Annotated in this window: 54 protein-coding genes and 1 other RNA gene (1 of these 55 cut by a window edge); 26 read left to right on the top strand and 29 right to left on the bottom strand. The window is 64.8% G+C overall.

The features are described from left to right. From L5876_RS08920 to L5876_RS08905, 4 genes are all read left to right on the top strand, one after another. Positions 1–62 carry the end of an SIS domain-containing protein gene (locus tag L5876_RS08920; protein ID WP_236955909.1) on the top strand. The gene continues 910 nt to the left of window position 1, outside the view, so the window shows 62 of its 972 coding nt (coding positions 911–972); its start codon lies beyond the left edge, outside the window; it ends in the stop codon at positions 60–62. A gap of 93 nt (positions 63–155) precedes the next feature. Next, on the top strand, positions 156–1,457 hold the full coding sequence (locus L5876_RS08915) for a UDP-glucose/GDP-mannose dehydrogenase family protein (protein ID WP_236955908.1): 1,302 nt from the start codon (positions 156–158) through the stop codon (positions 1,455–1,457). 5 nt (positions 1,458–1,462) lie between these two features. Then, a complete protein-coding gene (locus L5876_RS08910) occupies positions 1,463–2,080 on the top strand; it encodes a hypothetical protein (protein ID WP_236955907.1) in 618 nt (205 codons plus the stop codon). Positions 2,081–2,103: 23 nt separating this feature from the next. Next, positions 2,104–3,618: a phosphomannomutase/phosphoglucomutase gene (locus L5876_RS08905; RefSeq protein ID WP_236955906.1), complete on the top strand. Its 1,515-nt coding sequence runs from the start codon at positions 2,104–2,106 to the stop codon at positions 3,616–3,618. 9 nt (positions 3,619–3,627) lie between these two features. Here the strand turns inward: L5876_RS08905 and glmM are convergent, their stop codons facing one another. From glmM to L5876_RS08845, 12 genes are all read right to left on the bottom strand, one after another. Further along, positions 3,628–4,992: a phosphoglucosamine mutase gene (glmM, locus tag L5876_RS08900; protein ID WP_369281025.1), complete on the bottom strand. Its 1,365-nt coding sequence runs from the start codon at positions 4,990–4,992 to the stop codon at positions 3,628–3,630. Positions 4,993–5,116: 124 nt separating this feature from the next. Continuing rightward, positions 5,117–5,878 carry an ABC transporter ATP-binding protein gene (locus L5876_RS08895; RefSeq protein WP_236955904.1) on the bottom strand — a complete coding sequence of 254 codons (762 nt, stop codon included), beginning with the start codon at positions 5,876–5,878 and terminating at the stop codon, positions 5,117–5,119. A 2-nt stretch (positions 5,879–5,880) separates the two neighbouring features. Continuing rightward, entirely contained in the window at positions 5,881–6,726 is an 846-nt protein-coding gene (locus tag L5876_RS08890) for an ABC transporter permease (protein WP_236955903.1), read from the bottom strand. 74 nt (positions 6,727–6,800) lie between these two features. Then, a complete protein-coding gene (locus tag L5876_RS08885; protein ID WP_236955902.1) occupies positions 6,801–8,567 on the bottom strand; it encodes a hypothetical protein in 1,767 nt (588 codons plus the stop codon). Continuing rightward, positions 8,564–9,298, bottom strand: a complete 735-nt coding sequence (locus tag L5876_RS08880; protein ID WP_236955901.1) for a cytidylyltransferase domain-containing protein — start codon at positions 9,296–9,298, stop codon at positions 8,564–8,566. Before L5876_RS08880 ends, L5876_RS08885 begins: the two co-directional genes overlap by 4 nt. Positions 9,299–9,303: 5 nt before the next feature. Further along, on the bottom strand, positions 9,304–10,362 hold the full coding sequence (gene pseI, locus L5876_RS08875) for a pseudaminic acid synthase (protein ID WP_236955900.1): 1,059 nt from the start codon (positions 10,360–10,362) through the stop codon (positions 9,304–9,306). 68 nt (positions 10,363–10,430) lie between these two features. Continuing rightward, on the bottom strand, positions 10,431–11,351 hold the full coding sequence (locus tag L5876_RS08870; RefSeq protein WP_236955899.1) for a hypothetical protein: 921 nt from the start codon (positions 11,349–11,351) through the stop codon (positions 10,431–10,433). Further along, positions 11,348–12,025 (bottom strand): HAD family hydrolase, encoded by a 678-nt coding sequence (locus tag L5876_RS08865; protein WP_236955898.1) that lies wholly within the window; start codon positions 12,023–12,025, stop codon positions 11,348–11,350. Before L5876_RS08865 ends, L5876_RS08870 begins: the two co-directional genes overlap by 4 nt. Beyond that, positions 12,025–12,990 (bottom strand): ATP-grasp domain-containing protein, encoded by a 966-nt coding sequence (locus L5876_RS08860; RefSeq protein ID WP_236955897.1) that lies wholly within the window; start codon positions 12,988–12,990, stop codon positions 12,025–12,027. Before L5876_RS08860 ends, L5876_RS08865 begins: the two co-directional genes overlap by 1 nt. An 18-nt stretch (positions 12,991–13,008) precedes the next feature. Continuing rightward, a complete protein-coding gene (locus L5876_RS08855; protein ID WP_236955896.1) occupies positions 13,009–14,319 on the bottom strand; it encodes an aminotransferase class III-fold pyridoxal phosphate-dependent enzyme in 1,311 nt (436 codons plus the stop codon). 36 nt (positions 14,320–14,355) lie between these two features. Then, complete coding sequence (locus tag L5876_RS08850; RefSeq protein ID WP_236955895.1) at positions 14,356–15,030, bottom strand: class I SAM-dependent methyltransferase; 675 nt, start codon at positions 15,028–15,030, stop codon at positions 14,356–14,358. A gap of 82 nt (positions 15,031–15,112) precedes the next feature. Then, entirely contained in the window at positions 15,113–15,778 is a 666-nt protein-coding gene (locus L5876_RS08845) for a hypothetical protein (RefSeq protein WP_236955893.1), read from the bottom strand. A gap of 251 nt (positions 15,779–16,029) precedes the next feature. Between L5876_RS08845 and L5876_RS08840 the strand changes: the two genes are divergently transcribed. The 5 genes from L5876_RS08840 to L5876_RS08820 all read left to right on the top strand — a co-directional run bounded on the left by L5876_RS08840 (position 16,030) and on the right by L5876_RS08820 (position 22,202). Next, positions 16,030–16,794 carry a TylF/MycF/NovP-related O-methyltransferase gene (locus tag L5876_RS08840; protein WP_236955891.1) on the top strand — a complete coding sequence of 255 codons (765 nt, stop codon included), beginning with the start codon at positions 16,030–16,032 and terminating at the stop codon, positions 16,792–16,794. A 94-nt stretch (positions 16,795–16,888) separates the two neighbouring features. Next, positions 16,889–17,899 (top strand): UDP-N-acetylglucosamine 4,6-dehydratase (inverting), encoded by a 1,011-nt coding sequence (gene pseB / locus L5876_RS08835; protein ID WP_236955889.1) that lies wholly within the window; start codon positions 16,889–16,891, stop codon positions 17,897–17,899. A gap of 30 nt (positions 17,900–17,929) precedes the next feature. Further along, the gene (locus tag L5876_RS08830; protein ID WP_236955887.1) at positions 17,930–20,077 is read left to right on the top strand and encodes a tetratricopeptide repeat protein; all 2,148 of its coding nucleotides are present in this window, start codon (positions 17,930–17,932) and stop codon (positions 20,075–20,077) included. Then, complete coding sequence (gene pseC / locus L5876_RS08825; RefSeq protein WP_236955886.1) at positions 20,074–21,237, top strand: UDP-4-amino-4,6-dideoxy-N-acetyl-beta-L-altrosamine transaminase; 1,164 nt, start codon at positions 20,074–20,076, stop codon at positions 21,235–21,237. Before L5876_RS08830 ends, pseC begins: the two co-directional genes overlap by 4 nt. 5 nt (positions 21,238–21,242) lie before the next feature. Then, complete coding sequence (locus tag L5876_RS08820) at positions 21,243–22,202, top strand: Gfo/Idh/MocA family protein (protein ID WP_236956016.1); 960 nt, start codon at positions 21,243–21,245, stop codon at positions 22,200–22,202. Positions 22,203–22,389: 187 nt separating this feature from the next. On the opposite strand, the gene L5876_RS08815 is transcribed toward L5876_RS08820, so the two are convergent. Beyond that, a complete protein-coding gene (locus tag L5876_RS08815; RefSeq protein ID WP_236955885.1) occupies positions 22,390–23,547 on the bottom strand; it encodes a glycosyltransferase family 2 protein in 1,158 nt (385 codons plus the stop codon). A 55-nt stretch (positions 23,548–23,602) separates the two neighbouring features. Here L5876_RS08815 and galU point away from each other — a divergent pair, with 55 nt between their 5' ends. Beyond that, a complete protein-coding gene (gene galU, locus L5876_RS08810) occupies positions 23,603–24,478 on the top strand; it encodes a UTP--glucose-1-phosphate uridylyltransferase GalU (RefSeq protein WP_236955883.1) in 876 nt (291 codons plus the stop codon). Here galU and L5876_RS08805 read toward each other — a convergent pair. Together L5876_RS08805 and L5876_RS08800 are read right to left on the bottom strand one after the other, a co-directional pair. Beyond that, entirely contained in the window at positions 24,475–24,822 is a 348-nt protein-coding gene (locus tag L5876_RS08805; protein WP_236955882.1) for a hypothetical protein, read from the bottom strand. The genes galU and L5876_RS08805 overlap by 4 nt on opposite strands. Then, the gene (locus L5876_RS08800; RefSeq protein WP_236955881.1) at positions 24,812–25,801 is read right to left on the bottom strand and encodes an NAD-dependent epimerase/dehydratase family protein; all 990 of its coding nucleotides are present in this window, start codon (positions 25,799–25,801) and stop codon (positions 24,812–24,814) included. The genes L5876_RS08805 and L5876_RS08800 overlap by 11 nt, the downstream gene beginning before the upstream one ends. Positions 25,802–25,917: 116 nt before the next feature. Between L5876_RS08800 and L5876_RS08795 the strand changes: the two genes are divergently transcribed. From L5876_RS08795 to L5876_RS08770, 6 genes are all read left to right on the top strand, one after another. After that, complete coding sequence (locus L5876_RS08795; protein ID WP_236955880.1) at positions 25,918–27,123, top strand: glycosyltransferase family 4 protein; 1,206 nt, start codon at positions 25,918–25,920, stop codon at positions 27,121–27,123. A gap of 47 nt (positions 27,124–27,170) precedes the next feature. Next, positions 27,171–28,307, top strand: coding sequence for an AGE family epimerase/isomerase (locus L5876_RS08790; RefSeq protein ID WP_236955879.1), 1,137 nt, complete (start codon positions 27,171–27,173; stop codon positions 28,305–28,307). Further along, positions 28,304–29,383 carry a mannose-1-phosphate guanylyltransferase/mannose-6-phosphate isomerase gene (locus L5876_RS08785; RefSeq protein ID WP_236955878.1) on the top strand — a complete coding sequence of 360 codons (1,080 nt, stop codon included), beginning with the start codon at positions 28,304–28,306 and terminating at the stop codon, positions 29,381–29,383. Before L5876_RS08790 ends, L5876_RS08785 begins: the two co-directional genes overlap by 4 nt. Then, positions 29,380–30,441, top strand: coding sequence for a glycosyltransferase family 2 protein (locus L5876_RS08780; protein WP_236955877.1), 1,062 nt, complete (start codon positions 29,380–29,382; stop codon positions 30,439–30,441). Before L5876_RS08785 ends, L5876_RS08780 begins: the two co-directional genes overlap by 4 nt. 28 nt (positions 30,442–30,469) lie before the next feature. Then, positions 30,470–32,293 (top strand): glutamine--fructose-6-phosphate transaminase (isomerizing), encoded by a 1,824-nt coding sequence (gene glmS, locus L5876_RS08775; RefSeq protein WP_236955876.1) that lies wholly within the window; start codon positions 30,470–30,472, stop codon positions 32,291–32,293. Positions 32,294–32,383: 90 nt separating this feature from the next. Continuing rightward, positions 32,384–33,526 (top strand): DegT/DnrJ/EryC1/StrS aminotransferase family protein, encoded by a 1,143-nt coding sequence (locus L5876_RS08770; RefSeq protein WP_236955875.1) that lies wholly within the window; start codon positions 32,384–32,386, stop codon positions 33,524–33,526. A 3-nt stretch (positions 33,527–33,529) separates the two neighbouring features. On the opposite strand, the gene L5876_RS08765 is transcribed toward L5876_RS08770, so the two are convergent. Then, on the bottom strand, positions 33,530–33,811 hold the full coding sequence (locus L5876_RS08765; protein ID WP_236955874.1) for a hypothetical protein: 282 nt from the start codon (positions 33,809–33,811) through the stop codon (positions 33,530–33,532). 254 nt (positions 33,812–34,065) lie between these two features. Here L5876_RS08765 and cysD point away from each other — a divergent pair, with 254 nt between their 5' ends. Together cysD and cysN are read left to right on the top strand one after the other, a co-directional pair. Further along, positions 34,066–34,917 carry a sulfate adenylyltransferase subunit CysD gene (gene cysD, locus L5876_RS08760; protein WP_272906936.1) on the top strand — a complete coding sequence of 284 codons (852 nt, stop codon included), beginning with the start codon at positions 34,066–34,068 and terminating at the stop codon, positions 34,915–34,917. Beyond that, on the top strand, positions 34,917–36,809 hold the full coding sequence (cysN, locus tag L5876_RS08755; protein ID WP_236955872.1) for a sulfate adenylyltransferase subunit CysN: 1,893 nt from the start codon (positions 34,917–34,919) through the stop codon (positions 36,807–36,809). The genes cysD and cysN overlap by 1 nt, the downstream gene beginning before the upstream one ends. A gap of 183 nt (positions 36,810–36,992) precedes the next feature. Here the strand turns inward: cysN and cysQ are convergent, their stop codons facing one another. Next, positions 36,993–37,793, bottom strand: coding sequence for a 3'(2'),5'-bisphosphate nucleotidase CysQ (gene cysQ, locus L5876_RS08750; protein WP_236955871.1), 801 nt, complete (start codon positions 37,791–37,793; stop codon positions 36,993–36,995). Positions 37,794–37,930: 137 nt separating this feature from the next. On the opposite strand from cysQ, the gene L5876_RS08745 reads away from it, so the two are divergent. The 4 genes from L5876_RS08745 to L5876_RS08730 all read left to right on the top strand — a co-directional run bounded on the left by L5876_RS08745 (position 37,931) and on the right by L5876_RS08730 (position 39,385). Further along, entirely contained in the window at positions 37,931–38,257 is a 327-nt protein-coding gene (locus L5876_RS08745) for a DUF4164 family protein (RefSeq protein ID WP_236955870.1), read from the top strand. Then, positions 38,257–38,613, top strand: coding sequence for a cell division protein ZapA (locus L5876_RS08740; RefSeq protein WP_039712164.1), 357 nt, complete (start codon positions 38,257–38,259; stop codon positions 38,611–38,613). The genes L5876_RS08745 and L5876_RS08740 overlap by 1 nt, the downstream gene beginning before the upstream one ends. 34 nt (positions 38,614–38,647) lie before the next feature. Next, positions 38,648–38,807, top strand: a non-coding RNA gene (ssrS, locus tag L5876_RS08735) — 6S RNA. 2 nt (positions 38,808–38,809) lie between these two features. Then, positions 38,810–39,385: a 5-formyltetrahydrofolate cyclo-ligase gene (locus L5876_RS08730; RefSeq protein WP_236955869.1), complete on the top strand. Its 576-nt coding sequence runs from the start codon at positions 38,810–38,812 to the stop codon at positions 39,383–39,385. A 54-nt stretch (positions 39,386–39,439) separates the two neighbouring features. Here L5876_RS08730 and ahcY read toward each other — a convergent pair whose 3' ends face one another. After that, complete coding sequence (ahcY, locus tag L5876_RS08725; RefSeq protein WP_236955868.1) at positions 39,440–40,840, bottom strand: adenosylhomocysteinase; 1,401 nt, start codon at positions 40,838–40,840, stop codon at positions 39,440–39,442. 178 nt (positions 40,841–41,018) lie between these two features. Here ahcY and L5876_RS08720 point away from each other — a divergent pair, with 178 nt between their 5' ends. Further along, the gene (locus tag L5876_RS08720; RefSeq protein ID WP_236955867.1) at positions 41,019–41,840 is read left to right on the top strand and encodes a TIGR00282 family metallophosphoesterase; all 822 of its coding nucleotides are present in this window, start codon (positions 41,019–41,021) and stop codon (positions 41,838–41,840) included. A 216-nt stretch (positions 41,841–42,056) separates the two neighbouring features. Here L5876_RS08720 and fsa read toward each other — a convergent pair whose 3' ends face one another. Further along, on the bottom strand, positions 42,057–42,710 hold the full coding sequence (gene fsa / locus L5876_RS08715) for a fructose-6-phosphate aldolase (protein ID WP_236955866.1): 654 nt from the start codon (positions 42,708–42,710) through the stop codon (positions 42,057–42,059). A gap of 164 nt (positions 42,711–42,874) precedes the next feature. Between fsa and L5876_RS08710 the strand changes: the two genes are divergently transcribed. Beyond that, entirely contained in the window at positions 42,875–43,636 is a 762-nt protein-coding gene (locus L5876_RS08710; RefSeq protein WP_236955865.1) for a YebC/PmpR family DNA-binding transcriptional regulator, read from the top strand. Positions 43,637–43,640: 4 nt separating this feature from the next. Continuing rightward, positions 43,641–44,516: a protein phosphatase 2C domain-containing protein gene (locus tag L5876_RS08705; protein ID WP_236955864.1), complete on the top strand. Its 876-nt coding sequence runs from the start codon at positions 43,641–43,643 to the stop codon at positions 44,514–44,516. 129 nt (positions 44,517–44,645) lie between these two features. Here L5876_RS08705 and L5876_RS08700 read toward each other — a convergent pair whose 3' ends face one another. Both L5876_RS08700 and L5876_RS08695 read right to left on the bottom strand, forming a co-directional pair. Continuing rightward, positions 44,646–44,945: a hypothetical protein gene (locus L5876_RS08700; protein ID WP_236955862.1), complete on the bottom strand. Its 300-nt coding sequence runs from the start codon at positions 44,943–44,945 to the stop codon at positions 44,646–44,648. Between the two features lie 120 nt (positions 44,946–45,065). Further along, positions 45,066–46,145, bottom strand: coding sequence for an SMP-30/gluconolactonase/LRE family protein (locus L5876_RS08695; protein WP_236955860.1), 1,080 nt, complete (start codon positions 46,143–46,145; stop codon positions 45,066–45,068). Between the two features lie 191 nt (positions 46,146–46,336). Between L5876_RS08695 and tkt the strand changes: the two genes are divergently transcribed. Further along, the gene (tkt, locus tag L5876_RS08690; protein ID WP_236955859.1) at positions 46,337–48,322 is read left to right on the top strand and encodes a transketolase; all 1,986 of its coding nucleotides are present in this window, start codon (positions 46,337–46,339) and stop codon (positions 48,320–48,322) included. A 2-nt stretch (positions 48,323–48,324) separates the two neighbouring features. Here tkt and L5876_RS08685 read toward each other — a convergent pair whose 3' ends face one another. The 8 genes from L5876_RS08685 to L5876_RS08650 form a co-directional block, all read right to left on the bottom strand. Then, positions 48,325–48,957, bottom strand: coding sequence for a glutathione S-transferase family protein (locus tag L5876_RS08685; RefSeq protein WP_236955858.1), 633 nt, complete (start codon positions 48,955–48,957; stop codon positions 48,325–48,327). Next, entirely contained in the window at positions 48,954–49,739 is a 786-nt protein-coding gene (gene folP / locus L5876_RS08680) for a dihydropteroate synthase (RefSeq protein ID WP_272906935.1), read from the bottom strand. The genes L5876_RS08685 and folP overlap by 4 nt, the downstream gene beginning before the upstream one ends. Positions 49,740–49,799: 60 nt before the next feature. Continuing rightward, positions 49,800–51,725 (bottom strand): ATP-dependent zinc metalloprotease FtsH, encoded by a 1,926-nt coding sequence (gene ftsH / locus L5876_RS08675; RefSeq protein WP_236955856.1) that lies wholly within the window; start codon positions 51,723–51,725, stop codon positions 49,800–49,802. Further along, a complete protein-coding gene (gene tilS / locus L5876_RS08670) occupies positions 51,722–53,107 on the bottom strand; it encodes a tRNA lysidine(34) synthetase TilS (RefSeq protein ID WP_236955855.1) in 1,386 nt (461 codons plus the stop codon). The genes ftsH and tilS overlap by 4 nt, the downstream gene beginning before the upstream one ends. Further along, positions 53,098–54,000: a tol-pal system protein YbgF gene (gene ybgF / locus L5876_RS08665; protein ID WP_236955853.1), complete on the bottom strand. Its 903-nt coding sequence runs from the start codon at positions 53,998–54,000 to the stop codon at positions 53,098–53,100. Before ybgF ends, tilS begins: the two co-directional genes overlap by 10 nt. A gap of 122 nt (positions 54,001–54,122) precedes the next feature. Continuing rightward, positions 54,123–54,647 carry a peptidoglycan-associated lipoprotein Pal gene (gene pal, locus L5876_RS08660; protein ID WP_039712272.1) on the bottom strand — a complete coding sequence of 175 codons (525 nt, stop codon included), beginning with the start codon at positions 54,645–54,647 and terminating at the stop codon, positions 54,123–54,125. Between the two features lie 144 nt (positions 54,648–54,791). Continuing rightward, the gene (tolB, locus tag L5876_RS08655) at positions 54,792–56,147 is read right to left on the bottom strand and encodes a Tol-Pal system beta propeller repeat protein TolB (RefSeq protein WP_236955851.1); all 1,356 of its coding nucleotides are present in this window, start codon (positions 56,145–56,147) and stop codon (positions 54,792–54,794) included. 50 nt (positions 56,148–56,197) lie between these two features. Further along, positions 56,198–56,764 (bottom strand): cell envelope integrity protein TolA (locus tag L5876_RS08650; RefSeq protein WP_236955849.1); only part of this gene is annotated, 567 nt, incomplete at its 5' end.

The raw sequence follows: 56,764 nt of genomic DNA, 5'->3' as shown, positions 1-56,764 counted from the left end.
CGGACGGCCGTCCCGCCGGTCTGCTACACATCCACGACCTGCTTCGCGCGGGTGTCAAATAGGCAGGCTATTGCCTTGCGCTGCGGCCTTGCCCGTGGCATCGCCCGACCGATAGCTTGCACCAGGGGCAGGCCCGAAACAGAGAGGACCAGGCCATGCGCGTGGCGATGATCGGAACCGGATATGTCGGCCTTGTTTCCGGGGCGTGTTTTGCCGATTTCGGCCACCATGTGACCTGCGTCGACAAGAATGAGGAAAAGGTCGCGATGCTCCGCGCCGGCGGCATCCCGATCTACGAACCGGGCCTCGACCTTCTGGTCCAGCGCAATGTGCGCGAGGAACGCCTCGATTTCGCGACCGATCTGTCCGAAGCGGTGAAGAATGCCGACGTTGTCTTCATCGCCGTGGGCACGCCGTCGCGCCGCGGCGACGGCCATGCAGACCTCAGCTATGTCTATGCCGCTGCTGAGGAAATCGCCTCGGTGATGGAGGGCTATACCGTCATCGTGAACAAGTCGACCGTGCCGGTCGGCACCGGCGACGAGGTCGAGCGCATCATTCGCGAACGCCGCCCGGACGGGGATTTCTCGGTCGTGTCCAACCCGGAATTCCTGCGCGAAGGCGCGGCGATAGATGACTTCAAACGCCCTGATCGGGTGGTCGTCGGCACCGAGGACGATCGTGCCCAGACGGTGATGAAGGAACTCTACCGTCCGCTCTATCTCAACGAGACGCCGCTCCTGTTCACCGGCCGCCGGACGTCCGAGTTGATCAAGTATGCCGCCAACGCCTTCCTCGCGATGAAGATCACCTTCATCAACGAAATGGCCGATCTCTGCGAGGAAGTCGGCGCCAACGTTCAGGAGGTTGCGCGCGGCGTTGGCCTCGACAAGCGGATCGGCTCGAAATTCCTCAATGCCGGCCCGGGTTATGGCGGATCCTGCTTCCCCAAGGACACGCTCGCCCTGACCAAGACCGCCAAGGAGGCGGGCACGCCGCTGAAACTGGTCGAAACCACCGTTGCGGTGAACGATTCCCGCAAGCGCGCGATGGCCGACAAGGTCGTGAAGGCAATGGGCGGCGACGCCAAGGGCAAGACGATCGCGGTGCTTGGCCTGACCTTCAAGCCGAATACGGACGACATGCGCGATGCGCCCTCGCTCGACATAATCCCGGCCCTGCAGGAAGCCGGCGCGAAGATCCGCGCCTACGATCCGGCCGGCATCGTCGAGGCGGAGCGTCTGATGAAGGACGTCGAATTCGTCTCCGGACCCTATCTGTGCGCCGACGGTGCCGACGCCCTCGTCATCATCACGGAATGGAACGAGTTTCGCGCGCTCGACCTCGACCGGTTGAGCCAGTCGATGAAGGGCAAGGTCGTCGTCGACCTCCGCAATATCTACCGGCCCGATGACATGGCCGAGCGCGGCTTCGACTACACCAGCGTCGGCCGCTGACCGCTATGTCCGAAACGGGAACCAGCCGGAAGCAGGCAGGCTTCGACCTTTGGGTCCTGGCATCGGACCCGGTTTTCTATCTCGTGGCCAGTCTCGTCGTTGCGGGCATGATCTGGTTCGCCATGTCGGGCGAGCAGGAAACCCGCGGCTTCAGCTTTGACGGCCGTCACCTCGTGATCGAGGGCGAGGCGCTCGCCGGTCTCGTACCGGGGCCGGGCACGGAATCCGATTATGTGCCCACCGAAGAGGCCGCTCGCATCACCGCCAATGCCTCCTTCGAACAGGCGGGCACGATGTCGGCTGGCGTCGGTCTGCTCCTGCCTCGCGCCTTCGAGGAAGACGCGATCGGCCACCCGGTCGAGGTCTCGATCGAGATGCGCGCCATGCGCGGCGATCACACCGAGGCCTATATGTCCTACTTCACGGCACAGGCGGGGGACTCCCCGCGCCATGTGGCGGAACTGGACGAGGATTGGCAGACCTATACCTTCGTGTTCGACGTACCGGCGAATGCCGTCGCCAACGATCAGGAATGGATCGGAATCTGGCCCGATCTCGACGGGCTGGAACGCCCGGTACTCGTGCGCCGCATCGAAGCCCGCATTCTCGACACCAACGAATGATCCCGACCGAAAAGGACTGAGACATGAAGCCGCTCGCCTCCGCCCGGCCCAACAGTTGGGAATTCGAGACCCGTCCCGTGATCAAGCCGACCGGCTTTCGCGAGTACGATGCGCGCTGGTGGTTCGGGAATCCGGCCGATACGCGCGAGCCGGAGCTGAACCTCTACGGCGTCCAGGCGCTTGGCCTCGGTCTCGGCACGCTGATCCATGAGCTGGGTATCGAGCCCCGCATCGTCACCTGCAACGATTTCCGGGCCTATTCGCTCGGCGTGAAGCAGGCCCTCGAACTCGGCCTCATGTCGGCGGGGATCGAGGTCAACGATATCGGTCTCGGCCTGTCGCCGACCGCCTATTTCGCCCAGTTCGATCTGGACATTCCCTGCGTCGCCATGGTCACCGCCAGCCACAATTCCAATGGCTGGACCGGCGTGAAGATGGGGGTCGAGCCGCCGCTGACCTTCGGCCCGGACGAAATGAGCCGATTGAAGGAAATCGTCCTGAACGGTGAGGGCGTCACGCGCGAGGGCGGCAGCTACGTTCGGGTCGAAGGTGTTGCGGAACGCTATCTCGCCGACCTGTCCGACGGGTTCAGACTGAACCGGAAACTGAAAGTGGTCGCCGCCTGCGGCAATGGTACGGCCGGGGCGTTCGCGCCAAAGGCGCTCGAAGCGATGGGGGCCGAGGTCATCGCCCTCGACTGCGAGCTCGATCACACCTTCCCGCGCTACAATCCGAACCCGGAAGACATGAAGATGCTTCATGTCCTGCGCGATGCGGTTCTGGAACATGGCGCCGATATCGGCCTGGCCTTCGACGGTGATGGCGACCGCTGCGGCGTGGTCGACAATGAAGGCGAGGAAATCTTCGCCGACAAGATCGGCCTGATGCTCGCGCGCGATCTTTCGGGCCGTTTCCCGGAAGCGACCTTTGTGGTCGACGTGAAATCGACCGGCCTCTTCCTGACCGATCCGGTGCTGAAGAAAAATTCGGCGAAGACGCTCTACTGGAAGACCGGGCACTCCTACATCAAGCGCAAGTCGAAGGAGGTGGGTGCGCTCGCCGGCTTCGAGAAGTCGGGCCACTTCTTCATGCAGCCTCCGATCGGCCGCGGCTACGACGACGGCATCGTCGCTGCACGCTCTGTCCTGCAGATGCTGGACGCCACTCCGTCGAAGTCGATGGCCGATCTGCGCCGAGACCTGCCGGTCAGCTACACCTCGCCGACCATGTCGCCGAAATGCTCCGACGAGGAGAAGTACGGCGTCGTCGATTCGATCGTTGCGACCTACACCAAGGCCATGGAAGCGGGCGAGACCGTCGCCGGCCGGAAGATCGCCGAGCTGATCACCGTGAACGGCGTCCGATTCATCCTCGAAGACGGGTCCTGGGGCCTGGTCCGAGCGTCGTCCAATACGCCGAACCTCGTCATCGTGGTGGAAAGCATGGCGTCGCCCGAGGACATGAAGGCGATCTTTGCCGATATCCAGGCGCGCCTCTCTGCCCACCCCTCGATCGGGGCGTTCGACCAGACGCTCTGACGGTTCGGATTACTGCGCGGCCGCGAGGCCGCGTTCCACCGACGTCTCGACCGCGTGTACGACCGATGCGGCGACCGATGCCGCAAGATCGGGATCGTCGGCTTCCGTCATGACCCGGATCAGCGGCTCGGTGCCAGACTTCCGGACAACGACACGGCCAAGATTCGACAGCTTCAGCTCGGCGTCGGAGATCGACTTCTGCACGTCCGGATCATCCATCGGATTGCCGCTGGTGAACCGGACATTGCGCAGGATCTGCGGTACCGGCTGGAAAATCCGCAGCGCTTCGCTCGCGGGCCGGTCGGCCTTGCGGAAGGCGGAGAGGATCTGGATCGCCGCGATCAGGCCGTCGCCCGTCGTCGAATAGTCGCTCAGAATGACGTGACCGGACTGTTCGCCGCCGACATTGAAGCCCTTGGCGCGCATCTGGGCGATCACATGCCGGTCGCCGACCGGGGTCCGGTGCAGCATCAGGCCTTCGTCGCGCAGGAAGCGTTCGAGGCCGAAATTCGACATGATCGTCGCCACAACACCGCCGCCGCGCAGCGTTTCGAGACGCTTCCAGCTTGCCGCGATGCTGCCGAGGATCTGGTCGCCGTCGATCGCCTCGCCTTTCTCGTCGACCATGATGACCCGGTCCGCATCGCCATCGAGGGCGACACCGATATCGGCCTTGCGCTCCAGAACGGCAGCCGTCAGTGCACTGAGGTCTGTCGAGCCGCATCCCCGATTGATATTGATCCCGTTCGGCTCGGCGCCGATGGAGTGGACCTCCGCGCCCAGCTCCCACAGCGTTTGCGGCGCGACGCGGTAACCAGCTCCGTTCGCACTGTCGACCACGATCGTCATCCCGGTCAGCGACAAGTCGCGCGGCACCGACGATTTTACGACCTCGACATATCGCCCGATCGCGTCGTGATAGCGGCGCACGCGGCCAACCATGTTGCGAAGCGGAATGTCTTCCGGGTTGCGGATGAAGGCTTCGAGCGCCTCCTGCTCGGCATCACCGATCTTGAACCCGTCCGGGCCGAAGACCTTGATGCCATTGTCCTGATAGCCATTGTGCGAGGCGGTGATCATCACGCCTGCCTCGGCGCGCATCGAACGCGTCAGGACGCCGATCGCCGGCGTCGGGATCGGCCCGACGAGGCGTGCATCGACGCCTACCGAGGTCAGACCCGCGGTCAGGGCGTTCTCGAACATGTAGCCGGAGAGACGCGTATCCTTGCCGATCACGACCGACGGATGCGTCCCGCCACGATTGAAGGTGACGCCGATGGCCTGCCCCAGACGAAGGGCAATATCCGCAGTCATCGGAGCGATATTCACTTCGCCCCGGATACCATCGGTACCGAACAACTTATCCCCACTCATCATGTCCCTGGCGCGATTTCGCGCGCCCCCCGTTTCAGACATTCTTTCAGCTTACGCTGCATTTATGACATTACCAAGCAATAGCCGGGCCATCCAATCCCCCGAATGGGCGATCGCGCGTGGCCTAGAGCGCGATGAGATCGGCATAGGCCGAGTATGTGTCGTCGATATCGCCCTGGAAAACGACCTTTCCGTGGTTCAACAGCATGGCCTTGTTGCACATGCTCCGTACCAGGCCTTCCGAGTGCGATGCCAGTACCAGAATGCCCGAGCGCGCCATGAGTTCATCCATGCGCTGCTGTGCCTTGGCGAAAAAGGCGGCGTCGCCGGCGCCGATGCCTTCGTCGATCAAGAGGATGTCGGGCTGAACCGCCGTCGTGATCGCGAACTGAAGCCGCGCCAGCATCCCGGTCGAATAGGTGCGCACCGGCATGTCCGCGAAATTGCCGAGTTCGGCAAATTCGAGAATCTCGTCGGAAAGCGACTGAGCATCCTTGCGGCCGATCCCAAGGAACAGGCTGCGCAGGAAGATGTTCTCGCGGCCCGTGGCCTCGAGGTCGATGCCGAGGCCGACATTGAAGACGGCGGCTACCGAGCCCGATAGCGAGACATCGCCGCGGGTCGGCTCGTAGATGCCGGCCAGCACACGCAGAAGCGTGGTCTTGCCGGCCCCGTTGTGTCCGATCAGGGCGATCCGGTCGCCGTGCTCCAGCGTCATCGAGACATTGTCGAGCGCCTTCACCACGATGCGGTCGCGGGAGTCGCGCGCCAGCGTGCCGCCGGTCGCGGCCGCGATGAGGTTGTTCTTCAGGGACCGTTGCGGCGTGTCGTAGATCTGGAATTCGACGTCGACGTCGGTCAGGCTGGCCTGGATGGGTTCGGACATGATCAGACCCAGTATGCGATGCGGCGGCGCATCAGGAGGAAGCTGACAAGGCCAAGCGTCAGGCAGACGAGCGTGATCACGCCGGTGCCAAGCCAGATCTCCGGCGTTGGCGCTTCACCGAGCAGCGGCATGCGGATGACGTAGATCAGATAGTAGAACGGGTTCCACGTCAGGAAGAAGGCGCGTTCGGGAAGAAGTTCGGCGCTCCAGAGGATCGGGCTGAGATAGAAGCCGATCTGAAGGATGTTCTGGACGATGTTCGGGATGTCCCGGAATCGCGCGCACACCACGGCGAGAAACAGGCCGGCGCCGAAGATGGTGATCGTCACAAGTATGAAGGCGGGTATTGCCCAGAGTGTGACCCATCCGATCGGAATGTTCAGGAAGAAAACCATTCCGAAATAGATGATGAAGTTGTGCGCGAAGGTGATCAGCTGACGGAAGATCGCCTGGTTGATGTAGACCGTCAGCGGAATCGTCGCCTGCTTGATGAAGTTCTGGTTCGCCACGAAGATCGTGCAGCACTCGTTCAGCGTTGGCGCAAAGAAGCCCCAGAGAATGAAGCCGAGCGCGAGCATCGGCAGGAAGGCTTCGATATCGATCCGGAACAGGCGCGCATAGAGAAAGCCCAGCGCCAGTACCGTGACCGCCATGGAGATCGTGATCCAGAACGGGCCGATCATCGACCGGCGGTAGCGCGTCCGGATGTCATTCCAGCCGAGATTGGCCCATATCTGCCAGGCGGCGAACCCGTCGATGAGGTCGCTGATTGCCCTGGAAACACCGCGGCCCTGCAGGTTACGGCGTTGAAGGGCAACACTTCTGGATGGCGTGGAAGAGGCGTTCATGGATCGCTGACCGGTTTCCGGCCCCGGGGCCGGCGCCTCTCTTCGGCCAATTCATTCGCGAATTCAAGCGCTGGTCAACGCTTTCCGCTGCGGACGCGGCCCGGTGCAGTTTCGCGCTCGAGATTCCAGAATTGCTTCAGGCCGAGCCATGCACGCTTCAGCGGGCGCCGGACATACGGCGCGAGACCTGGCCATGGGTCGGGCTCGGACAATTGCGGAACGGTCTGTCCGGAATGGGCAAACCGCGGACGCAGCGCGCTCGGTTCACCCAGTCGGAAGAAGGCGCAGGCCTGCGCAAAGGCTTCCTGGTGGCAGCTGGTCGGAAGACCGACTTCGATCATCAGGTCGCAATCCCGGATGAAATGACTGAGCGCCCGGTCAGATTGCGTTTCCAGCCGGACCCGCACGCCGTCACCCGCCTGCTCGGTCATGCTGCGTCCGCCTTCATCCCAGCGCCAGCGGAAGTGAACCTCGACGCGGTCGATCAGGTCGGGCGGCGGATTGATGAGGGCTTCGATCCGGCTGCGGAAGATCGCATAGGGAATGTCGGACGAGACATGCCGCTCGCCGAGCGACGGCACCACGCCGATCACCACTTTCGGCTTCGGCCGGGCGAGGCGCACCATCCGCCGGGCTAGGCGGATCAGGCGGCGCGGCAGGCCGGGGCGCAGGCTTTCCGGCGGAGCGACGCGGCCCGCGGGAATGTCGGCCTTCAGCGAAGCGTCGCGCTTCGTTCCGACTTCGGCCCCGCTGCTTGTCATGTAGAAGGATTGGCGATTGGCACTGTCGGGCCGTACTTCCAGCCATTCCGGCAATGGCCATCCTGAATGCGGCAATATCGTCAGAGCCGCTCCGCTGTCAGCGGCAAGCGCTGCGAAGATCGCGCTTTCCGCCGAACGGTAGTCGCTGCAATAGGCGGCAGCGGGCGGCCGGGCAAAGACGCGCTCGAACCGGGCCGCCAGCGCGGCGTGCCGCGGCCATGACCGGTCGATCAGCATGGGCCCCAGGCGTTTCAGCGGGTCGGCTCCGACCAGATGGCTGTCGACCGTGGACCGAAGCCAGGCGGCCGCGTCGCGGCCCTTCGACAGATCGTCCTGGAAATTCCGGCCATAGAGCGGAACGATTCGGACATGCGGCTGGGTGGCCGCCCAGTTCCGGATCGTCTCGATTTGCCCCGACTCGACGGGGTCGAGGAAGACGTAGAGGGATTTTGAACTCGCCGCCGCCTCGCGCAGCCGGTCGGCCAGAAAGCCGACGCCCGTCGCCAGAAACGCGGTCCATTCCCCTTCGGGCGTCTGCCACGCTGATGGCAGGGATGCCGGTTCGTTCGGCGACCTGGAGGGCAGGGGCGGCAGCAGGTCCACCTGTCCGGCAACACCACAGGCTTCGAGAGCCAGCGCCGTTCCGATATCGAACCTCAGGCCGGGCGCATCCATCGCCGGGCCGATCGCGCGGATCCTCGTGCCGTGGAGGGCACCGAGCAGGCGGGGCAGCAACCGCTCACCATAGGCCAGCTCTCGTCCGATCGCCCAGATTGCTGGCGCGTCAATCACTCCGGCCGGTGCGCCGGCAAAGCGGACACCGGCTGTCGCCTCGGCCCAGCGTTCGGCCATGGCCTCGCCGGCGGCATCGATCGCGGCGTGGTCCGCCTCGTCGAGCAGGCTCCAGAAGGGCGGTCCGGCAAGGGGAAGCCCGCTTTTCAGCGCCGCATCGTGGGACTTGCCGCACATCGCGGCCAGCTGGGTCACCCCGGCCGCCTTGAGTGGTGCGACCTGGTCTTCGCGCCAGATCAGTCCCACCGCTTCCGTGCTGTCCTGTTTACGCGCGGCGCGTGCCGTCATTCCGACTCTTTCGCCATCGACTGGTGCAGGCTGAAGAGCCGCCGAGCATAGTCGAGGTCCTTGGGAGAATCGATATCGACGGATTTCCACTCCGGAAGCTCGAAGCCGACATAATTCATGTCGTCCATCAGCGTCGGGTGGGTCGTCAGCCATTCCGCCGAGAAGATGGTGAATGTGCCAGTCTCGAAATAGGCGTAGTCGAGATCCTGGCTGCGGATGAAATTCCCGCCCTTCTGAAGCGGGTTCAGCTGTCCCTTGTCGTTCAGGCGATAGTATTGCTCGACATGGGTTGGCGCCCGGCAGACCGTCAGCAGATTCCGCTTGCGGTCATTGGCCAGGTAAACCTCATAGGCCTGTTTCAGTTCTTCGGCTTCGATGAAGGGCGCGCAGGCAAACAGGATGAAGACATCGTCGAAATGCTGGCCCTGCCTGGCGAATTCCTGAACCGCCCAGCGCGCGACCGGCAGAATGCCGGTGTGGTCGTCGGCCAGTTCGGCCGGGCGCTTCGGGTCGGCATCGGCTCCAAGACGTTCCGCGATGGCGCGGACCTCGTCGTCGTCCGAGGACACATGGACACGGTCAAAGAGGCCGCTTTCAAGCGCCGCGTCGACCGAGTAGCCGAGCATCGGCTTGCCATGGAAATCGATGATGTTCTTGCGCGGAATCCGCTTCGATCCGCCGCGTGCGGGGATCAGGGCCAGCCGTTTCAGGCCGGACGCATCGGCGCTCATCTGTGTCAGCTCCGCTCGATCATCGACCATTCGGCGGGCACTTTCGCCGGAATGTCCGTGGCCGCTTTCGATCCCAGAACCGTCCAGTAATGCCGCGGCTCGAGGCCCGAGGCCGGACGGATCACCTTGATATGTTCTTCGGTGATGGTCTCGCCCTTGGCGACCGGCTTCACGAAATAGATCGAGCGGCGGAACTGCCGGGTCCCGGCTTCGGACTTGGCCAGCTCGTTCTTCTCGTTGCCAAGGCCCTCATGGGCTTCCTTGACCGTCTTGCACAGCTCTTTCAGCTCGTGTTCGTCGAGCGAGAACCCGCTGTCGACGCCGCCTTTCTCGCGGCTGTCGGTGAAGTGCTTTTCCAGCACCGTCGCGCCGGCCACGACGCCTGCGACGCCGCCCAGCACGCCCATCGAGTGGTCCGACAGTCCGACCTGCACGTCGAACGTCTTCGCGATGTAGGGAATGCGGCGCAGATTGAGCTCGCTGATCGGCGTCGGATAGGCCGAGATGCAGTGCAGGACGATCAGGTCCTTCGCGCCGGCCTTCTTCAGGAAATCGACCGCCTCGCGGATCTCCGCGTCCTCGGCCATGCCGGTCGACACGATGACCGGCTTGCCGGTCTTGGCGACCTTGTCCATCAGCGGGAAGTGGGTGATCTCCGCAGAGGCGATCTTGTAGGCCGGGGCGCCGAGGTCCTCGAGCAGGTCCACCGCCGTCTCGTCGAAGGGCGAGGAGAAAATGGTGATGCCGTGTTCCTTCGCGTGCGCGAACAGCTCGGCATGCCATTCCCACGGCGTGTGCGCTTCCTGGTAAAGCTCGTAGAGGCGGCGGCCCTTCCACATCCCGTCCTTCACGATGAATTCGTCGCGGTCGGAGTCGATCGTGATCGTGTCGGCCGTATAGGTCTGCAGTTTCACCGCGTCGGCACCGGCTTCGGCGGCCAGCCGGATCAGCATCTTGGCGCGTTCCAGATCGCCATTGTGATTGCCGGACATTTCCGCAATCACGTAAGGCGGATGGTCCGGGCCGATTTTCCGGCCTGCAATCTCGATAACGTCGGCGCTCATGGAGGAGACTCCCTTGGGATGTGTTCGCGCCTCTTTATCGAAGCGCACTCCGGCGCTCAAGGCGGCGGTCAGGAAAGTTCGGACAGAAGGGCGGAGGCCGTGGTCGCAGCGCCCGTCCCGTCCGGCTTGGCGGGCAATTCGCGGCCCTGGCCCAGGCCTTTGCGGACCGCATCGGCCAGCGCGCGGAAATCCTCGTCGCTTTCGGGAATGCCGCCAAGAACCGGGAAGCCGTTTGCGTTGGCCCACTCCACCGCGAAGTCCTGGTTGGCCGCGGTCGGAATGCCGATCACGAAGAGGCCCAGCGTGCGCGCCTCGATCATCGCCACGCCCAGACCGCCGACATAGACGGTGGCGCCAGCCATCGCGTCGAGCGCGTCATTGCCCGAGACGATCCGGACGCCCGCATTCACGCCGCTCGCCTCCTTCGCCATGGAGGCGTTCAGGACCAGGTCGACCCCGGTCTGAAAGGTCGTGCGCAGCATGTTGGCGATGGCGATGCCCTTGGCGGCATAGGCTCCGCCACCGAGCGCGACAACGATACGGGCTTCGACCGGGGACGGCCGGCCCCGCAACGTCTCGAAGCCCGGGCGAAGCAGCGTGTAATCGGTCCCGGCAAGCACGGTGATCCCCGGAAAGACGTCATACCGGTCCGGGTCGCCATAGAGATTGTGATTGATCACGATGTCCGCCTCGCTGGGCGGCGAGAAGTGATCGTCGATCACAGCCAGCTTGCGGCATTGCGCTTTCAGGTCGGCGCGCTCCTGCGCGCTCGTGCCGTATCGGTCGAGCACGATCAGATCGACGGGCCGGGTCCCGAACGGCTCGGTCTTCAGTCCGATCGCATCCCTGACCCAGTCCGGTTCGGCGGTCTCGAGCGTGACGTCGGCGCCTTGCGCGCGCAGCGCTTCGGCCAGAGCGTGACAGCGCGTGACATGGCCCAGCCCGGTATCAGGCCCGGCCCCGGCGAGAATTCGGACCCGCACCGTCAATGGAAGAACCACTGAACAGCGTCGGCGAAGCTCGGATATTCCTCAACCCCCGCCCAGGGCGCTGGCGTGCCCAGGCTTGCAAGGCGGCCTGTCCGTACGCGGATGGCCCGAGCTCCCAGCCGGCGCGCGGCTTCAAGGTCGTGGAAGGGGTCGTCGCCGATCACCAGCGCCGCCGATGCATCCGCGCCGAGTGCCTCGAGTGCGGCGTGATACCCCGCCGGGTCCGGCTTCGCCATGCCGAGCGAGTCGCACAGGATCACGGCGTCGGTCTTCTCGTAGAGCCCCAGGGCCATGGCCTTGCGCGCCTGCATCGCCTCCGCGCCGTCGGTGACGATCGCCACGGGCGCGTGGGCGCGCAATTGCGCGAGGGCGGCTTCGGCCCTGTCATAGAAGGCGAGCGAGGGCCGGTGCTCGCGGTAGACCGTCACCAGCGCCTTTATGTCGGGCGCGCGCTCGCCCGGCGTCCAGCCGAAATGCCTGTAGAGGCGGTCGAACGCACCAATCCGTCCGAATTTCAAAAACTCGTAGCGCAGCCTTGCGAGGATCGCGTCCGCATCCTCACCCGTCCCGGAGGCCAGGTGGGCAGATACGGCACGATAGCCGGACAGGACGTAGTCGTGCTCGGCGGCCAGCGTATCGTCGAGATCGACGAGGAAGGCGCTGATCGCGGCCATCAGTGATCCGGGGCTTCGTCGACGATGACGTCCTGCTGATACCGGTACATCGTCGCGCCGATCCGGACCGGGCGCGGCGCGTAGGCGGCTTCAGCATGGCCGGTCAGCATCTGGAGAATCCGGCGCGGACTGTCGAGTCCGGCCTGGATCGACAGGTTGGACGCCCCGCCAAAGCGCGGATTGACCTCGATGAAATGCGTGCCGTTCACCTCGTCGTCGAAGGCCTGGACCGTGTTGTGTCCGACCAGGCCCAGGGTTTCACCGAGTTTCAGCGTCAGTTCGACGAGACGCGGCCGGTCGACAACTTTCGAGACCTTGCTTTCGCCTGCCACGACGACTTTCCGCTCCCGCGCGATCGCCTGCAGCGCCTTCGGTTCGTCGACCGCCATCAGAAGGTCAATCGTGTACTCCCGCGAGTGAATGAAGGGATGGAAGAGCAGGGAATCCCTGTCTTCGATCGCCTCGAAATCCTCCGCCGACTTGATCGCCCGCGCGCCGATCCCGCCCGCGCCGGTGATCGGGCGCACGAAGATCGGATAGGCGTCATCGCCAAAGGGCGGGCGGATTCGCGGGACGGCTGGGATCCCGGCGGCCTCGATCGCGTCGGCAAATTTCGCCTTGTCCTGGACTGTTTCCAGCTGGGTTTCGCTCGGCACCAGGACGCGCGCGCCCTCGGCTTCGAAATAGACCTTGTTCGCGGCGAAGAAGGGCAGTTCGCCATCGCGCGTGGGCACGATGAGTTTGACCCCGTTGTCTCGCACGAGGGCGAGCATGTGGTCGAGCGCGCCGGCATCGCGCAGTTTCGGCACCTGGAAGGCCTGATCGGCGAAGAAGCCGGCCGCGCAGGCCGGCTCTGAATCGGCGGTAAAGACCTTCCCGCCGAACTCCTCCATCACGGCTCGGAAATTCTGGACCAGAATCGCCTTGGCACTGGCGCTGGTGATCAGAATGTTGCCGAAAGCCATACCCGAACCCTCGCCCGTCTAGCGGACCTTGAACAGCGGAACGAGCGGCTCGCACTCGAGGAAGGATTTGAAATCGCCGGAGTCGATCGCGCGGCGCATGATCGGGAAGACCTCGTCATAGATCGCCATCGCCTCGTCCACATGCTCCTTCTTGAAGGCGTAGGAGAGGAAGTGGACGCCAAAGCTGAACAGGCCCCGGCGGCAGGTTTCCTGGATGTAGAGCGTCTTGAGTGCGAAGGCGTCAGCGCCCGGCTGGTCCTTCATGCCGATCAGCGTCCAGCTCGGATGGCCGGAAATCGACAGCACGTCGCCGAGATTGTGCTTCTCGACCATCGCCCGGAAGCGCTCGATCAGATAGGTGCCGGTCGCGGCAATGTGGTCGAGCGTCTTTTCGCGCTTGGACTTGATGAGAACAGCCTCGGTCGCGGCCAGAGAGATCGCCTCGCCGCCCATGGTGAAGGAGAAGAAGATCTCCTCCATCAGCTTCATCACGTCGGCGCGCCCGGCGATCGCCGAGAGCGGGAAGCCGTTGGCGAGACCCTTGCCGAGGCTGCACAGGTCCGGCGTGACGCCGTAAAGTTCCTGGGCCGAGCCCGGCGCATAGCGCAGGCCGGTCACCACCTCGTCGAAGATCAGGAGCGCGCCATGCTTGTGCGCGATGTCCTTCACGCCCTGCAGATAGCCCTGCGTCGGCTCGGTGAAGGCCACCGGCTCCATGATCACGCAGGCGAACTCATCCTTGTGGCTCGCCAGCAGACGGTCGAGCGCCTCGAGATCGTTGTAGGGGAAGGTGTGCGATAGAGTCCGGGTTGATTCCGGCACCCCGCGATTGCGCGCCGTGGTGCCGATATACCAGTCCTGCCAGCCGTGATAGCCGCACAGCGCCACGCGTTCGCGGCCGGTATAGGCGCGCGCCAGGCGCACCGCACCGGCGGTCGCGTCCGAACCGTTCTTGCCGAAACGGACCTTTTCCGCGCACGGGATGCGCTCGACGATCATCTCCGCGACGCGCGTCTCGATCGGGTTCGGCAGCGAGAACAGCACGCCCTCGTCCATCTGGCGGACGACGGCGGCCTTGATCTCGGGATCGCCGTGCCCGAGCGTGATCGCGCCGAGCGAGCAGGCGAAGTCGAGATAGCGATTGCCGTCGAGATCCCAGAAATACGGGCCTTCCGCGCGCTGCACGAAGAGCGGCGCGGCACCGACCGGAAATTGCGTCCGGCTCTTGGAGAAGGTCTGCGACCCGAGCGGAATGACCGCTTCGGCGCGCTTCAGGAAATCGACCGACGCCGTGTAGCGGCGGGAATTGGAGGGGCGGGAGTCATCCATCTGGGGTCATCCGGCGAGTGTTGAGCGGGCGGGACGTCAGCTCTTGTAGGGATTGGGAGGGAAGGCACGGCCCATATTCTTCGTCAAGACATCAACCCCTTCCCGGCGGTCGAGATCCATGAACGTGTCGCCGCCCGCCTGGTTCAGTTCGCGGTGGACGAGGCTGTAGCTGGGGTGGGCGGTGAACAGGCTTGAAAAGTCCATCTTGTGGGCGCGCAGGCCCGGCAGATGGGCGTAGTCGTTGTAGTATGGCGCCGGCGTCTGGAAATCGAAGATCACCAGGAGGCCGCCCTCGGTCAGCACACGGTCGGCTTCGGCTACGGCGCGGAAGTGCAACTCCGGATCGACCAGATACATGCAGAATCCGATGATCACCATGTCGAACGCATTGTCGTCGAACGGCAGGCTGTCGGCGGACCCGACCTTGAGATCGATCGAGGGATAGGCCGCCTTGCCTTCCTCGACGGCCTTGGCCGAAGGTTCCACCCCGGCGCAGGCCGATCCGTGCAGGCGTTCGATGGCCGCGAGGCGATAGCCATTGGCGGCCCCGATCTCCAGCACCCGCTTCGGCGTGGCCTTCAGATGCGAAAGAACGCGCAGGACGATGTCGTCCCGGTCTTCCTTGAGCACCGTCGCATTCCGCGAAAACCAGGCATCACCTTCGCTTTTCAGGAAGGTGTCGGTCTGCTTCGGGCGGTTGGAGGCGGTCATCGCATCATGTCCATCGGTGGCGGGAGGTGATTTCCGCACTCCCTAGAGGAATACATCGCCGGGCGCACCCGGAAAAATGGCGTCATCCGGAGCCCGTCCGCAGCGCCCCGGCCAAGGCATGATCCCCGTTGGGCTCGACGATCGTCTTCACGAGGTGCTCGACCGTTTCGCCCTGATCCGGAGCCAGCACGGCGTAGAGTTCGATGCGCAGATGCGCCGTCACGGAATTCCCGACGCGCTGGGCGTGCCAGATCGCTTCGTAGAGACCGGCCAGAACGCCGGGATGGACAGGCCGGCGATCATTCTCCGGCGCACCACCCAGATCTTCGTAACGGAACAGGCGCTTGTAATCGTTGAGCATCAGGAGAATCTGGCGGCGGTGGAAGAGGTCGCCATTGTGCCGGAAGGGCAGATCGTCGAGCCGTCCGACGAAGACGTCGGAAATCCGGGTCGCTTCCGACGTGCCTTCCGAAAGCCAGGCCGCTTCGGTCGCGCGGACGATCGCATACGCATCGATACCGCGTGCGACAGCTTCCTTGTGCCACTTCATTTCGAGATCGGGCCGGCCATGCGCCCGGAGTTGAGGTGTCCAGCGGCTGGCGATGGCATGATAGTCCGAGGCGAGCGCCATCTTGCGGACGAGATCATTGCCTTCATCCAGACGGTTCTCGCCCGCCATGCGGGCCGCAAAGGTATCAAGTTCGTCGGGAGACAGCGTTTCCGGCAATTCTTGACGCGCTTCGGTCATGATCCCCCCGGATAGCGAAGCGTGGACACGGCATTTACCGTAATCGGCTTGTTACGCGCTGGCCAGAACACGCCAAGCCGATTCGCAGCGCGGGCGAATTTCTCGCCTGTTGATGATATCTGATCGACTCTGCACGGTCCGACGGATATGACGGCGCTCCCTCGTTTGGGGGGTTTTCTTTGGGTTGCGGCAAGGATAGACGCAGCCCCGAAAGTTGGCGGGTTGGACCGGAAGGCCCACGGGGGAAGTGAATGAGCGACGAAATCGGCAACGTCTCGCAGAAGCCATCGAACGGCGAGCGCGAAAGCATCGACGAATTGATGGGCATGCTGAAGTCAGGTGTCGTCCCGGACAGTGAATTGCACGTCAATCTGTCGCTCTTCCAGCGCCGGCAGGAATTGTCGCGCATCCTGTTCTACGACCACCTGTACCAGAAGCTGGTCGGTCAGCACGGCTATATCCTCGAATTCGGTAACCGTTACGGCGCGACGCTGGCCCTGCTTCAGAGCCTTCGCGGTATCTACGAGCCCTATAATTTCTCCCGGATGATCTTCGGTTTCGACACGTTCGAGGGCTTTGCCGGCTCCGGCGCGGAAGACTCGAAGAACGCTGTCGGTTCCGATTGGAAGGAAGGCGATTACGGGGTTCCGCGCGGATATGAGCAAACGCTTGATCGCATCCTGGAAATCCACGAGCGCTTCTCGCCGATCTCGCACATCAAGAAATTCGGACTCTACAAGGGCGACGTTCGCAAGACGCTTCCGACCTTCTTCGACGACCATCCCGAGACGATGATCGCGATGGCGATTTTCGACATGGACATCTACGCGCCGACCAAGGAGGCGCTGAAGCAGATCCGGCCGCGCCTGCACAAGGGGTCGATCCTGGTGTTTGACGAGTTGTGCTGCCAGTGGTTCCCGGGCGAAACGCAAGCTGTGATGGAGGAGCTTTCCATGGGCGAGCTCCAGTTCCAGCGTTTCCCGCATCAGCCTTTCTCCGCTTACACAATTCTGTAGCCATTTCAGGCGGGCGCGCGCGCTTGACGCGGACTGGCCCCGCCACTAAGCACCGCTCGACTTCACGCAGGTCCGCACGCACAGGGGAATACGCATGGACGGGTTGAATATTCTGGTTACCGGGGGCACCGGATCGTTCGGCCACGCCTTTGTGTCGCATGTCCTGAACAATTACCGGCCGAACAAGCTGATCATCTACTCGCGCGACGAGTTCAAGCAGGACCGCATGGCCAAGACCTTTGCGGACCACAAGAATTCCGACGTTCTCAGCTTTTTCATCGGCGATATCCGCGATGCGGCGCGCCTGTCCTTCGTGATGAAGGGGATCGACATCGTCTTCCACGGCGCGGCGATGAAGCAGGTCGTGGCCTCGGAATACAATCCGATGGAATGCATCAAGACCAACATCCTCGGCGCGGAAAACCTGATCGATGCGGCGATCCGCAATGACGTGCCGAAAGTCGTCGCAGTTTCGACCGACAAGGCTGTGAAGCCGATCAACCTTTACGGTTCGACCAAGGCGTGCATGGAAAAGCTGTTCATCGCGGCCAACCTGCTGGCCGGCGAGGGCGGCACCCGCTTCTGCAACTGCCGCTACGGCAATGTGATCGGCTCGCGCGGCTCGATCATCCCGATCTTCCGCCGGCTCGCCGAAGAGGGCAAGCCGATGCCGATCACCGACGAGCGCATGACCCGCTACTGGCTGCGCATCGAGGACGGCGTGAAGTTCGTCGATCATTGCGGTCAGATCTTCCGCGGCGGCGAAACCTTCGTGAAGAAGGTCCCGTCGATGAAGATCACCGACCTGGCGCGCGCCATCCAGCCGGGCTGCGAGCTGAAGATTGTCGGCATCCGTCCCGGCGAAAAGCTGCACGAGGCCATGGTCTCGGAAGAGGAAAGCCTCTTCACCTATGAGTATGAAGACAAGTTTGTCATCATGCCGCAGATCAAGATGGGCGCGTCGACGGACGACACCACCTATGAGGGCGAGACCGGCAAGGCTGTTCCGGTCGGCTTCTCCTACACCAGCGAGAACAACACGCTCTGGCTGGAACCGCAGGAGATTCTGGACCTCATCCGGGAGACGGGCGTCATCTCCGAATAACCGAACGGCGATCCGCCGGGGGAGGCAGGAGTGCGTCAGTTCTTTGCCAGGCTGATCCGGTTTGCGAAGCGGATCATGTACCGCTTCTCCGCGTTCGTATTCGGCCTCCTGTTCAAGATCATACCGCCCCGGCGTGTTCAGCCCGTGGTGCAGGTATTTGCCCATGTCCTGCCGCTGGGCATCGTTTCGGCGGCGTGGCGGCGCATCCTCTACGCGGCGCACTATCGCTTTGTCGCCTGCGAGTGGTCTGAGTGGGCCTACGAGCGCCACAAGCGCCCGCACACCACGATCGCCCTGCTGCAGGACCTTCTCGCCACCAAGCAGTTCGCACGGGCGGCCGAAGTGGTCGAAGAGGCGCGCCGCATCCTGCTCTCGAAGCCGAAATGGGAAGGCTTCTCGAAGAATCTCGACGACTATCAGACCATCCTGATGATCGAGACCGAGGGGTTCCGCCCGGAAATGGAAGGTGCGCTGATCGGCCGTTCGATCATCGCCGACTATTTCTACAAGCGCGCCTGGGACTGGCATTCCATGATGGCCAAGGCGCCGCTCGTCCAGGCCGTCGAGATCTACTTCATTGCGATGAATTACGAGCCCGCGGCCGTGGTCTATGGCTGTGAGGTGCTGCTGAAGCCGCACGAGCTCTGGAACTATATCGAGCGCTTCATCGGCCGGTCCGAGCAGGTCCACAAGCTGCGCAGCGCGCGCGACACGCGCATGTCGCGCCGCCGCCGCGTAAGGAAGGATCTGGCCCGGCTGTCCGCGCTCGAGGTCAACGCCCTCATTCTATCGGGGCGGATGGACGAGGCGGCCCATCGTCTGAAGGAGGCCTCTGCCACCGATCTCGACCTGCTGCCGGTGCGGGCGTTGTTTGAATCGATCCAGGGCAATCACGCCGAGGCGATCGCGCGCATGAATGATGCGCTCTATGCCACGGAAACCAGCCCCGAAACCCAGAACATGATCGCCGAGGCGCTCTTCTTCATGGGCGTGGAGATCGAGGAATCCCGCGACTTCGCGCTGGCGCGGGAATACTACCGCCGTGCCGTCGGCATCGTCGGAATCAAGTCGTACATGCCGGAATCGGCCTACCGCTATTTCTCGCTCGCGGCCGGTCTCGGAAACTGGGATGAGGCACTCTTCATCCTGCGCCAGGCCCATTTCTCGATCTGGCGGAATTTCGCCCGCTTCGCCAAGCGGATGAAGATTCACATGCGGATCAAGCGAAAGCGCCTGATTCCGCAATACTCGACGCTCTTCCTCGGCGGTCAGGGGGTCGGCGACGAGATCATGCGGCTTGCCATCCTGAAGCAGACAGCCAACCCCAAGGCGCAGTACGGCTATGTCTGCGACAAGCGGGTCGCGAGCCTGTTCGAGCGGTCGATGGACAATCTCACCGTTTACTCCACCTCGCGCCTGTTCGGCCCGTTCGCCGTCAGCGAGGACCAGTACTGGCTCGACCGCGAGGGCACGCCGCTCGATGCCGATCCGGGCCGGATCACGCGCGATATTCTCGACGCGATGGAGGAATATTCGGAAATCGCCATCTCCGAAGACCTCTTCCTGCACTATGTGATGCAGAAGGGCAGCTATCGCGGCGACAAGGCGCCTCTGTTCAAGGCCGCGCCGGCCGCGCGCACAAAAGTCGCGAAATGGCTGAAGACGCTTCCGCCCGCCAAGCTGAATGTCGGCATCTCCTGGCGCTCTGGCACACGCGACCTGTTCCGCTCCAAGGCCTATACCGACATCTTGCAATGGGGTGACATCCTGAAGACGAAGGACGTCAACTTCGTGCTTCTTCAGTACTCGGATTGCACCCAGGAACTGGCCGAAGTGAAGGAAAAGTTCGGCGTCGACATCCATGTGATGCCGGGCGTCGACCTGAAGGACGATTTCGAGGAAGTCGTTGCCCTTTGCGAAAAGCTCGACCTCGTGCTGACCCCGGGCGTGGCGCTACGCGAGACCGCAGGCGCGTCCGGCGCGAACACCTGGTCGCTGACCACGACGCCACACCTGCCCGACTGGTGGCGGATCGCGTCGGAAGACAACGAAACCGATACGCTTTTCCCGTCGATGAAACACATCACCGCGCGCGAATATGGCGGTCGTCAGCAAGTGCTCGACGAGATCGCCCGCCGCCTGAAAATCCTCACCCAGCAAAAGAAGAAAGCCGCATGACCCGCTTCCTCGGCTATGGCCGCCAGACGATCGACGACATCGACATCCAGGCCGTTGTCGATGTCCTGAAGAGCGATTTCCTTACTCAGGGTCCAGCCGTCACGGCTTTCGAAAAGTCGATCGCCGACCTCACGGGCGCGAAATATGTCGTCGCAGTCGCGAATGGCACGGCGGCGCTGCACATCGCCTGCCTCGCGGCCGGGCTGAAGGACGGCGATGTCGGCGTGACCCAGCCGGTCACCTTCTGCGCCAGCGCCAACGCCATCACCTATTGCGGTGCGCGGGCCGATCTCGTCGATATCGACCCTGAGACCATGACGATGTCGGTCGACGGGCTGACCGCCTATCTGGCGGACCATCCCGAGTGCAAGGTCGTGATCCCGGTCTCCTATGGCGGTCTGTCGTCTTCGAACGCGGCCCTTCGCAAGGCGGCCGGCGACCGGATCATCATCGAGGATGCGAGCCATTCCGTCGGCGCGATCGGCGAGGACGGGAACATGGTCGGGACCGGCTATGCCGACATGTACACCTTCTCCTTCCACCCGGTGAAACCGATCACGACGGGTGAGGGCGGCGCGGTGGCGACCGACGATCCGGACCTTTACAAGGCGCTGCAATTGCTGCGCAGCCACGGTATCGAGCGTGAACCGGGCCTTCTTCAGAACACGGAAGATGCCGGCAAGCCCTGGTATCACGAGCAGCAGGTGCTGGGCTTCAACTACCGCCTTTGCGACATCCAGGCCGCACTCGGTACGGCGCAGATGTCCCGTCTCCCGGCTTTCATCGCGCGCCGCCGCGAAATCGCGATATTCTACGATCGCGAATTCGCCGGCATGAACCATGTCCGCCTGGTGCAGGCCCGCCCGGACCAGCGCGACCGGTCCGGCCATCATCTCTACACGATCCGCATCGACTACGATGCGGTCGGCAAGCCGCGCGAGCAGGTGATGAAGGAGCTGGCCGAGCGCCAGGTCGGCAGCCAGGTGCATTACATCCCGGTGCACAGGATGCCGTATCATGCACCGCGCTTTGAAGGCCGGTCCTTCCCCGAGTCCGACGCCTATTACGCTGAAACGCTGACCCTGCCCTGCTTCCCGACCCTGACCGACGACGAAGCAGCGCAGGTCGTCGCCGCGGTTCGCGGCGTGCTGGGTTCGTGAGCCGCATGAAGGTCGCTATTCTCGGTCTCGGCTCCATCGGCCGCCGCCACGCCCGTTGCTTCCTTGCTGCCGGTGCGCAGGAAGTGATCGGCTTCGATCCCACCGAAGACCGCCGCAAGCAGTTCGCCGACGAGATCGGCGCGACGGCCTATGGTGATCAGGACCAGGTTCTGGACATGCGTCCCGACCTTGTCCTGCTGGCCAGCCCGAATGTTTTCCACGCCTGCCAGGCGATCGCCGCGGCGGAGCGGGGGCTCAATATCTTCGTGGAGAAGCCGCTGGCCGTGACGGTCGCTGATGGCGAGGCGATCGCCGAGGCCGTGACGAAGGCGGGCGTCTACCTTCACATGGGCTCGAACTGGAAATTCCATCCGGCCTTCGCCCACATGAAGCGCATCATCGACGGCGGCGGGATCGGCAAGGTCACCGGCGTTCAGTGCGTCGTCGGTCAATGGCTGCCCGACTGGCACCCCTATGAGGACTACCGCAACATGTATTGTTCGCGGAAAGCCCTTGGCGGCGGTGCCGTCTTCGACACGCATGAGATCGATTATCTCACCTGGCTGCTCGGCCCGGTGAAGGACTTCGTCGGCATGACCGCCTGGTCCGGTGCGCTCGAGACCGAGACCGAGGACGTCGCGGCCAGCGTGATGCGCTTCGAGAACGGGGCGCTGGTCAATATCCTGACCGACTACATCCAGCGCGTGGCCCGCCGCCGCTATTACATCTCCGGCACGGAAGGCGCGCTCGACTGGGACTTCCATCGCGGCACGCTGGTGCATTCCATCTCGGGCGAACGCGAGCACGAGACCTTCGACACCACGCTCGCCGACATCAACGAGATGTATATCGCCCAGGCCAAGCAGGTACTCGACGACATCGCGAACGGCCGCAAGGCAGTCACGCCGGTGGAGCAGGCGCTGATGGTGCTTAAGCTTCAGGCGAAGTGGCGCGGCGACGCCTGAGTTTTCAATATTCACTCCACCCTGACCCTCCCCTTGAAGGGGAGGGAAAAGGTCTGCGTTCGGATCCAGTTAGGGCGTCTGAAGTTCTTATAAGCCTTATAAGGTTGGCTCCACGCGCCCGGCCCCCGCATGTCTGGCTGTGACACGTCTCTCCCTCCCCTCACAGGGGAAGGTTGGGGTGGGGTCGCTAGCGCGCGCCCTTCAATAGCCGCTCGCCCCAGACGCGGATGAATTCGGCCCGGTCTTCCAGCACGCGGGCCGACGGCGCGCCACGGCTCTGACGCTCCAGATGGACCAGTCTTGCCGCGGGTTCGAACACATTGATCAGCCCGGCCCGTTCGGCGCGCAGGCAATAGTCGACATCATTCATCTCCACCGCGAAGTCTTCCTCGAACCCGCCGAGCGCCTCGAACACCTTCCGCGAGGTTGCCAGGCAGGCCCCCGTCACCGCATCGATGCGGCGGGGGCGTTCCGTATACGGCCCTTTTACGCGGTGGCGCGTCATCACGTGATCGGTCAGGCCGTGCACGCCGACCTTGATCCCGGCGTGCTGGATCGTGCCATCGGGATAGGTCAGCAGCGCACCGGCCGCGCCGATGCCGCGCTTCATCGCCCACGCCGCGAGCCGCTCAAGCCAGCGCGGATCGCCGCCAATGACGTCATTGTTCAGAAGCACGAAGACATCGCCGGTCGCGGCACTGGTGCCGGAATTGATCAGGCGCGAGAAATTGAAATCACCGCCGTCGCGAACCACGACCGCATCGTCCCGCGCGTCGAGGCCTTTCAGATAGGCCAGCGCGTCGGCTTCGACCGACCCGTTGTCGACAACGATGAGTTCGCGGTTCGACCATTGCGCGGCGTCGAACGCGGTGGCGATCGCCTGCTTCAGAAGGTCCAGCCGGTCGCGAGTCGGAATGATCACGCTGATCTTCGTTCCGGCCTTGAGATTGGGCGCGCGGTCGAGCCAGCGCGGCGTGGCCAGCGTGGCCTTGGAACGGGCCGGGCGCGGGATCGCCTCAAGTCCGATCGACCGGGCGAGATCGCGCAATCCCGCATACATCGCGGCGCAGGCCTCGGCCTTGTATTTCAGCTTTGCTCCCGCCGGCGTGACCAGCGGCACGATCCGGATATTGCGGGGGCAGGGCAGGCCGTTGATCGTTCGGACTTCGCCGGCGTCGAGGCGCATCGGGATCAGCGCCGCCAGCTCACCGCTTTCGCTGTCGAAAACCTGCAAGCCGAGGTGGACGGGTCCGCCATGCCTGTTCGACACTTGCATACGGACCCGCCCGCTCGGCACGTCGAGCGGGATTTCGGTATCCGGCGATGTCGCGATAGAAGCGGCCATGACGTGCAGTTACCCCGACGACGCGCGCCGGGAAAGGTCAGGAGTTCAAGGACGCATGACGAAAATCCGCAAAGCCGTTCTTCCCGTCGCCGGTCTGGGCACGCGGGTTCTGCCCGCGACGAAGTCCATCCCCAAGGAAATGCTGCCGGTTTTCGACCGCCCGGCGATCCAGTATGTCGTCGAGGAAGCGCGCGAAGTGGGAATCGAGCACATCGTCTTCGTCACCGGCCGCAACAAGAGCGCGATCGAGGACTATTTCGACCGGGCCTACGAACTGGAAGACACGCTGCGCCTGAAAGGCAAGACCGACATTCTCGAGACGCTCGAGGCCGAAGTGCCCGAGGCGGGCTCGATGAGCTTCGTGCGCCAGCAATCCCCGCTCGGCCTCGGACACGCGGTGTGGTGCGCCCGGGAACTGGTCGGCAAGGAGCCCTTCGCCGTCCTCCTGCCGGACGTGATCGTCCGCGCCAAGCCGGGTTGCCTCGCCCAGATGGCCGAGGTCTATGCGCGCGAGGGCGGCAATGTGATCGCCGTCGAACAGGTGCCGGAAGACAAGGTGTCGAGCTATGGCATCATCGACCCGGAAAGCCGCGACGGCCGCGTGATGAAGATGCGCGGCATGGTGGAAAAGCCGCCCCGCGAAACCGCGCCGTCCAATCTGTCCATCACCGGGCGTTACATCCTGCAGCCGGAGATTTTCGGTCTTCTGGAGAACCAGGCCAAGGGCGCGGGCGGCGAAATCCAGCTGACCGACGCGATGGCGACGCTGATGACGCGCCAGCCCTTCCACGCGATTGAGTATGAGGGCGAAAGTTATGACTGCGGCAACAAGGCGGGCTATCTGCGCGCCTTCGTCCGATTCGCGCTCGATCACGAGGAAGAAGGCACGAACGCCCGCGCCGTGGTCGAACAGGTGCTGAAGGACCGCTAGCTGCGGCGCTCCGCCGCGCGGCGCTGCAACTCGTCCTCCAGCCGCTGGATCCGCTTGTCGAGAATCGCCACCGGCGTGACTTCCCGGTTGAGCCGCTCGAACTGCGACGCCTCGGTGAAGCCGGACACGATGCGCCGCCAGGACGCCGCCGCCGGGCGGATCAGGATCGCCCACAGCACGGCGTGCAGGAAGGCGGTCTTTATGGCGACTTCGACGCCATAGCGCGCCCAGTCGCTGCCTGACTCCGGGTCCTGCACGAAATACTGGAAGATCGCGAAGAAGACCGCGATCCCGCCGGCATAGACGGCGTGCACCTTGAGCCAGGGATTGGGTCTAGCTCGCAAGCGACCGCGCCTTGTCGCCCCGCCAGCCGAGATACCAGTCGGCGAAGCGCGCAATCCCGTCCTCCAGTTTCACGACCGGCTTGTAGTCATAGGCCGCTTCAAGCGCCGATGTGTCGGCATAGGTCAGGCTGACATCGCCGGGCTGCGGCGGCAGGTGTTCGATCTGGGCCGTGCGCCCGAGCGAGGATTCCAGCGCCTTGACGAGGTCGGTCGTCGGGCGCGGATTGGAGCCGCCGATATTGAAGATGCGGTGCGTCTTGCGCGCCGGTGCGTCGGCGCAGATGCGGGCCAGGCATTCGACCACGTCATCGACATAGGTGAAGTCGCGGCGTCCGCGCCCGGAATCGAACAGTGGCAGTTTCCGCCCTTCCAGGATCGCTTCTGCGAACTTGAAATACGCCATGTCAGGCCGGCCCCAGGGGCCGTAGACGGTGAAGAAGCGCAGGCCTGTCGCCGGCAGACCGAACAGGCTGACATAGGATTCCGTCATCATCTCGCCGGCGCGCTTGGTCGCGGCGTAGAGCGAGGCCGGGTGATCGACCGCGTCGCTTTCCTTGAATGGTCCTTCGCGCTCGCCATAGACCGAGCTCGACGAGGCGTAGACGAGATGCCCGAGCCCGTCGCCGAGGGCGCGGGCCGCTTCGAGGACGGAGAGATGGCCCTTGAGGTTCGAATGTTCGTACTCGAAGGGATGGTCGAAACCGTAGCGAACTCCGGCCTGCGCGGCGAGGTGCAGGATCCGGTCGGGGCGCAGTTCCAGCACCAGCGCCTTCAGGGCCGCGTCGTCGGCGATGTCGAGATCGCGGACGGCAATGCCGTGTTCGGCCTGCAGCGCTTCGGCGCGGCCGCGCTTCAGGGCGGGATCATAATAGGCGTTGAAACAGTCGACACCGGTAACGGACCAGCCGTCCGCCGCCAGCCTGCGGCAGGCGTGAAACCCGATGAATCCGGCTGCGCCGGTAACAAGAATGGACGCCATGTCTGGACCCCGCACGTCGGGCGCGTAACCTACGTTCGGTCCCCGCCTTGTCAATCGGCGGACCCGGCGCTACGCGCTGCAGTGTCGCGGCCTTCCGGCGCCGTAAGCGAGGTGTGATGCCCCTGAGACGATTGCTTCGCCCGATCCGCCGCGCCGCGCTGGACGCCAGTCTTTCGGGGCTGTCGCCGTCGCAATCGCCCTCCACGGGCCGCCCCATGGTCGCCGGCTTCCTCAGCGCGCCGATGGGGATCGGGGCCGGCGGGGCGCGGCTGCATGAGGGATTGTCCGCGCTCGGATTTGCGCCATCCTCCTTCGACCTGACGCCGATCTATCAGAAGGACCGCTCCATCCTGCCCTGGCCGCCGGAGGGTGAGAAGGAGGATGACGGGCGCGGCCCCGTCCTCGTTCACGTCAACGCGCCGGAATCGCCCCACGCCCTGTCGGCCGTCGGGAAGGCGCGCCTCAGGGGCCGTTTTCTCGCCGGATACTGGGCGTGGGAGCTGCCGCTCATTCCGCCCGCCTGGATCGAGGCGGCGAAGCGCTATCACGAGATCTGGGTGCCGTCGGACTTCACCGCCAATTCCCTGCGCCCGGCTCTGGGCGACAAGGTGAAGGTCGTCGGCTATCCCATTGATCCGCCTGTCATTGATGCTGAAACCGTCGCCGCGATCCGCCAGCGATATCTGCCCGATCCGGAGACCGGCTTTCTCGCCCTTGCGGCAGGCGACGCCCGTTCCTCGATGTCGCGGAAGAATCCCGGCGCCGCGATCCGCGCCTTCCGGTCGGCCTTCCCCGACCGGAACGATGTCCGGCTTCTGGTGAAGACGTCGGGCCTCTCGGCCGCTTCGGCCGCCGTTCGCCACCGCCTTGATGCGGCGATCGGCGGCGATGAGCGCATCATCCTGCATGACGATCCCCTGCCGCAGGCCGAGTTCGACGCCCTGTTCGCCGCGGCTGACGTCTTCGTTTCGCTCCACCGGAGCGAGGGCTTCGGCCTGTCCATCGCCGGGGCGCTGTTGACGGGCACGCCCGTGATCGTGACGGGATGGTCCGGAAACATGGATTTCGCCGAACTGCCCGGCACGCATGCGGTCGGTTTCACACTCGTGACCCCACAGGCCGACCAGGCTCAGTACAATCTCGCCGGGGCGGTCTGGGCCGACCCCGACGAAGGCGAGGCTGCTACGATTCTGACGGGTCTGGCGCGACCGTCGGACGCCGAACGCACGACCATCGCGTCGGCGGCCGCGGACCATTTCGCACCATCGGCCTGGCGCCAACGCCTGACACCTGCCTTTCTCGCCGCGTGTGAACGCAATTGAAGGCTTTTTGAGCTAGTCTCGCTTCAATTGGATCGGAGACTGCCCGCTTGAACGCCCGCCCTGCCTCGGACCGTGCGCTGAACTGGCTCGTGCAACACGCCCTGCCGCTTTGGGTGGACACCGGCTTTGACGCGAAAGCCGGCTGCTTCCACGAGCGGTTGATCGCCGGCCGGCCGGACCACGAGACCGTGCGCCGTGTCCGTGTCCAGGCCCGGCAGGTCTACGTCTATTCCATGGCCTACCGGCGGGGCTGGACCAAGCGGCTGGACGAAGCAGGACGGGCAGTCGAATTCCTGCTCGACAAGTGCTGGCAGGCCGACGGCGCGCCGGGCTTCGTCCATCGCCTCAATCCCGATACCAGCATCGCCGATGCGCGCCGCGACACTTACGATCACGCCTTTCACCTGATGGCCTTCGGCGCGTGGTTCGCGGCCACGGGAGAAACGCGCGCGAAGGAGATGGTCGACCGCATCCTCGACTTTCTTGACTCGCATCTCGCCGACACGCGCCATGGCGGTTTCCGCGAGAGCCTGCCGGACGCCCTGCCGCGCCGCCAGAACCCGCACATGCACATGTTCGAGGCGATGCTGGTGCTCTACGACTGCACGGGCGAGGCCCGATTCCTCGAACGCGCCTCGGAAATTTTCGACCTTTTCACCGGTCACTTCTTTGATCGCGAGGCCGGCGTCCTGCGCGAATGGTTCACGGACGACTGGTCGGTCGTGAAGGGGCGCGACGGCCGCCTGATCGAGGGCGGGCACCTGATGGAATGGGTCTGGCTGCTGAACCAGTTCGGCGAACTGGCCGGGCGTGACACCGACACCTGGTGCCGTGTGTTGTACGACAATGGCCTCGACCAGACGCTTAATCCACAGACCGGTTTTGTCTACGACGAGAATCTGGACGACGGGAAGGTGACCAAACCGACCCACCGCGCCTGGGGGCAGACCGAACTGATCCGGGCGCACGCCGTCCGCCCGGGCCGTCTGCTCGCGGCAGAGGCGGCCATGAACCGCTTCCTCGACATCTATTGCCAAGCACCGGTCGAGGGCGCGTGGATCGACCAGCTCGATGCGTCGGGTGAGGTGATCGACGCCGCGGCGCCGGGATCGACGCTCTACCACATCTTCGGCGCGGTCGACGCGGTGGACGCCGCCGTCCGGTCCTTGAGGCACGCTTCATGACGCCGGTCCGTCCGGTCATCATGTGCGGAGGGTCCGGCACGCGTCTCTGGCCGCTCTCGCGCAAGTCCCGGCCCAAACACCTCCTGCCGCTGCTCGGCGGGCGATCCCTGCTTCAGGACACGGCGACGCGTCTCCGCTCCGGCATGGCCGGGCTCGAGATCCGTCCGCCTCTCGTCATCACGGGCGCGGCCCAGGCTGACGCCGTGGCGGAACAACTGAGCGGTGCAGGAATCGCGCCCGCAGCTATCCTGATCGAACCGGAAGGCCGAAACACCGCTGCGGTGGCCGCGGCAGCCGTTGCCTGGTCCGAAACGGCAGACGACGATGCCCTCCTGCTGCTCCTGCCCTCCGATCATCACATCGCCCGGCCGGATGCCTTTGCGAAAGCGGTTGCACAGGGTGCAGAACTGGCGTCGGCCGACCGGATCGTGACGTTCGGGATCGTCCCGGATCGGCCTCATACCGGCTATGGCTACATCAGGCGGGGCGGCGCGCTGGGCGCGGGGTTTGCAGTCGACCGCTTTGTCGAGAAGCCGGATGCCGATACCGCGTCCGCCTATCTCGCCGAAGGCGGTTACAGCTGGAATGCAGGCATTTTTCTGTTCGAACCGGCTGTGATGGTCGGTGAACTCGCAACCCATGCGCCTGATATTCTTGGCAATGTCCGTGCCGCGCTTTCGTCCGCGCACCACGCGGGCAATCGTTTCGATCTCGACCCGGTCTCGTTCGCCGCATCGCCCTCCGCGCCGATCGACAAGGCCGTGATGGAAAAGACGGCGAAGGCAGCGGTCATCCCGGTCGACATGGGATGGTCGGATGTCGGGAGCTGGTCGTCCCTGTTCGAGGTTCTGGGCAAGGACGCGGATGGCAATGCCGTGTCCGGCCACGCCCGCGTCATCGATTGCCGTTCCACGCAGGTCCGCTCGACGGGTCCGATGACGGCGGTGGTCGGTGTCGACAATGTTTCGGTCATCGTCACGGACGATGCCGTGCTCGTCATTGCCAACGAGTGCTCGGAGGACGTACGCAAGGTCGTCGATGGCCTCAGCGAAGGCGAAGCGAAAGACCTGTTGTGACGTCCTCTAAGGCGCCGGTGGCCGATGTCACCGTCATTATCGTGGCCTATGCCAGCCGGGAGTGGCTTCCGCGCTGTCTCGACGCCCTGTCAAGGCAGACGGTCAAGCCGGCGCGGGTGATCGTGGTCGAAAACGGATCGCCCCCTGACACGTGCGTGACCCGGTCCGATATTCCGGCCTGGGTCGATTTCATCGAGAACGAGACCAATATCGGTTTTGCGGGGGCCAACAACCAGGCCGCCCGGCTGGCCGATACGAAATGGATCGTGCTGCTCAACCCGGACGCCTTCGCGGAACCGGATTGGCTGGCCAGGCTGCTCGATGCAGCAGGGCGCTGGCCGGATGCGAGAATTTTCGGTTCGACCCAGCTCGCTTACGGCCGGAGCGGCATTCTCGACGGGGCGGGGGACGCCTACCACGCCTTCGGACTGCCGTTTCGCGGCGGGTACGGCCTTCCGCTCAGCTATCTGCCCGAGGAAGGCGAGACATTCTCCGCCTGCGCGGCGGCGATGATGATCGACCGGAAACTGTTCATGGACCTCGGCGGATTCGACGAGCGCTATTTCTGCTACTGCGAGGATGTCGATCTGGGCTTCCGGGCCCGGCTGCGGGGCGAGATCGCAATCCAGGTCCGCGACGCCGTGGTCAAGCACGTCGGATACGGATCATCGGGGCGCTGGTCGCCCTTCGCCGTCTATCACGGCACGCGGAACCGGCTCTGGACGTTTGCCAAGAACATGCCATTCCCGTGGGTCTGGATTCTCCTGCCCATGCACGCAGCTGCGACGATCGCCCTCCAATTCGCAGCGATCCGGCGCGGCGTGCCGCTGTCATATTTTCGCGGGTTGATAGACGGTGTGTTCGGAGCGGGCCCGATCCTCGCCCAGCGAAAGGCCGTTCAGACGCAACGCGGCGTCAAACGCAACGCGATCATGCGCGTCATGGCCTGGAATCCGTTCGAGCTTCTGGGCCGAAAGCCGCACGTGATTCCCGCCTGGTCGCGAGGCGCACAAGCCGGACACGAAAACGACTTGACCGACAAGCGCGAAGCGCCTTGAACACTCCCGAACAGGAGAGACATCAAACATGTGCGGAATTGTCGGGATTGTCGGCGAAAACACGGTCGCCGAACGGCTGATCGAGGGGCTGCGGCGGGTTGAATATCGCGGCTATGATTCAGCCGGAATCGCGGTCGCGGGCCGGGACGGTCACGTTGAACGCCGCCGCGCCACCGGCAAGCTTAAGGAACTCGACAGGGTTCTCGATGCCAATCCGGCCGACGGAGTGACCGGCATCGCGCATACGCGTTGGGCGACACATGGCGCGCCGACCGAGACCAATGCCCACCCCCACCGCGCCGGTCGCGTCTACATCGTTCACAACGGCATCATCGAGAATTTCCGCGAGCTCCGCGAGGAGATGGAAGCGGCTGGCCGGACGTTCGAAACCGAGACCGACACCGAGGTCGTCGCCCAGCTGATCGACTACCAGCTCGAAAAGTCCGGCGATCCCAAGGCCGCCTTCGAAGCCACCCTGGCCCGCCTGAAAGGCGCGTTCGCGCTCGCCGTCCTGATTGACGGTATGCCCGATCTGATCATGGGCGCCCGCGAAGGCGCGCCGCTCGTGGTGGGATTCGGTGACGGCGAGGGCTTCCTCGGCTCCGATCCGCTGGCGCTGGCCCCGTTCACGCAGCGCGTCGCCTATCTTGAAGAGGGCGACTACGTCATCGTCACGAAGAACAAGACCGACATTTTCGATCGCAAGGGCCAGCCGGCCCATCGCCCGGAAAAGGTCGTCGAGCTTTCTGCCGCGCTGGCGGAAAAAGGCAATTACCGGCACTTCATGGAGAAGGAGATCCATGAGCAGCCGGAAGTCATCGCCCGTACGCTGACCCATTATGTCGACCCGCTTCGCCTCGTGGTGCGGCCGTTCGAGGGCATCGATTTCAAGGCTTATGACCGTGTGCTGATCGTCGCCTGCGGCACGGCAGGCTATGCCGGTCAGGTCGCCGGCTACTGGATCGAACAACTTGCCGGAATGCCGGTGAGAAACGAGGTCGCATCCGAATTCCGCTATCGCGACCCGGCGGTGTCTCCGCGCGATCTGGCATTGTTCATCTCACAGTCCGGCGAGACGGCCGACACACTGGCTGCGATGCGGTTCTGCAAGGAGCGCGGGCTGACCACCGCAGTTGTGGTGAATGCGGCGCATTCGACCATGGCGCGTGAGGCCGACATCGCACTGCCGACCCTGGCCGGACCGGAAATCGGCGTTGCCTCGACCAAGGCTTTCACCTGCCAGCTGGCGGCGCTCGCCATGATCGCGATCAATGCCGGCCGGTCGCGCGGACATATCGACGCCGACCGCGAGAAGGAATTGGTGACCGGGCTTCTCGAAGCGCCCCGCGACGTCTCCAAGGCACTCGAGATGGAAGACGAGGCCAAGCGCCTCGCCGCCGAACTGACCCAGTCCCGTTCCGTCCTCTATCTCGGCCGCGGCGTCTATTACCCGCTCGCCCAGGAAGGCGCGCTGAAGCTGAAGGAAATCTCCTATCTTCACGCGGAAGCCTATGCAGCCGGCGAGCTGAAGCATGGCCCGATCGCCCTGATCGAGGAAAACCTGCCTGTCGTCGTCGTTGCTCCGCACGACCATCTCTGGGACAAGACGATGTCGACAATGCAGGAAGTGGCCGCGCGCGGCGCCCGCGTCATTCTCGTCACCGATTCTGCCGGACTGGCGGCGTGCGAGGTGAAGCGCGAGGACGTGATCGTGCTGCCGGACTGCGCCCCGATCGCCTCTCCGATCGTGGCCGCGGTTGCGATCCAGCTGCTCGCCTATCACGCCGCCGTCTACAAGGGCACGGACGTGGACCAGCCGCGCAATCTCGCGAAATCGGTCACTGTCGAATAACGAAACCATTCGTGAGTTGGTAAGTTGGTCAGGGCAAACGTATAGCGCGGCAGACACTGGCCGGATTGCGGGCCCGGGAGGCCCATTGCCATGACCGACATGATCCCCTTCATCGATCTCGGCGCGCAGCGCGACCGTCTCCGCGCGAAGCTTGATGCCGCGATCGCCGGCGTACTCGACAGTGGCGCCTTCATACTCGGGCCGCAGGTCCGCGAACTGGAATCACGCCTGGCGGACTTCGCAGGCGCGCCGATTGGCCTGGCCTGCGCCAACGGCACCGACGCCATCGTGCTGCCGCTGCTGGCGATGGGGATCGGCAAGGGCGACGCGGTCTTCGTGCCGTCCTTCACCTTCGCCTCGTCGGCTGAAGTCATTCCGTGGACCCGCGCCACGCCGGTCTTCGTCGATATCGACCCGGTCACCTACAATATGGACCCGGAAAGCCTGAAGGCGGCGATCGAGATGGTGAAGGCCGAGGGCAAGCTGCGCCCCGCGGCGGTCATCGCCGTCGACCTGTTTGGCCAGATGGCCGACTATCCGGCGATCAAGGCGATCTGCGACGAACACGGGATGAAGCTCATCTCTGATGCAGCGCAAGGTTATGGCGCGACGCTGGACGGCAAGCATTCGATCGAATGGGCCGACGCGCTGACCATCAGCTTCTATCCGGCCAAGCCGCTCGGCTGCTACGGCGACGGCGGCGCGGTTCTGGTGAAAGACCAGCACATTGCCGACCTGATCAAGTCCTACCGCGTGCATGGCGAAGGCAAGGAACGCTACGAATACGCCCGCATCGGCCTCAATTCGCGTCTCGACACGCTGCAGGCGGCCATCCTCCTCGTGAAGCTCGACGCCTTCGCCGAGGAACTCGTCCTGCGCCAGAAGGCGGCCGACGCCTATGAGAAGGGCCTCAAGGGCGCGGTGAAGACGCCGCAACTGGCCCAAGGCGCGACCTGCACCTGGGCGCAGTACACGGTCGAGGTCGATGATCGCGACGCCTTCCGCGCCTATCTCTCCGCGCGCGGCGTTCCGACCGCTGTCTATTATCCGATCCCGCTGCACATGCAGGCCCCTTACGCGCCCTTCCCGGTCGCGCCGGGCGGACTGCCGGTGACGATGAAGGTCTGCGACCGCGTCGTGTCCCTGCCGATGCATGCCGACATTCGCGGCGAGGACCAGCAGCGCGTCATCGAGGCGGTTCAGGCCTATGCCGCGGAGCGCGCGGCGGCCTGAGGGTCAGGAAGCCGAGAAAAGCTCGACGATTGCGACGATCATGAAGATCGTCAAAATCAAGAAAAGCCCACCCAAAGCGATGAATTCTTTGCGGCCCTGTTCGCTCAAGAGGAGTATTGTCGGGACGCTGCACGCAACGACGATCATTCCCGCAAGACCAGTGCCACCGATCATGATTGCATGGGCTATCGACAGGCCTATCGCGCCGACGACATACACGCCGATCAGACCAAAGGCGATCTTTCGTGCTCCGTCGTATTCAAATGGCGTCTTCCAGTCCTGCATGCTCGGCAGCGCCCTCCTGCTTACTGTATAGGACGTCTCGGTGCCAGTATATCAGAACCGCACCGGATTCGTGACAGCACAGGCGGTTTGCGCCATGGTCCGTCCCCGGATTTGCGGGGGAGTCGGGTGTGTCTGACGGCGCGCTTTCACAAACGCTGAATGCCTATGCGGACCGCTTTGCCTCGGGCCAGCGCAGCCGTGCGCGGCCGTTGTCGGCGCATCTGAAGGCACTCGAAGCGGAAAGCCTTCACATCATGCGCGAGGTCGCGGCCGGCTTCGCCAATCCGGTGATGCTCTATTCGATCGGCAAGGACAGCGCGGTGATGCTGCACCTGGCGCTGAAGGCCTTCTGGCCATCGCGCCCGCCCTTTCCCTTCCTGCACATCGACACGACGTGGAAATTCCGCGAGATGATCGCCTATCGCGACACGCTCGCGGCGGCGCTCGGCCTGACGCTTCATACCCACACGAATCCGGACGGGCTGGCGCGGGGCATCAATCCGATCGGTTCCGGATCCAGCCTGCACACCCAGGTGATGAAGACCGAGGCGCTGCGCCAGGCCCTCAATCACCACGGCTTCGACGCGGCCTTTGGCGGTGCCCGCCGCGACGAGGAGAAATCCCGCGCCAAGGAACGCATCTTCTCCTTCCGCGACGCCAATCATGGATGGGACCCGCGCGGCCAGCGACCGGAGCTCTGGAATCTCTACAACACGCGGATTCGCAAAGGCGAATCGATACGTGTCTTCCCGCTGTCGAACTGGACCGAGCTCGATATCTGGCAATACATCCTCGAAGAGGACATTCCGATCGTGCCGCTCTATTTCGCGGCGCAGCGCCCGGTGGTGGAGCGCGACGGCACGATCATCATGGTGGACGATGATCGGCTTCCGATGCGCGCCGGCGAGACCCCCGCAATGCGCACCATCCGCTTCCGCACGCTCGGCTGCTACCCGCTGACCGGCGCGATCGAGAGCCGCGCGGCGACGGTCGAGGATATCGTCATGGAGATGCTGACGGCGCGGACATCGGAACGCTCCGGCCGGCTGATCGACCACGACGAGGCCGGGTCGATGGAGAAGAAGAAGCGCGAGGGCTATTTCTGATGTCCGGCGCCGAACGCTCCGCCCTGATCGACCGCCTCTCGCGCTCCGGCTCGAAGGGCGTGTTGCGCTTCATCACCTGCGGTTCGGTGGATGACGGCAAGTCGACCCTGATCGGCCGCCTGCTCTATGATTCCAAGCTGCTGTTCGAGGATCAGCTCGGCACGCTGGAACGCGATTCGAAGAAGCACGGCACGACCGGCGGCGACATCGACTTTGCCCTCTTGCTCGACGGGCTCGAGGCCGAGCGGGAACAGGGCATCACCATCGATGTCGCCTATCGTTTCTTTGCCACCGAGAAGCGGAAATTCGTCGTCGCCGACACGCCCGGCCACGAACAATACACGCGCAACATGGCGACCGGCGCCTCTACCGCCGACGCGGCCATCATCCTCGTCGATGCGCGCAAAGGCGTTCTGACCCAGACGCGCCGCCACACCTGGATCGCGCACATGATGGGTATCCGCCACATCGTGTTGGCGGTGAACAAGATGGACCTGGTCGACTTCGACCGCGCCCGGTTCGAGGAAATTCATGGCGCTTACCGCCAGGCGGTCGCCAGCCTGCCCTTCGAGACGATCACGCCCATACCGTTGTCGGCGCGCTTCGGCGACAATGTGACGGCGCGCTCCGTGCAGATGGACTGGTATTCCGGCCCGGCGTTGCTCGAATTCCTCGAAAATCTGGAGGCCGGATCGGGGCTGGCCGGCCAGCCCTTCCGCTTCCCGGTCCAGTGGGTGAACCGGCCGAACCAGAATTTCCGCGGCTTTTCCGGCACGATCGCGTCGGGCCGGATCGCCCAAGGCGATGCCGTCGTGATCGCCCAGTCGGGCGCTGAGGCAAAGATTGCGCGCATCGCGACCGCCGACGGCGATCTCGACTCAGCCGGTGCAGGGGATGCCGTCACCCTGGTGCTCGACCGCGAGGTCGATGTGGCGCGCGGCGACATGATCGTTCCCGCGGACGCCCGCCCCGACGTCTCAGACCAGTTTGCCGCCGAGATCCTCTGGATGAATGAGGCCGAACTGCTGTCCGGGCGCTCCTACCTCCTGAAGGCCGGCACGGCGACCGTCCCGGCAACGATCACGACGATCAAGTACGGCATCGACGTGAACACGTTCGAGAAGGAGCCGGCCAAGTCCGTCGCCCTTAACGGCATCGCGCTGTGCAATCTTTCGACGGGCCGCCCGATCCCCTTCGATCCGTATGAGGACAATCGCGCCACGGGCGCCTTCATCCTGATCGACCGCTTCTCCAACCAGACCGTCGGGGCGGGGATGATCCGCCACGGCCTGAGGCGCGCCGACAATATTCACGCCCAGGCCATGGACATCACCAAGGCCGAGCGCGCGCGGATGAAGGGCCAGAAGCCCGCCATCATCTGGTTTACCGGCCTGTCGGGTGCGGGCAAGTCGACCATCGCCAACATCGTCGAGAAACGTTTGAGCGCCGCCGGTCACCACACCTACTCGCTCGACGGCGACAATGTCCGCCACGGGCTGAACAAGGATCTGGGCTTCACCGACGCCGACCGGGTGGAGAATATCCGCCGCATCGGCGAGGTCGGGAAACTCTTCGTCGATGCCGGCCTGATCGTGACCTGTTCCTTCATCTCGCCCTTCCGTGACGAGCGCCAGATGGTCCGCGAACTGGTGGGTTCGGACGAATTCATCGAGGTCTTCGTCGATGCGCCGATCGAGGTCTGCATCGCGCGGGACCCCAAGGGGCTCTACCGCAAGGCGCAGGAAGGCAAGATCAAGAACTTCACCGGCTTCGACAGTCCCTATGAGGCACCCGAATCCCCGGAAATCCACCTGCACACGGCCGATCTTTCGCCCGAGGACGCCGCCGAGCGCGTGATTGCGATGCTGCGGGACATGGGAAGGCTGAGCTGAGGCAAACGCCCGCCTTCCCCTCGCCCCTTTCAGGAGGAGACGGTGGCGCGCAGCGCCGGGTGAGGGGGACAGCCACTCACCGCAATTTCGGAGCAGAACCCCTCATCCGCCCTTCGGGCACCTTCTCCCCTTCAAGAAGGGGAGAAGGGACTCAATGCCAATGCCGTTGATCTTGAGGAGAAACTAGCGCCGTGCCTTCGCGATGAAGGGGCCGTTGCGGTAGCCGGCCTCGGTCTTGCCGTAGAGGAAATCCGTACCGTCGGGCTGAATCACGTGCCCGCCCGCGGCCTGCAGCACGGCATGCCCTGCCGCCGTGTCCCATTCCATTGTCGGACCGAAGCGCGGATAGACGTCGGCCTTGCCTTCCGCCAGCAGGCAGAACTTGAGTGAGGAGCCGGCGGACACTGCGTCGGTGACGCCGGCCTGGTCGGCCCAGGCCTTCGTTTCCTCGTCGAGATGCGACCGGCTCATGACCGCCACGAGGTTGGTTCCGGTCAGGTCGCGTCCGGAAACGGGGACCAGCAGATCCTCGCGCACGTCATCGCCGGCCGCGACCGGTCCCGCATAGGCGCTGGCGCCGCCGCAATAGAGCCGCTTCAGCGCGGGCGCGAAGACGCAACCGGCGATCGGGCGGCGGTGGTGGATGAGCGCGATATTGACCGTGAACTCGCCGTTACGATTGACGAATTCCCGTGTTCCGTCGACCGGGTCGACCAGAAAGAAGTGATCTTCCGTATCCGGACGGATACCGGCTTCGAACTGCTCCTCGGCCAGTACGGGAATGCCGGGAAAGATGCTTTCAAGTGCCTCGAGAATGACGGCTTCGGCGCGCTCATCGGCGTCCGTCACGGGAGATTTGTCCGACTTGTTGCGGGCTTCGAAATCGCTGTCGTAGACGTTCATCACCGCCACGCCGGCGCGGGCTGCGATCTGCGCCAGCGCAAGGGCGATCTGGTCAGGTTCGGCGGCGCGTCTGAGCGGCATGGAACGGTCCTCGTCCGGGGTCGGTGCCGGTTTCTATGGCGCAGCGGCCGGGTCTTCGCAACGCGCTCTGCGTCGCAGAACCGACATTCTTCATCCATTGCTTGAACTTTCGCGCGCAAAACGCGATTTTGCGCGCCATGACGAATTCTGAGTCCGAGTCCGATCCGCTCGACGCGGCATTGACCCGTTTCGATTCCGCACTGGAACGGGTCGAGAAGATGACCGCGCGCCTGCGTTCGAAAGCCGATGCCGCATTGAATGCGACCGAGGAAATGGGCGCCTACGACGCCGACCGGGCCCGCCTCGCCGACGCGCTCGACGAAGCCCGGGCCCGTGAGGCCGCGCTGGTCGAGGCGGCCGAGGAAGCCTCCATGGCGCTCGACGGCGCGATCCGCGACCTGCGTGCCGCGGCGATTTCGGTCGAAACGGCCGGGGACGAAGAAGTCGACGAGGAGGAGGCCTGATGGGCAAGGTCTCCGTCACCATCAATGGCCGCGCCTTCACCATCGGCTGCGAGGAAGGTCAGGAGGCCTATCTTCGTGATCTTGCCCGTCATCTTGATGGTCATATCCGTGATCTTTCCGGTCAGGTCGGCCAGATCGGCGATCTGCGGCTGCTTCTGATGGCCTCGCTGGTGGTCGCCGACGAACGCCGCGAAGCGGTCCGCCGGGTCGAGGCGCTCGAAGCGGAGGTCGAAACCCTGAAAGCCGCCGACCGGGGGCGGGCGGAAGGGCTGAGGTCCGATCGCGAGCGTCTCGCGCGCAGTATCGACAAGGCCGCGGAACGGCTCGAAGCCCTCGTAGCAGCGTCGGACACTTGAGTATGGACCCGCGCCGCGCCACATATCGCGATGGCGGTATCTGCGGCGTGCGTTTGGGTCTACCATCCCGCCGACCGTACATCTCCTATAGGGAGCTGCCTCTGCCCGGGATCGTGGTCCCATGCACGCGGCGCCCACCTGACTTGTCAGGTCGTAGGGGAAGGTTACGACCCGACGGCGCAGGTGGAACCGCCACATGTTTCTGAGCTGGCGCAAGAAGAGGGCGCGCAAGGCCGCCCAGGCCCGGCGCATCATGGCGCACCGGACGCACCCGGACGCCGGCCGCGCGCTCGTCCGGCATTTCCCCGACGAACTCTGGCCTGCCATCGGCACGGTGGTCGCGGGCTATCGCGCCTTCGGTCCGGAGATCGATGCCGGCCCGCTGATGGAATCCTTCCATCTCGAACAGGTCCGCCTGGCCCTGCCGCGCGTCGTCGGGCGCGGCCAGCCGCTGGCCTTTCACCATTTCACGCCCGGCGATTCCCTGATCAAGGGACCGTTCGGCGTCGAGGAGCCGGGCGAGACCGCCGACCGGGCGACGCCGAAACTCGTCCTCGTGCCGCTTCTGGCGGCCGACCTCAGGGGGCATCGTCTCGGCTATGGCGCGGGCTATTACGACATGACGCTCGCCGCGCTCAGGAAAGCCGGACCGGTCACCGCCGTCGGGCTCTGCTATGACGAGCAGATTGTCAGATCGGTGCCCGCTGGCAAGCTGGACCAACCGGTCGACTGGATCGTCACCGAACGGCGCGCGATCAGGATCCCGAAATGAAAGCGCCCCGGACCATGCGGTCCGGGGCGTTTCCGTTCGGTTCGGGGCAGCCGCCTAGTAGCGGTAGTGCTCGGTCTTGTACGGACCTTGCGCTTCCACGCCGATATAGTTGGCCTGCTCGCTCGACAGCTTGGTCAGGCGCGCACCCAGCTTGGGCAGGTGAAGCGCCGCAACCTTCTCGTCGAGGTGCTTGGGCAGGATGTAGACCTTGTTCTCGTACTGGTCGCCGCGCGTCCACAGCTCGATCTGGGCCAGCGTCTGGTTGGTGAAGCTGGCGCTCATCACGAAGCTCGGGTGGCCGTTGGCATTGCCAAGGTTCACAAGGCGGCCTTCCGACAGAAGGATGATGCGGTTGCCTTCCGGGAATTCGATCAGATCGACCTGCGGCTTCACATTCTTCCACTGGAAGTTCTGAAGCGCCTCGACCTGAATCTCGTTGTCGAAGTGACCGATATTACAGACGATCGCCATGTCCTTCATGGCGCGCATGTGATCGACGGTGATGACGTCCTTGTTGCCCGTCGCGGTGACGACGATGTCGACATTGGAGATCACGTCCTCGACCGTGACGACCTGGAAGCCGTCCATGCAGGCCTGCAGCGCGCAGATCGGGTCGATCTCGGTCACGGCCACGCGGGCACCGGCCTGCGCCAGCGATTCCGCCGAGCCCTTGCCGACATCGCCATAGCCGCAGACGAGGGCGGTCTTGCCGGCCATCATCACGTCGGTGCCGCGGCGGATGGCGTCCACCAGGCTTTCACGGCAGCCATAGCGGTTGTCGAACTTCGACTTGGTCACGGAGTCGTTCACGTTGATCGCCGGGAAGGGCAGCTCGCCGCGCTTGTGCAGTTGGTACAGGCGCATGACGCCGGTCGTGGTTTCCTCGGAGACGCCCTGGATGTTGTCGAGCGCCTTTGCGAACCAGCCCGGATTGGCCGCGATCCGCTTGCGGATCTGTGCGAACAGCCACTTTTCCTCTTCCGACTTCGGCTCGCCGAGTGTCGAGGGATCGGCTTCGGCCTTCTTGCCCAGCATGAGGTACATCGTGGCGTCGCCGCCGTCGTCGAGGATCATGTTGGCGGTTTCGCCATTCGGCCAATCGAAGATCTTGTCGCAGAAATCCCAATACTCTTCGAGCGTCTCACCCTTGTGGGCGAAGACCGGGATGCCGCGCTCGGCGATCGCCGCGGCGGCGTGATCCTGGGTCGAGAAGATGTTGCACGAGGCCCAGCGCACTTCGGCGCCGAGCTCGACGAGCGTCTCGATCAGAACGGCGGTCTGGATGGTCATGTGCAGCGAGCCGGCAACACGCGCGCCCTTGAGCGGCTTCTTGGAGCCATACTCTTCGCGCAGCGCCATCAGGCCCGGCATTTCGATTTCGGCCATCTCGATTTCGGTGCGGCCCCAGCCGGCAAGGCTCAGATCCTTGACGGCGTAGTCCTTCGTGTCGGTCATGTCGGATAATCCTCTTGGGACGATGAAAAACGAAAAGAGAGGGCAGGGTCTCTGGTAAAGCCGCGCGGGCTCTAACACGGGGTTCGCCAAGGCTCAACTTCGTACGGGAACAGACCTGCCTTGCATGTGCGTGACGCTCGATATAGGCCGCACGCCTGATCTTCAAAACGGAGCCCTCATGCGCCTCGCCATTTTCGGAGACGTCGTCGGACGCACCGGCCGCCGCGCCGTGCAGGACCACCTGCCCGGCCTGCGCGAGACGCTGAAGCTCGACTTCGTCGTCGTGAATGCGGAGAACGCCGCCGCCGGCTTCGGCATCACCAAGGGCACGGCGGACGACCTGTTCGACGCGGGCGCGGATGCGCTCACGCTCGGCAACCACGCCTGGGACCAGGCCGAGGCACTGACCCTGCTCGACCAGGAACCGCGCCTGATCCGGCCGGCGAATTACCCGCAGGATCTGCCCATCCCGGGCAAGGGCGCGAACCTCTTCCACACGGCGGATGGCCGCAGCGTCCTCGTCACCAATCTGATGGGCCGGCTCTACATGGACCCGCTCGACGATCCCTTCGTCGCGGCGGAACGCGAATTGTCGAACGCTCCGCTCGGTCAGGTCGCCGATGCGGTGATCGTCGACATGCATTGCGAGGCGACCAGCGAGAAGATGGCGATGGGCCTGTTCTGCGACGGCCGCGCCAGTGTCGTCGTCGGCACGCACACCCATGTCCCGACGGCCGACGCCCGCATTCTGAGCGGCGGCACGGCCTACATCACCGACCTGGGGATGACCGGCGACTACGATTCCGTGATCGGCATGGACAAGGATGAGCCGATGCGCCGCTTCACCTCGCGTCTGCGCTCCGGGCGCATGGTGCCGGCCGAAGGGGAGGCCACCCTGTCGGGCCTGTTCGTCGAGACCGACGACCGGACCGGCCTCGCCGTGCGCTGCGAGCCGATCCGGGTGGGCGGCTTGCTGGCATCGGCGATGCCGGCGGTTTGATAGGGTGACGCTTCCCGGACGCGCGTAGCGCGGTCCGGGATCCAGAAAATTCGAGCGGAGGATGGACCCCGGTCTTCGCTGACGCGAAACCGGGGAGCGTCAGAAAATATCGCATCTATCGTGAGGCCCGGGGTTCCCGCGAAAGCGGGAATCCGAAGCCGGGTGCGGCCTTCAGGTCCCCATTTCCATGGGGACCCCATGAAATGTGGAGGTCGACTAGATCGCCCCGCGGCCGGACTGTTCCCAGTCCTTCAGGAAGGTGGCGAGCCCGGCATCGGTCAGGTCATGCTGGATCATCTTCTCAAAGATCGCCGGCGGGATGGTGCAGGCATCGGCCCCGGCCAGCGCCGAACCCTCGACATGTTCCACCGAACGGATCGAGGCGGCGAGGATGCGCGTTTCATAGCCGTATTCGTCATAGACCGCGCGAATGCGCTGGATCAGCCCGAGTCCGTCCTCGCCCCGATCATCCAGACGACCGATGAAGGGCGACACGAAGGTCGCGCCCGCCTTGGCCGCGAGCAGGGCCTGCGACACCGAGAAGCACAGCGTCACATTCGTGGGATGCCCGTCCGCCGTCAGCGCTGCGCAGGCCTTGAGGCCTTCGAAGGTCAGCGGCAGTTTCACGACGATATTGTCCGCGACGGTACGCAGCTTCTGGCCTTCGGCGATCATCGTCGCGGCATCGGTCGCGACCACTTCGGCGCTGACCGGACCGTCCACGGCGGCGCAGATATTCTGCAGCCCCTCGATGAAATCCCCGCCGGCTTTCGCGACCAGTGACGGATTGGTCGTCACCCCGTCGACAAGGCCGGTCTCGGCGTGGGCGGAAATCAGCGCGGCATCGGCAGTATCGAGGAAAATCTGCATGGCGTCGTCCTGGCGTCTGGCTCTTGAATCTAGGGCCATAGCGGCAAAGCATGAAGCTTCGGTATCACCGGCTTGGACAGGGCGTTTCGATACGCTAGACAACGCGCCACATCAGGACCGGTCGATCCGGTCCCTCCACCCGATTGCATCAGGAGGTTTCGGCCATGGCCGGGCACTCGAAATGGGCGAATATCCAGCACCGCAAGGGCCGTCAGGACAAGGCCCGCGGCAAGCTGTTTTCCAAGCTCTCCAAGGAAATCACCATCGCCGCGAAGATGGGTGGTCCCGACCCCGACATGAATCCGCGCCTGCGTCTGGCCGTGGCCAACGCCAAGGGCCAGTCCATGCCGAAGGACAACATCCAGCGCGCCATCGACAAGGCGGTCGGCGGCGACGTCGAAGCCTATGAGGAAATCCGCTACGAGGGCTTCGGCCCCGGCGGCATCGGCCTGATCGTCGAGGTCTCGACCGACAACCGCAACCGCGCCGCTTCCGACGTGCGCACCGCCTTCTCCAAGAATGGTGGAAACATGGGCGAGACCGGCGCCGTCGCCTTCATGTTCGACCAGGTCGGCGAGATCCGCTTCCCGGTCACCGTCGGTGACGAGGAAGCCGTGTTCGAAGCCGCGATCGAGGCCGGCGCCGAAGACGTGTCGACCGAAGAGGGCGATGAGGACGAACCCGGCGAATACGTGATCATTTGCGCCCGCGAAGACCTCGGTGAAGTCTCCTCCGCGCTGCAGGAAAAGCTGGGCGAGGCGAAATCGGCCAACATCATCTGGAAGCCGCAAAACCTGATCGAGGTCGAGGCCGACAAGGCGGCGGGCGTGATGAAGCTGCTCGAAGTCCTCGACGATCTCGACGATGTCCAGAACGTGTTTTCGAACGCGGACTTCTCCGACGAATCCCTCGCCGGCATGGAATAGGCTCATGTCCGGCATCACCTTCGTCGACGCAGTCAACTTCCCCTCCGGTACCGGAACGGGGGATGACCGCTACGGGTTCGACGAAGGCACCGGCACGGCCTGGGTGGTCGACGGCGCGACCGATGTCGGCACGCGCCGCGTCTTCCCGGACATGATCGAGCGCGAAGCGTCCGGGCCCCTGCTGTTTGAAAGCGATGCGGCCTGGTATGCCGACACGCTGAATACCGCCCTCACCGCGCCGCCGCGATCCGGCGAAGCGCCCAGGGCCTATCTCGAGCGGATCATCGCCGGCGTCGCTGAAACCGCGCGCACCGAAGCGGTCGTGAATCTCGACGCCGAGCCGCGCTACAATCTGCCGAGCGCCGGCGGGATCTGGATGCGCTGCGAAGGCGGCAGCGCCGACTTCGCTGCGCTGGGCGACTGCGTCGCCATCGTGCGCTCGGGCAGCCATACGCATTTCGTCGGCCAGCTCGACCTGATCAAGGCGGAACACGCCCTGAACCGCCAACAGCTGGCCGAACCGGCCGGCAAGGCGGGCGGCTATGCCAATGCGCGCGAGACACGCGGGCTGATGAATACGGAAGGCCATCACTGGGTCTTCTCGCTGCATCCCGAAGCCGCCGCCCGTGCCGAGACCGACCGCGTCCGCGTGTCGGAAGGCGACCATATCCTTCTCATGTCCGACGGCTTCTTCCGCCTCGTCGAACCCTACGGCATCTGCACGGTCGAGACGCTGATGGACCGCGCGCTCGAGGAGGACGGCCTGCTGGCGCTGGTCCGCGACCTTCGCAATGCCGAGCGCAATCCGCAGGACGACGTGAAGATCGGCCGCCTGAAGACGAAGGACGACGCCACCGCACTCCTGGTGCGAGTGGATTAGGTCTCGATCGGAAAAGACCCCTCACCCTGACGTGCGTCTCCTTCGGAGCCGCTCGTCTTTCCCTCTCCCTTGAGGGAGAGGGAGGGGACCCGTCCGAAGCGATAGCGAGGATGGGGAGGGTGAGGGGGCTCAGTCGCCCTCATTCAGGGTGCGCACGATGGCGACGCTCGCCGCGTCATCACCGACCACACCCTCGATGCAGATCCCGCCGGTGAAGGCCGGATTGACCGGACCCCAGTCCGAAACGGTCAGCGCTGCGCCGCGTCCGTCTTCTGCGCGCATCAGATCGTCTTCGCCGATCCGTCCGCAGAAACGGACGGTCTCGCCGGCATGGAGGGCCGGATCGGCGAACACCGCATCGCCCGCAAACGGCGTGGTGGCGCAGGCGGAAAGGGAGAGGGCGGCGAGGATGAAGACAGCGCGGCGCATGGGTTTGGCTCCGGTGAGTGACGGGACACTATCCGTCATTCCCGCGAAGGCGGGAATCCGGTTTCACCGTTGTTCTGGATCCCGGCCTTCGCCGGGAAGACGTGGATTATTCGAGACCTCTCACGGAATCACGAACACGCCTGCCCGCGGCGCTGTCAGCGAACCGATATAGAGCCGGCCTTCCCCGTCCGGCACCACATTGGCGATCATGCCCCATCGCCCGTCCGGGTCGTGCCAGCTGTCGAGATAGTTTCCCTGCTCGTCGACGACGAGGATGAAGCCGCGCGGCGGTCCGGCGCGCAACCAGATCCATTCCGGCAGCTTGGTGATCATCCGCGTCAGGAAGGGGTTGCGGTGCAGGAAGGTCAGCAGCGGCACGCGCTGCGTGTCCATCGCGATATAGAGACGGCCGGTACCGTCGCCGGTCACCCCGTCGGGAATGCCGGGCAGGTTTTCGGCGACCACTTCCCATTCTCCGGCGCGCGGGCCTTCGATCCAGTAGCGCGACAGGCGGTAGCGGAAGGTCTCGATCACGAAGACGGATTGCCCGTCTGCGGCCATGGCCACGCCATTGGCGAAATAGAGATCGTCCTGCAGGAGGTCGATCGTGCCATCCATCTGCAGGGCATAGAAGAGGCCATAGGGCCGGTTCTCCGCCATGTCGTACTGGAAGCTCGGCTCGCCATTGCCGTTCGGCCAGCGCCAGGACGCATCGGTGACGTAGATCGTGCCGTCCGCGGCGATATCGAGATCATCCGCGAAACCGAAGGGCCGGTAGGCCGGACCGCTCGAGATCAGCTCGACCGCACCTGAATCCACATCAATCGCATAGACGCCGTCCGACGCGGCCGCGATCAGCCGGCCTTCGGGATGCCATTGCAGGCCCAGAACCGGACGATTGTCGGTCACTTGCGCGACGACGCGCGCCTCGCGACCCGATTCCGACACCCACATCAGCGTGCCGTCCGGCTGTCCGGTGTAGAAGCCACCCCCGGGGGCCAGCGCGATGTCTTCGCTGGAATGGATCAGTCCGTCGCCCCGTGCGCCCGCATCGGCCAGCGCGCCGTCGGGTTCGAGGACGCCGGTCAGTTCCGGTGGCTCCGGCTCGTCCCAATAGGCCGGGTCGACGCGTGCTGGCCAAAGCCACCATACCAGTAGAAGCAGGGCGATCGCGCCCAGAATGATGCCGAATGTGCGCATGGCCCCTCTCCCCCAAAGTTCGATCGTAGCGCGTCCGCTGCGATCTGGCGAAGCCGGGCTGCGGACCGGACTCCGCTTTTCCACGGCGAAGCGTTAGGACCCGGCCCGTACCCGCGATTCAATCCGCCGCGCCTGCCGCGAATCCCGTTAGGCTCGGTTCCGCTCGCGCCACCGCTCGCCCGGGGAATGACATGACGACCGAAACCAGCCTCGATCCGGCGCGTACGCGCCAGCTCGCCAACGCCATTCGCGCCTTGTCGATGGATGCGGTCGAACAGGCCAATTCCGGTCACCCCGGCATGCCGATGGGCATGGCCGACGTGGCGACCGTCCTGTGGACGCGGCATCTGAAATTCGACGCGGCGGATCCCGCCTGGCCGGATCGCGATCGCTTCATCCTGTCGGCCGGTCACGGCTCGATGCTGATCTATTCCCTGCTTCATCTCGCCGGTTTCGAAGAGGTGACGCTGGACGAGATCAAGAACTTCCGCCAGCTGGGCTCAAAGACGCCGGGCCACCCGGAATACGGCCATACGGCAGGCGTGGAGATGACGACCGGCCCGCTGGGTCAGGGCATTTCCACCGCCGTCGGCTTTGCGCTGGCAGAGCGGATGATGAACGCCCGCTTCGGCAGCGATCTCGTTGATCACCACACCTATGTGATCGCGTCGGATGGCGACCTGCAGGAGGGCATCAGCCACGAGGCGATCTCGCTCGCCGGGCACCTGAAGCTGAACCGCCTGATCGTGCTGTGGGACGACAACGAGATCTCGATCGACGGTGACACCCGCCTGTCGGAATCGACCGACGTGCTGAAACGGTTCGAAGCCGCCGGCTGGACGACCAGCCGCATTGACGGCCACGATCCGGCGGCGGTCGATGCCGCGCTCGAAGCCGCCAAGGCGAGCGACAAACCCGTTCTGATCGCCTGCCGCACGACGATCGGTTTCGGCGCGCCGACCAAGGCCGGCAAGGCCTCCTCGCATGGTTCGCCGCTGGGGGCCGACGAGATCACGGGCGCGCGCGCCGCGCTCGAATGGAGCCATGGCGCGTTCGACTTGCCGGCGGATATCGTCGAGGAATGGCGTGCCGCCGGCCGCCGCTCGGTCGCCGATCGCGCCGCCTGGCAGGACCGGCTCGCCGCGTCCGGGCGCCAGAGCGAGTTCATTTCGAGCCTCGCCGCGGACATGCCCGAGAGCGTTGCCGCGATGATGGCGAACTACCGCAAGGAACTGACCGGGACCCGCCCGGCGCTCGCCTCGCGCGCCTCGTCGGGCGAAACGCTGAACCGTCTCGTCCCGGCCTGGCCCGAATTGGCGGGCGGGTCGGCGGACCTGACCGGGTCGAACCTGACCAGGGCCAAGGACCAGACCATCCTGTCGGCGGACGATTATTCCGGCCGCTACATCCATTTCGGCGTGCGAGAACACGCCATGGCCGCCTGCGCCAACGGGATGAGCCTGCATGGCGGCGTGCGGCCCTATATCGGCACCTTCCTGGTCTTCGCCGATTATTGCCGCCCGTCGATCCGGCTCGCCGCGCTGATGCGCCAGCCGGTCACCTATGTCTTCACGCACGATTCCATCGGCCTTGGAGAAGACGGCCCGACCCACCAGCCGGTCGAGCATCTCGCCTCGCTGCGGGCCATGCCGAATGTCCGCGTCTTCCGCCCCGCCGATGCGCTGGAAACCGCGGAATGCTGGGAAGCGGCGCTGAACGAGACGGGCGGTCCCTCGGTCCTCGCCCTGTCGCGTCAGAAGCTGCCCTTCCTGCGCAATGACGATGGCAGCGAGAACCTCTCCGCCAAGGGCGCCTATATCCTCCGCGACGGCGCGGATGGCGTCTTCATCGCCACCGGTTCGGAAGTGAAGATCGCGATGGATGCCGCCGAGATACTCGAGGCCCAGGGACATTCCATTCGCGTCGTTTCCGCGCCGAGTCTCGAACTCTTCGCGGCGCAATCTGACGAATACCGCGACACCGTCCTGCCGCGTTCCATGCCCGTGGTGGCGGTCGAGGCGGCCGCCCGCTTCGGTTGGGACCGCTGGATCGGCCGCGATGGCGGCTTCGTCGGCATGGACAGCTTCGGCGAATCCGGTCCGATCGAAGACCTCTACGCGCATTTCGGCATCACCGCCGAGCGCGCGGCGGAGGAAATGCTGAAGCGGCTGACCTGACCCTAATTTTGTTGGAAGTTGCGCGCGAAGACCCGCGCGACGACCGGGTGCGCCTCGGTGCGTTCGACGATCGCATTGAGCGTCGGGCAATTGGTCCGGAACCAGTCGCGCCCCGGCGACCAGTGGCTCATCATCGCCGCATAGATGTCGAGCACCGTCATCGTGTCACCAACGATGAAGGTCGCGGGTTTGATCTGCGCTTCCATCAGCTGCCACAGCGCCCGGCGGCGGGCGAGCGCGCCCCTGACCAGCATGTCATGCCCCGCCGGGTCCTCGAAGAAGCGGCCCGGCTTGTCGCTGATCGCGTAGGTCGAATAGAAATTCGCCGCGAGGAAGGTCAGCCAGCGCAGGAAGGTGGCGCGGCCCTTCGCGCCCGGCTTCGGCGCCAGATTCGCATCCGGGAAGATCTCCGACAGATAGATCAGGATCGCCGCGCTTTCCGTCATCAGCGTGCCGTTGGGCAATTCCAGCGCCGGCACTTGCAACAGCGGATTGATGGCTTTGAGGCGCTCGAACGCCTCGCCCGCCTCGAACGGAGAAGCCGGCACGAAGTGATAATCGGCCCCGGCGATGTCCAGCACCGCCTCGACACAGGTCGAGCCCGTGCCCTCCGCCCCGTACAGCGTGAAACTCATCCCTCAATCCCCTCGATGGCGGCTGAAACCGTCAGCGCCTGAACCGTCTCGCGCACGTCATGGACGCGCAGAATTGCTGCACCCGATGCTGCGGCATGCAAGGCCACGGCCAGCGATCCGCCGAGACGGTTATCCGATTGCGATCCCTCGTCAATCGCCGCGATGAAACGCTTGCGCGACGCACCGATCAACAGTGGAAATCCGTGCGCCGAGAGCGCTTGAATGCTGCGCAGCAATTCGAGGTTATGCTGCAGCGTCTTTCCGAAGCCGATGCCCGGGTCGATCCAGATTCTGCTGCCCGGAATGCCGGCCGCCATCGCCGCCTTCGCACGTTCCAATAGGAAGGCTTCGACCTCCCCCGCCACGTCGTCATAGGCGGGCGCGTCCTGCATGGTGCGCGGCTCGCCCTTCATGTGCATCAGGCAGACGGTCGCGCCCAGTTCCGCGGTGGTCTCGAGCGCGCCTTGTGCCCGCAGCGCATTCACATCGTTCCAGATCGTGGCGCCGGCGGTGAAGGCCGCACGCGCCACGCCCGGCTTCATCGTGTCGATCGAGATCGGGATGGCTGTTTCACGCCGCAGGGCCTCGATCACCGGGACAGTGCGCGCGATCTCTTCGGCCTCGCCAACCGGCTGCGCGCCGGGCCGGGTCGATTCCCCGCCAATGTCGAGAATGTCCGCGCCATCGGCGACGAGTTTCAGCCCGTGCTCGACCGCGCGCGGCAGGTCGTCGAACTGCCCGCCATCGGAAAAACTGTCCGGCGTGACATTGACGATGCCCATGACGAAAGGCCGCCCGCGCGTGCGGACGGCCTTCATCAGGTCAGCAGGAAGTCCGGTCACTCAGGCCCCTTGCGGCGACGCGCCGCCGGGGGCGGGACCTTCCTCGTCTTCCTCGTCCGTCACCGGGACCGCGCCGGTCGGCGGGGCGCCGGTCGGGGTCGTATCCTCGCTGGGACGGACAGGCGGATTGCCCTTCAGAAGCTCGGTGATCTCGTCGCCGGAGAGGGTCTCGTATTCGAGCAGGCCCTCGGCAAGCGTCTCCCAGTCCTTGCGCTTCTCGGTCAGGATTCTCCGCGCCGTGGTATTCGCCTCGTCGATCAGGCGGCGAACTTCCTCCTCGATGATCCTGGCGGTTTCGCCGGAGATCGATTTGGAGCGCGTGATCTCCTGTCCGAGGAAGACGTTCTGGCCGCTGCTGTCGGAATAGTCGATCGTGCCGAGCTTGTCGGAGAAACCCCAGCGCGTGATCATCGCGCGGGCGACACGGGTCGCCTGCTGGATGTCGGACGACGCACCCGACGTGATCTTCTCCTTGCCGAATTTCAGCTCCTCGGCGATCCGTCCGCCCATCGCGATGGCGAGGAAGGATGTCATCTGGGTGTAGTTCTCCGACAGCTTGTCGGCCTCGGGCAGGCGCATCACCATGCCGAGCGCGCGGCCCCGCGGGATGATCGTCGCCTTGTGGACGGGATCGGCCTCGGGGACGTTGATCGAGACGATGGCGTGACCGGCCTCGTGATAGGCCGTCAGGATCTTCTCCTTCTCGCCCATCACCATGGAGCGCCGCTCCGGCCCCATCATCACCTTGTCCTTGGCATCTTCCAGTTCCGCCATGGAGACGACGCGCTTGTTGCGCCGCGCAGCCAGCAGGGCTGCCTCGTTGATGAGGTTGGCGAGATCCGCGCCGGAAAAGCCCGGCGTGCCGCGCGCGATCGTCTTCGGATCGACATCGGCTGCCACCGGCACGTTGCGCATGTGGACTTTGAGGATCTTTTCGCGGCCGGAAATGTCCGGGTTGGGGACGACGACCTGGCGGTCGAAACGGCCCGGTCGCAGCAGGGCCGGGTCGAGCACGTCGGGGCGGTTCGTCGCCGCGATGAGGATGATCCCCTCATTGGCTTCGAAGCCGTCCATTTCGACCAGAAGCTGGTTCAGCGTCTGCTCGCGCTCGTCATTGCCGCCGCCGAGACCGGCGCCGCGCGACCGGCCCACCGCATCGATTTCATCGATGAAGATGATGCAGGGCGCGTTCTTCTTGGCCTGTTCGAACATGTCGCGGACGCGGGACGCACCCACACCGACGAACATTTCCACGAAGTCGGAACCGGAGATGGTGAAGAAGGGCACATTGGCTTCGCCCGCGACGGCGCGCGCAATGAGCGTCTTGCCCGTACCCGGAGGGCCGACCAGCAGCGCGCCTTTCGGGATCTTGCCGCCGAGGCGCTGGAATTTGGACGGGTCTTTCAGGAACTCGACGATCTCCTGAAGCTCTTCCTTGGCTTCGTCGACCCCGGCCACATCCTCGAAGGTCACGCGGCCCTGACGCTCGGTCAGCAGGCGCGCCTTGGACTTGCCGAAGCCCATCGCACCGCCACGGCCGCCGCCCTGCATCTGGCGCATGAAGAAGATCCACACGCCGATCAGCAGCAGCATCGGGAACCACTGGATCAGGATGGTCCAGAAGCTCGGTCCGGTCTGGCCCGGATCGGCACTGATCTCGACACCATTGTCGCGCAGCGTGGAGATCAGCTGGTCGTCCTGCGGCGGCAGGTTCGCAATGAAGGTCTCGCCGCTTCCATTCTGGCCGATGATGCGCTCGCCACGGATTTCCGCGCGATTGATCGCGTCCGATTCGACCTGGTCGAGGAATTGGGAATAGCTGATCTGGTTGGCGTTCGCGTTCTGCGGCGGACCCTGAAGCAGGTTGAACAGCGCCACCAGCAGAAGGAGGACAATGCCCCAGATGAGAAGATTGCGAAGGTTCATGTGTCTAACACTTCCAGATCCGATCCCCGGGGATATGGGGCGTCGGAGAATGAATTGCGAGAGCCGTCTTCACCGGCTTTCAGCGCGATTGCCCGATCAAACCACGCCGGCGGGCGTCCGGCAAAGAGCGTTCGTGCGGCCAGGGCCGGTCCGAGCCATCCCGTCCTGACACCGTCCAGCGTATCGAGGCCTGCCACCGCAAGCACCGTGCCGCCTTGCCGCAGCGCCGGCAGTGTCTGCCGCGCCAGGCCCGGAACGTTATCGAGCGACCCCGTCCCGGCATAGCCGGAATAGTCGGCCCCCAGGGGTCCGATGTCGAGCCCGTCCCGACCGGATGTTACGCCCCAGCGCCCGTCCCAGACCCGCATTTCACCGGGTTCGAGCGGCACGGTGGCAATCGGGTCGCGGCCGGGTTCACGGACCAGCCACAACCCGCCCCTGAACGGCGTCAGGGCGGCCCCGCCCCCCGTCGCCGGTTCACCGTCGGCCAACCCGTTCAGGACGGCGTCCACGCCGCGCGGTGTGGGCAGGGGAGAACCCGACACCATGGCGATGGCCGCGGCGACCGCCCTCCGCCGAAGCCCGGCCGGCGCGGCGTTCAGGGCTTCCCGGTTGAGCAACATCCCGCCCCACGGCTTGATGTCAGCCGTGCCGAGCAGCAGCCGGGCCGCAGCCCCCGCCAGGGCCTCATCGATCACGCCGGACGTCTCCGACAGGCCGGACAGTCGGGCCGTTTCGAAGCCGTGAGCGCCGAGACGGCTCAGGATCTTCCGGACCCGGATGCGCGTGAAGTCCGCATTCTCGTTCGACGGATCGTCGATCCAGTCCAGACCCTGGGCCGACAGCCAGTGCCGGACGCCGGCGCGTGTCTGGTCGATCAGCGGGCGGGCGATCCAAAGCCCGTCGCCTTCCGGCCAGACCGGGTGCGGCGACAGCGGCGGCATGGCGATCAGGCCGGAAGGGCTGGCACCGGCGGTGAGGCGCATCCAGACCGTTTCGGCGCGGTCGTCGCGCGTATGTCCCAGAAGGATGGTTTCCGCACCGATCCGTCTGGCTTCACGCGCCAGTTCGGTCAGCCGCCACTCACGGGCGGCCGCCTGCAATCCCGATTTCGGAGTTGCGCCGGCGCGCCGGACGATGCTGACCGGAACGCCTTCTTCCCTCGCCATGACGGCGGCCCGTTTCGCCTCGTCTGCGCTTCCCGGTCGGAAGCCATGGTCGCAGACCAGCGCATGTACCGCGCGGCTGCCCATGCGGCACCACCGCGCAGCGAGGATCAGAAGCGTTCGGGAATCCGCCCCGCCGGACAGGCCGATCAGGACCGGCCCGGTTCCGGCAACGAGCGTGTCGAGACGCGCGGCGGTTTCAGCGCCTAGCGGCACCCGATCCGCATCGCCTCGCGGTTGGCCCGCGCCCGCGCGTCGGCGGTCGCATTCGGGAACTGGCCTGAGAAGCGGCCCAGCGTCTGGCAGGCATCGCTGTCACGGCCAAGATTGGACAGTGAGGACGCAAGCCGCACCAGCGCGTCGGGTGCCTTCGGACCGCGACCATCGGCGCGCAGCGAGGCGATATAGGCGTCGGCGGCTTCGGCGAAGTCCGAATTGATGAAATAGGTTTCGCCCAGCCAGAACTGCGCCTCGTCGGCGCGTTCATGGTCGGGATAGTCCGCGACGAAGGCCTCAAATCCCTCCTGCGCGCCGAAGAAATCACCATCGAGCAGGCGGCTCTCGGCCTCGGCATAGAGCGTGTTGGGGTCGCGGACGGGCATGTTCGCCGCCCCTGCCGGCGCGCGCGTGTTCGGACCACCCAGCGGCTGGGTCGCGGCGGCGCGCTGCTCGGCGTAAGGATCCTCGGGATTGGTCACCGCGTAGTTGCCGGTCAGGTCGGCGGGTCCGCCATTGCGGCCGGTCTGGCCCGAACCCGCATTGCCTGCGCCGGTCATTGCTTCGTCGCCGAAGCCGGCATCGCCTGCGGGCGGGCTGCGCATCAGCGTGTCGACATCACGGCCCAGGCGTTCGAGTTCCTGGCGCATGCGCCGGTTCTGGAATTCCAGCTCCTCGATCGTGCCGCGCAGATCGCGCATTTCGCTCTCCAGCCCATCCATCCGGACCAGGAGCTGTTCGGCGACCGGGTCGCCGGCGAGGAAGCGCGATTCCATCTCGGCAAGACGGGCTTCAGCGGCATCGAGCCGCGCCGCCATTTCGCGCCGGGACTGGGCGTCCGCCGGAGCGGCGAGGAGGAGGATGAGCGGGAGGAGGACGAGATAGCGTGACATGGCACCAACCCTGTTCGTCGAGCACGGCAAAAATACGGCGTTCGGCGGATAAGGAAACGCCCGCCCGGCGTGGGCCGGACGGGCGTCTCGTTTCACCGGTCAGATCATCCGGGGCGTTCGAACTAGCTGTTCGAGCCGCCCTGGATCATCGTGATCGCATTCCGGTTCTGCGCCCAGCAGGCTTCGTTCGACTGCATGCAGCTCGGGCGCTCCTTGCCGTAGGACACGGTGGAGATGCGCGACGGCGACACGCCGAGGCTGACGAGATAGTCGCGGGCCGCATTGGCGCGGCGGGCACCGAGGGCGAGATTGTATTCGCGCGTGCCGCGCTCGTCGCAATTGCCGGCGACGAGAATGGTCGTGCCGGGATAGGCGTTCAGCCACTCGGCCTGACGGCGGAGGGTTTCACGCGCTTCCGGGCGCAGCGAATACTGGTCGAGATCGTAGAACACCCGGTCGCCGGCGGTGGCGACGAAGTGGGCTTCCGTGCCCGGTGTCGGGCCCTGATAGGTGTCGCCCCGCGGCGGGGTGGTCTGGTCGGCGACCGGACCCGAGGTCGGAGGCTGGGTGTTGTCTTCAGGCGGCGTCGAGGCGCAGGCTGCCGCGAGCGCGGCGATGCTGGCTACGGCGAGAAACTTGATATTCATGCGTGCGTCATCCCTTCTGAACCGCACCCGGTCCGGCATGCGGTATGACTCCCAACTGACGTGTCTTTGCGGCGTATTCGTGACCGACGGACCTTTCATTGTACAGATTTCCGGGGTCGTGAGAAAAAGTTAACGCCGTCTGCCTCAATCAATCAAGGGCGACCATGCCGGATCGGAGGCGGCGCCACGGATCGGCGCGGGCCGCAGATTGAAGCCCGCAAGATCAATACTCCAGATGGCGTATTGGGTTCCGTTCGAGGAACGGTCCCCGCGCGTGAACAGCAGCACGCGGCCGTTGGGCGACCAGGCCGGGCTGTCGACGAAATAACCCTCATAGAGAATACGCTCCTGTCCGCTGCCGTCGGCGCGTACCACACCGAGCGCGAACTGGCTGCCGCGCTGCTTCACGAAGGCGATCAGGTCGCCGCGCGGTGACCACACCGGCGCGGTATAGCGGCCTTCGCCATAGGTGATGCGCTGGGCCGGGCCGCCATTGGCGTCCATGACATAGAGCTGCGAGCCACCGCCCCGCGCCGAGGAGAAGACGATCCGGTCGCCCTCGGGCGAGAAGGACGGCTCGACATCGTCGGCCGGGTGATCGGTCAACCGGGTCAGCTGGCGCGAGCGCAGATCAAAGCGGTGAATGTCGTGACCGGCCTGGCGCTCGATCGCGACGACGAGGCTCTGTCCGTCCGGCGAGAAACGCGCCGACAGCGACTGGCCGTTGGCGTCGACCTGCGCGAGGCCGCGCGTGCCGGTCGCGAACAGGGCTTCCTGACGGCCGGTCTCGAGATCGTAGAGATAGGTCGTCGCATGGCCGTCGATGAACGAAACGTAGGCGATCTGCTGCGCGCTCGGCGAATAGTTCGGCAAGAGCGCCATATAGGACCGGTCGGTGAGGTAGGACGGGTTGGCCCCGTCCTGGTCCATGATCGCCAGGCGCCGTGTCGGGATGCCGTCCGGGCCGGTGCCCTCGGCGACATAGACGACCCGCGTGTCGAAATAGCCGGTCTCGCCCGTCAGCCGCTCATAGACCGCGTCGGCGACCTTGTGCGCCACGCGGCGCCAGTTTTCCGGTGCGGTGACAAATTGCAGGCCGAGCATCTGCTCTTCCAGACGCGTATCCCACAGGCGGAAGGCCACCAGCAGGCGTCCATCGGGCTGCTGCGTCACCCGGCCGGCCAGAAGCGCGTCGGCCTCGATGATCCGCCAGTCCTGGAAGCGCGGACGCAGGTCGATATTGGTGATGGTCTCGATAAAGGCGTTCTGCGGGATCGAGGTGAATAGCGCCGAGGATGCGAGGTCGTTGCGGACCACTTCGGCGATGTCCGCGCCATAGAGATCGCCCGAACCGTTCTCGACGAAGTCCGGAATGGCGATCGGAGTCGGTTCCAGATTGCCTTCGTCGATTGTGACTTGCAGCGGCTGCTGTGCGAGCGCGGCCGTGGACAGGATGAGCGACAGGACGAGAGCGAAGAAGGGGCTGGTGACGCGAAGCATGTCGGCGGGCTCCTCAGGAGTTCGGGTCGGCGTCCGGGCGTATTGCCCGATCAGAATGTATCGTTTCGGAAAGTGACATCGATAAGGCGCCATTGCGCGTATTGTTCCGATGGCAGCCGGTAAGGCGCGCAATCGATGATCGCGGCCAGAGCGCGGTCCTGCGCTACCTGCCAGTACGGGTCGCCGGACGACCGGATGCGCGCGGCATTCGCAGCCACCGGCGGCCCGGCAAGCGTTCCATCGCGGTTCAGGCGGACCTCCACATTGACGATCAGCCGCTCCGGATTCGGCGCATCGCGCGAATTGCGCCAGCAGCGATTGGCCTGGCTGCGGATCAGGTCGGCGAGCGTCGCGGTATCGGCGGTGCCCGAGCCGACCGCGCGCTGGGTTTCGCCCTGCTCGGTCGCGCGGTTGGTCTGGGGTTGCGAGCGCGACTGGTTCACCAGATCCGACAGGCTGTCGAGGTCGAGCGCGTCGGATTGCGTCCGCTGCTGGGTCTGTTGCGGCGGCGTGCGCGGGGTTTCGCGCGGCGCGGGAGGATCTTCGACCTCCGGCTCGGCCTCGACTTCTACATGCTCCAGGAACATATGGTCCCGAAGCACCAGTAGGGGATGTGC

It is taken from the genome of Hyphobacterium sp. SN044 (assembly GCF_021864465.1).
Taxonomy (GTDB): Bacteria; Pseudomonadota; Alphaproteobacteria; order Caulobacterales; family Maricaulaceae; genus Hyphobacterium.
This window is presented reverse-complemented; position numbering and strand designations above follow the sequence as displayed.

Bases quoted from the DNA above. Each gene is read 5' to 3' on its own strand.
- L5876_RS08915 (WP_236955908.1), top strand. From the start codon at position 156: ATGCGCGTGGCGATGATCGGAACCGGATATGTCGGCCTTGTTTCCGGG.
- L5876_RS08910 (WP_236955907.1), top strand. From the start codon at position 1,463: ATGTCCGAAACGGGAACCAGCCGGAAGCAGGCAGGCTTCGACCTTTGG.
- L5876_RS08905 (WP_236955906.1), top strand. From the start codon at position 2,104: ATGAAGCCGCTCGCCTCCGCCCGGCCCAACAGTTGGGAATTCGAGACC.
- glmM (WP_369281025.1), bottom strand. From the start codon at position 4,992: ATGAGTGGGGATAAGTTGTTCGGTACCGATGGTATCCGGGGCGAAGTG.
- L5876_RS08895 (WP_236955904.1), bottom strand. From the start codon at position 5,878: ATGTCCGAACCCATCCAGGCCAGCCTGACCGACGTCGACGTCGAATTC.
- L5876_RS08890 (WP_236955903.1), bottom strand. From the start codon at position 6,726: ATGAACGCCTCTTCCACGCCATCCAGAAGTGTTGCCCTTCAACGCCGT.
- L5876_RS08885 (WP_236955902.1), bottom strand. From the start codon at position 8,567: ATGACGGCACGCGCCGCGCGTAAACAGGACAGCACGGAAGCGGTGGGA.
- L5876_RS08880 (WP_236955901.1), bottom strand. From the start codon at position 9,298: ATGAGCGCCGATGCGTCCGGCCTGAAACGGCTGGCCCTGATCCCCGCA.
- pseI (WP_236955900.1), bottom strand. From the start codon at position 10,362: ATGAGCGCCGACGTTATCGAGATTGCAGGCCGGAAAATCGGCCCGGAC.
- L5876_RS08865 (WP_236955898.1), bottom strand. From the start codon at position 12,025: ATGGCCGCGATCAGCGCCTTCCTCGTCGATCTCGACGATACGCTGGCC.
- L5876_RS08860 (WP_236955897.1), bottom strand. From the start codon at position 12,990: ATGGCTTTCGGCAACATTCTGATCACCAGCGCCAGTGCCAAGGCGATT.
- L5876_RS08855 (WP_236955896.1), bottom strand. From the start codon at position 14,319: ATGGATGACTCCCGCCCCTCCAATTCCCGCCGCTACACGGCGTCGGTC.
- L5876_RS08850 (WP_236955895.1), bottom strand. From the start codon at position 15,030: ATGACCGCCTCCAACCGCCCGAAGCAGACCGACACCTTCCTGAAAAGC.
- L5876_RS08845 (WP_236955893.1), bottom strand. From the start codon at position 15,778: ATGACCGAAGCGCGTCAAGAATTGCCGGAAACGCTGTCTCCCGACGAA.
- L5876_RS08840 (WP_236955891.1), top strand. From the start codon at position 16,030: ATGAGCGACGAAATCGGCAACGTCTCGCAGAAGCCATCGAACGGCGAG.
- pseB (WP_236955889.1), top strand. From the start codon at position 16,889: ATGGACGGGTTGAATATTCTGGTTACCGGGGGCACCGGATCGTTCGGC.
- pseC (WP_236955886.1), top strand. From the start codon at position 20,074: ATGACCCGCTTCCTCGGCTATGGCCGCCAGACGATCGACGACATCGAC.
- L5876_RS08820 (WP_236956016.1), top strand. From the start codon at position 21,243: ATGAAGGTCGCTATTCTCGGTCTCGGCTCCATCGGCCGCCGCCACGCC.
- L5876_RS08815 (WP_236955885.1), bottom strand. From the start codon at position 23,547: ATGGCCGCTTCTATCGCGACATCGCCGGATACCGAAATCCCGCTCGAC.
- galU (WP_236955883.1), top strand. From the start codon at position 23,603: ATGACGAAAATCCGCAAAGCCGTTCTTCCCGTCGCCGGTCTGGGCACG.
- L5876_RS08800 (WP_236955881.1), bottom strand. From the start codon at position 25,801: ATGGCGTCCATTCTTGTTACCGGCGCAGCCGGATTCATCGGGTTTCAC.
- L5876_RS08795 (WP_236955880.1), top strand. From the start codon at position 25,918: ATGCCCCTGAGACGATTGCTTCGCCCGATCCGCCGCGCCGCGCTGGAC.
- L5876_RS08785 (WP_236955878.1), top strand. From the start codon at position 28,304: ATGACGCCGGTCCGTCCGGTCATCATGTGCGGAGGGTCCGGCACGCGT.
- glmS (WP_236955876.1), top strand. From the start codon at position 30,470: ATGTGCGGAATTGTCGGGATTGTCGGCGAAAACACGGTCGCCGAACGG.
- L5876_RS08770 (WP_236955875.1), top strand. From the start codon at position 32,384: ATGACCGACATGATCCCCTTCATCGATCTCGGCGCGCAGCGCGACCGT.
- L5876_RS08765 (WP_236955874.1), bottom strand. From the start codon at position 33,811: ATGCAGGACTGGAAGACGCCATTTGAATACGACGGAGCACGAAAGATC.
- cysD (WP_272906936.1), top strand. From the start codon at position 34,066: ATGCGCGAGGTCGCGGCCGGCTTCGCCAATCCGGTGATGCTCTATTCG.
- cysN (WP_236955872.1), top strand. From the start codon at position 34,917: ATGTCCGGCGCCGAACGCTCCGCCCTGATCGACCGCCTCTCGCGCTCC.
- cysQ (WP_236955871.1), bottom strand. From the start codon at position 37,793: ATGCCGCTCAGACGCGCCGCCGAACCTGACCAGATCGCCCTTGCGCTG.
- L5876_RS08745 (WP_236955870.1), top strand. From the start codon at position 37,931: ATGACGAATTCTGAGTCCGAGTCCGATCCGCTCGACGCGGCATTGACC.
- L5876_RS08740 (WP_039712164.1), top strand. From the start codon at position 38,257: ATGGGCAAGGTCTCCGTCACCATCAATGGCCGCGCCTTCACCATCGGC.
- L5876_RS08730 (WP_236955869.1), top strand. From the start codon at position 38,810: ATGTTTCTGAGCTGGCGCAAGAAGAGGGCGCGCAAGGCCGCCCAGGCC.
- ahcY (WP_236955868.1), bottom strand. From the start codon at position 40,840: ATGACCGACACGAAGGACTACGCCGTCAAGGATCTGAGCCTTGCCGGC.
- L5876_RS08720 (WP_236955867.1), top strand. From the start codon at position 41,019: ATGCGCCTCGCCATTTTCGGAGACGTCGTCGGACGCACCGGCCGCCGC.
- fsa (WP_236955866.1), bottom strand. From the start codon at position 42,710: ATGCAGATTTTCCTCGATACTGCCGATGCCGCGCTGATTTCCGCCCAC.
- L5876_RS08710 (WP_236955865.1), top strand. From the start codon at position 42,875: ATGGCCGGGCACTCGAAATGGGCGAATATCCAGCACCGCAAGGGCCGT.
- L5876_RS08705 (WP_236955864.1), top strand. From the start codon at position 43,641: ATGTCCGGCATCACCTTCGTCGACGCAGTCAACTTCCCCTCCGGTACC.
- L5876_RS08700 (WP_236955862.1), bottom strand. From the start codon at position 44,945: ATGCGCCGCGCTGTCTTCATCCTCGCCGCCCTCTCCCTTTCCGCCTGC.
- L5876_RS08695 (WP_236955860.1), bottom strand. From the start codon at position 46,145: ATGCGCACATTCGGCATCATTCTGGGCGCGATCGCCCTGCTTCTACTG.
- tkt (WP_236955859.1), top strand. From the start codon at position 46,337: ATGACGACCGAAACCAGCCTCGATCCGGCGCGTACGCGCCAGCTCGCC.
- L5876_RS08685 (WP_236955858.1), bottom strand. From the start codon at position 48,957: ATGAGTTTCACGCTGTACGGGGCGGAGGGCACGGGCTCGACCTGTGTC.
- folP (WP_272906935.1), bottom strand. From the start codon at position 49,739: ATGGGCATCGTCAATGTCACGCCGGACAGTTTTTCCGATGGCGGGCAG.
- ftsH (WP_236955856.1), bottom strand. From the start codon at position 51,725: ATGAACCTTCGCAATCTTCTCATCTGGGGCATTGTCCTCCTTCTGCTG.
- ybgF (WP_236955853.1), bottom strand. From the start codon at position 54,000: ATGTCACGCTATCTCGTCCTCCTCCCGCTCATCCTCCTCCTCGCCGCT.
- pal (WP_039712272.1), bottom strand. From the start codon at position 54,647: ATGAATATCAAGTTTCTCGCCGTAGCCAGCATCGCCGCGCTCGCGGCA.
- tolB (WP_236955851.1), bottom strand. From the start codon at position 56,147: ATGCTTCGCGTCACCAGCCCCTTCTTCGCTCTCGTCCTGTCGCTCATC.